50 protein-coding genes and 3 pseudogenes (2 of these 53 running past the window's edge) are annotated in these 56745 nt (G+C 68.6%); 20 read left to right on the top strand and 33 right to left on the bottom strand.

The features are described 5' to 3' along the window. Positions 1 to 295: the start of an SGNH/GDSL hydrolase family protein gene (locus ACH4EW_RS09260; RefSeq protein WP_398253673.1), read on the bottom strand. The gene continues 965 nt to the left of window position 1, outside the view; the window shows 295 of its 1260 coding nt (coding positions 1–295); the start codon lies at positions 293 to 295; its stop codon lies off the left edge, out of view. Between the two features lie 177 nt (positions 296 to 472). Between ACH4EW_RS09260 and ACH4EW_RS09265 the strand changes: the two genes are divergently transcribed. After that, on the top strand, positions 473 to 1855 hold the full coding sequence (locus tag ACH4EW_RS09265) for a DUF445 domain-containing protein (protein WP_398253675.1): 1383 nt from the start codon (positions 473 to 475) through the stop codon (positions 1853 to 1855). 81 nt (positions 1856 to 1936) lie between these two features. On the opposite strand, the gene ACH4EW_RS09270 is transcribed toward ACH4EW_RS09265, so the two are convergent. From ACH4EW_RS09270 to ACH4EW_RS09280, 3 genes are all read right to left on the bottom strand, one after another. After that, positions 1937 to 3238 (bottom strand): extracellular solute-binding protein, encoded by a 1302-nt coding sequence (locus tag ACH4EW_RS09270; protein WP_398253677.1) that lies wholly within the window; start codon positions 3236 to 3238, stop codon positions 1937 to 1939. Positions 3239 to 3303: 65 nt separating this feature from the next. After that, entirely contained in the window at positions 3304 to 4224 is a 921-nt protein-coding gene (locus ACH4EW_RS09275) for a carbohydrate ABC transporter permease (protein WP_398253680.1), read from the bottom strand. Then, on the bottom strand, positions 4221 to 5150 hold the full coding sequence (locus tag ACH4EW_RS09280) for a carbohydrate ABC transporter permease (RefSeq protein ID WP_398253681.1): 930 nt from the start codon (positions 5148 to 5150) through the stop codon (positions 4221 to 4223). The genes ACH4EW_RS09275 and ACH4EW_RS09280 overlap by 4 nt, the downstream gene beginning before the upstream one ends. Positions 5151 to 5584: 434 nt before the next feature. Here ACH4EW_RS09280 and ACH4EW_RS09285 point away from each other — a divergent pair, with 434 nt between their 5' ends. Continuing rightward, a complete protein-coding gene (locus tag ACH4EW_RS09285; protein ID WP_398253684.1) occupies positions 5585 to 7885 on the top strand; it encodes an FAD-dependent oxidoreductase in 2301 nt (766 codons plus the stop codon). Between the two features lie 79 nt (positions 7886 to 7964). Here ACH4EW_RS09285 and ACH4EW_RS09290 read toward each other — a convergent pair whose 3' ends face one another. Further along, on the bottom strand, positions 7965 to 8753 hold the full coding sequence (locus tag ACH4EW_RS09290; protein ID WP_398253687.1) for an IclR family transcriptional regulator: 789 nt from the start codon (positions 8751 to 8753) through the stop codon (positions 7965 to 7967). A gap of 227 nt (positions 8754 to 8980) precedes the next feature. Between ACH4EW_RS09290 and ACH4EW_RS09295 the strand changes: the two genes are divergently transcribed. Continuing rightward, positions 8981 to 9400, top strand: a complete 420-nt coding sequence (locus ACH4EW_RS09295) for a hypothetical protein (protein ID WP_398254762.1) — start codon at positions 8981 to 8983, stop codon at positions 9398 to 9400. A gap of 181 nt (positions 9401 to 9581) precedes the next feature. Here the strand turns inward: ACH4EW_RS09295 and ACH4EW_RS09300 are convergent, their stop codons facing one another. Both ACH4EW_RS09300 and ACH4EW_RS09305 read right to left on the bottom strand, forming a co-directional pair. Next, complete coding sequence (locus ACH4EW_RS09300; protein ID WP_398253689.1) at positions 9582 to 9884, bottom strand: hypothetical protein; 303 nt, start codon at positions 9882 to 9884, stop codon at positions 9582 to 9584. Between the two features lie 312 nt (positions 9885 to 10196). After that, a pseudogene (locus ACH4EW_RS09305) lies at positions 10197 to 10848 on the bottom strand (RNA-guided endonuclease InsQ/TnpB family protein); the annotation flags it as partial. A gap of 790 nt (positions 10849 to 11638) precedes the next feature. On the opposite strand from ACH4EW_RS09305, the gene ACH4EW_RS09310 reads away from it, so the two are divergent. From ACH4EW_RS09310 to ACH4EW_RS09320, 3 genes are all read left to right on the top strand, one after another. Continuing rightward, the gene (locus ACH4EW_RS09310) at positions 11639 to 12397 is read left to right on the top strand and encodes a hypothetical protein (RefSeq protein WP_398253692.1); all 759 of its coding nucleotides are present in this window, start codon (positions 11639 to 11641) and stop codon (positions 12395 to 12397) included. Between the two features lie 341 nt (positions 12398 to 12738). Beyond that, entirely contained in the window at positions 12739 to 14694 is a 1956-nt protein-coding gene (locus ACH4EW_RS09315; protein WP_398253695.1) for a YncE family protein, read from the top strand. A 300-nt stretch (positions 14695 to 14994) separates the two neighbouring features. Continuing rightward, a complete protein-coding gene (locus ACH4EW_RS09320; protein WP_398253697.1) occupies positions 14995 to 15342 on the top strand; it encodes a hypothetical protein in 348 nt (115 codons plus the stop codon). A gap of 573 nt (positions 15343 to 15915) precedes the next feature. Here ACH4EW_RS09320 and ACH4EW_RS09325 read toward each other — a convergent pair. The 4 genes from ACH4EW_RS09325 to ACH4EW_RS09340 form a co-directional block, all read right to left on the bottom strand. Next, positions 15916 to 17139, bottom strand: coding sequence for an MFS transporter (locus ACH4EW_RS09325; RefSeq protein WP_398253700.1), 1224 nt, complete (start codon positions 17137 to 17139; stop codon positions 15916 to 15918). A gap of 106 nt (positions 17140 to 17245) precedes the next feature. Next, entirely contained in the window at positions 17246 to 17557 is a 312-nt protein-coding gene (locus ACH4EW_RS09330) for an ArsR/SmtB family transcription factor (RefSeq protein WP_398253702.1), read from the bottom strand. A gap of 197 nt (positions 17558 to 17754) precedes the next feature. After that, positions 17755 to 18060 (bottom strand): hypothetical protein, encoded by a 306-nt coding sequence (locus ACH4EW_RS09335; RefSeq protein WP_398253705.1) that lies wholly within the window; start codon positions 18058 to 18060, stop codon positions 17755 to 17757. A 77-nt stretch (positions 18061 to 18137) separates the two neighbouring features. After that, complete coding sequence (locus ACH4EW_RS09340; protein ID WP_398253708.1) at positions 18138 to 18911, bottom strand: RNA ligase family protein; 774 nt, start codon at positions 18909 to 18911, stop codon at positions 18138 to 18140. A gap of 555 nt (positions 18912 to 19466) precedes the next feature. Between ACH4EW_RS09340 and ACH4EW_RS09345 the strand changes: the two genes are divergently transcribed. The 3 genes from ACH4EW_RS09345 to ACH4EW_RS09355 all read left to right on the top strand — a co-directional run bounded on the left by ACH4EW_RS09345 (position 19467) and on the right by ACH4EW_RS09355 (position 21330). Next, positions 19467 to 20498 (top strand): hypothetical protein, encoded by a 1032-nt coding sequence (locus ACH4EW_RS09345; RefSeq protein ID WP_398253710.1) that lies wholly within the window; start codon positions 19467 to 19469, stop codon positions 20496 to 20498. Positions 20499 to 20605: 107 nt separating this feature from the next. Further along, a complete protein-coding gene (locus ACH4EW_RS09350) occupies positions 20606 to 20920 on the top strand; it encodes an ArsR/SmtB family transcription factor (protein WP_398253712.1) in 315 nt (104 codons plus the stop codon). After that, the gene (locus tag ACH4EW_RS09355) at positions 20917 to 21330 is read left to right on the top strand and encodes an SRPBCC domain-containing protein (RefSeq protein ID WP_398253714.1); all 414 of its coding nucleotides are present in this window, start codon (positions 20917 to 20919) and stop codon (positions 21328 to 21330) included. Before ACH4EW_RS09350 ends, ACH4EW_RS09355 begins: the two co-directional genes overlap by 4 nt. Positions 21331 to 21527: 197 nt before the next feature. On the opposite strand, the gene ACH4EW_RS09360 is transcribed toward ACH4EW_RS09355, so the two are convergent. The 6 genes and pseudogenes from ACH4EW_RS09360 to ACH4EW_RS09385 all read right to left on the bottom strand — a co-directional run bounded on the left by ACH4EW_RS09360 (position 21528) and on the right by ACH4EW_RS09385 (position 26199). Next, the gene (locus ACH4EW_RS09360; RefSeq protein ID WP_398254764.1) at positions 21528 to 22763 is read right to left on the bottom strand and encodes a hypothetical protein; all 1236 of its coding nucleotides are present in this window, start codon (positions 22761 to 22763) and stop codon (positions 21528 to 21530) included. 138 nt (positions 22764 to 22901) lie between these two features. Continuing rightward, positions 22902 to 23033, bottom strand: a pseudogene (locus ACH4EW_RS09365) (VOC family protein); the annotation flags it as partial. Between the two features lie 101 nt (positions 23034 to 23134). Continuing rightward, positions 23135 to 23389, bottom strand: a pseudogene (locus ACH4EW_RS09370) (transposase); the annotation flags it as partial. A 91-nt stretch (positions 23390 to 23480) separates the two neighbouring features. After that, positions 23481 to 24170 (bottom strand): SDR family NAD(P)-dependent oxidoreductase, encoded by a 690-nt coding sequence (locus tag ACH4EW_RS09375; RefSeq protein ID WP_398253717.1) that lies wholly within the window; start codon positions 24168 to 24170, stop codon positions 23481 to 23483. A 14-nt stretch (positions 24171 to 24184) separates the two neighbouring features. Then, the gene (locus ACH4EW_RS09380; RefSeq protein ID WP_398253719.1) at positions 24185 to 25396 is read right to left on the bottom strand and encodes a wax ester/triacylglycerol synthase domain-containing protein; all 1212 of its coding nucleotides are present in this window, start codon (positions 25394 to 25396) and stop codon (positions 24185 to 24187) included. 128 nt (positions 25397 to 25524) lie between these two features. Beyond that, positions 25525 to 26199 carry a hypothetical protein gene (locus ACH4EW_RS09385; RefSeq protein WP_398253721.1) on the bottom strand — a complete coding sequence of 225 codons (675 nt, stop codon included), beginning with the start codon at positions 26197 to 26199 and terminating at the stop codon, positions 25525 to 25527. A gap of 39 nt (positions 26200 to 26238) precedes the next feature. On the opposite strand from ACH4EW_RS09385, the gene ACH4EW_RS09390 reads away from it, so the two are divergent. Next, a complete protein-coding gene (locus ACH4EW_RS09390; protein WP_398253724.1) occupies positions 26239 to 27297 on the top strand; it encodes an MMPL family transporter in 1059 nt (352 codons plus the stop codon). Between the two features lie 71 nt (positions 27298 to 27368). Further along, the gene (locus tag ACH4EW_RS09395) at positions 27369 to 27806 is read left to right on the top strand and encodes a nuclear transport factor 2 family protein (protein ID WP_398253726.1); all 438 of its coding nucleotides are present in this window, start codon (positions 27369 to 27371) and stop codon (positions 27804 to 27806) included. A 31-nt stretch (positions 27807 to 27837) separates the two neighbouring features. Here the strand turns inward: ACH4EW_RS09395 and ACH4EW_RS09400 are convergent, their stop codons facing one another. Next, positions 27838 to 29265, bottom strand: a complete 1428-nt coding sequence (locus ACH4EW_RS09400; protein ID WP_398253729.1) for a hypothetical protein — start codon at positions 29263 to 29265, stop codon at positions 27838 to 27840. A gap of 304 nt (positions 29266 to 29569) precedes the next feature. Between ACH4EW_RS09400 and ACH4EW_RS09405 the strand changes: the two genes are divergently transcribed. Then, positions 29570 to 29983 (top strand): hypothetical protein, encoded by a 414-nt coding sequence (locus tag ACH4EW_RS09405; RefSeq protein ID WP_398253731.1) that lies wholly within the window; start codon positions 29570 to 29572, stop codon positions 29981 to 29983. 223 nt (positions 29984 to 30206) lie between these two features. Here the strand turns inward: ACH4EW_RS09405 and ACH4EW_RS09410 are convergent, their stop codons facing one another. Together ACH4EW_RS09410 and ACH4EW_RS09415 are read right to left on the bottom strand one after the other, a co-directional pair. Next, positions 30207 to 30398 carry a DUF397 domain-containing protein gene (locus tag ACH4EW_RS09410; protein ID WP_398253733.1) on the bottom strand — a complete coding sequence of 64 codons (192 nt, stop codon included), beginning with the start codon at positions 30396 to 30398 and terminating at the stop codon, positions 30207 to 30209. Continuing rightward, the gene (locus tag ACH4EW_RS09415; protein ID WP_398253736.1) at positions 30398 to 31243 is read right to left on the bottom strand and encodes a helix-turn-helix domain-containing protein; all 846 of its coding nucleotides are present in this window, start codon (positions 31241 to 31243) and stop codon (positions 30398 to 30400) included. The genes ACH4EW_RS09410 and ACH4EW_RS09415 overlap by 1 nt, the downstream gene beginning before the upstream one ends. Before the next feature lie 192 nt (positions 31244 to 31435). Between ACH4EW_RS09415 and ACH4EW_RS09420 the strand changes: the two genes are divergently transcribed. After that, complete coding sequence (locus ACH4EW_RS09420; RefSeq protein WP_398253738.1) at positions 31436 to 32086, top strand: ATP-binding protein; 651 nt, start codon at positions 31436 to 31438, stop codon at positions 32084 to 32086. 147 nt (positions 32087 to 32233) lie between these two features. Here ACH4EW_RS09420 and ACH4EW_RS09425 read toward each other — a convergent pair whose 3' ends face one another. From ACH4EW_RS09425 to ACH4EW_RS09470, 10 genes are all read right to left on the bottom strand, one after another. Continuing rightward, complete coding sequence (locus ACH4EW_RS09425; RefSeq protein ID WP_398253740.1) at positions 32234 to 33586, bottom strand: DNA cytosine methyltransferase; 1353 nt, start codon at positions 33584 to 33586, stop codon at positions 32234 to 32236. Between the two features lie 9 nt (positions 33587 to 33595). Further along, positions 33596 to 35440, bottom strand: a complete 1845-nt coding sequence (locus tag ACH4EW_RS09430; RefSeq protein WP_398253743.1) for a DUF6339 family protein — start codon at positions 35438 to 35440, stop codon at positions 33596 to 33598. Beyond that, on the bottom strand, positions 35437 to 36333 hold the full coding sequence (locus tag ACH4EW_RS09435) for a hypothetical protein (protein WP_398253745.1): 897 nt from the start codon (positions 36331 to 36333) through the stop codon (positions 35437 to 35439). Before ACH4EW_RS09435 ends, ACH4EW_RS09430 begins: the two co-directional genes overlap by 4 nt. Beyond that, positions 36330 to 38279, bottom strand: coding sequence for a hypothetical protein (locus ACH4EW_RS09440; RefSeq protein ID WP_398253748.1), 1950 nt, complete (start codon positions 38277 to 38279; stop codon positions 36330 to 36332). The genes ACH4EW_RS09435 and ACH4EW_RS09440 overlap by 4 nt, the downstream gene beginning before the upstream one ends. Beyond that, positions 38276 to 39301 carry a PD-(D/E)XK motif protein gene (locus tag ACH4EW_RS09445; RefSeq protein ID WP_398253750.1) on the bottom strand — a complete coding sequence of 342 codons (1026 nt, stop codon included), beginning with the start codon at positions 39299 to 39301 and terminating at the stop codon, positions 38276 to 38278. Before ACH4EW_RS09445 ends, ACH4EW_RS09440 begins: the two co-directional genes overlap by 4 nt. Then, a complete protein-coding gene (locus ACH4EW_RS09450; protein WP_398253753.1) occupies positions 39298 to 41853 on the bottom strand; it encodes a Z1 domain-containing protein in 2556 nt (851 codons plus the stop codon). The genes ACH4EW_RS09445 and ACH4EW_RS09450 overlap by 4 nt, the downstream gene beginning before the upstream one ends. A 257-nt stretch (positions 41854 to 42110) precedes the next feature. Next, positions 42111 to 42560 carry a very short patch repair endonuclease gene (locus ACH4EW_RS09455; RefSeq protein WP_398253755.1) on the bottom strand — a complete coding sequence of 150 codons (450 nt, stop codon included), beginning with the start codon at positions 42558 to 42560 and terminating at the stop codon, positions 42111 to 42113. A 244-nt stretch (positions 42561 to 42804) separates the two neighbouring features. Beyond that, positions 42805 to 43299, bottom strand: coding sequence for a GNAT family N-acetyltransferase (locus tag ACH4EW_RS09460; RefSeq protein ID WP_398253758.1), 495 nt, complete (start codon positions 43297 to 43299; stop codon positions 42805 to 42807). A 195-nt stretch (positions 43300 to 43494) separates the two neighbouring features. Beyond that, entirely contained in the window at positions 43495 to 45168 is a 1674-nt protein-coding gene (locus tag ACH4EW_RS09465; RefSeq protein ID WP_398253760.1) for a serine/threonine-protein kinase, read from the bottom strand. Between the two features lie 253 nt (positions 45169 to 45421). Next, positions 45422 to 46432, bottom strand: a complete 1011-nt coding sequence (locus ACH4EW_RS09470; protein WP_398253762.1) for an SEC-C metal-binding domain-containing protein — start codon at positions 46430 to 46432, stop codon at positions 45422 to 45424. An 86-nt stretch (positions 46433 to 46518) separates the two neighbouring features. On the opposite strand from ACH4EW_RS09470, the gene ACH4EW_RS09475 reads away from it, so the two are divergent. Then, positions 46519 to 47340 (top strand): class E sortase, encoded by an 822-nt coding sequence (locus ACH4EW_RS09475; RefSeq protein WP_398253764.1) that lies wholly within the window; start codon positions 46519 to 46521, stop codon positions 47338 to 47340. Between the two features lie 79 nt (positions 47341 to 47419). Here the strand turns inward: ACH4EW_RS09475 and ACH4EW_RS09480 are convergent, their stop codons facing one another. Beyond that, positions 47420 to 50020, bottom strand: coding sequence for a hypothetical protein (locus ACH4EW_RS09480; protein WP_398253767.1), 2601 nt, complete (start codon positions 50018 to 50020; stop codon positions 47420 to 47422). Between the two features lie 533 nt (positions 50021 to 50553). Here ACH4EW_RS09480 and ACH4EW_RS09485 point away from each other — a divergent pair. Together ACH4EW_RS09485 and ACH4EW_RS09490 are read left to right on the top strand one after the other, a co-directional pair. Continuing rightward, complete coding sequence (locus tag ACH4EW_RS09485) at positions 50554 to 50886, top strand: DUF6412 domain-containing protein (RefSeq protein WP_398253769.1); 333 nt, start codon at positions 50554 to 50556, stop codon at positions 50884 to 50886. Positions 50887 to 50989: 103 nt separating this feature from the next. Beyond that, the gene (locus ACH4EW_RS09490) at positions 50990 to 51763 is read left to right on the top strand and encodes a YidC/Oxa1 family membrane protein insertase (RefSeq protein ID WP_398253771.1); all 774 of its coding nucleotides are present in this window, start codon (positions 50990 to 50992) and stop codon (positions 51761 to 51763) included. A 79-nt stretch (positions 51764 to 51842) separates the two neighbouring features. On the opposite strand, the gene ACH4EW_RS09495 is transcribed toward ACH4EW_RS09490, so the two are convergent. Both ACH4EW_RS09495 and ACH4EW_RS09500 read right to left on the bottom strand, forming a co-directional pair. Then, positions 51843 to 52322, bottom strand: a complete 480-nt coding sequence (locus tag ACH4EW_RS09495; RefSeq protein ID WP_398253773.1) for a heme-degrading domain-containing protein — start codon at positions 52320 to 52322, stop codon at positions 51843 to 51845. Continuing rightward, positions 52319 to 53515, bottom strand: coding sequence for a Gfo/Idh/MocA family oxidoreductase (locus ACH4EW_RS09500; RefSeq protein ID WP_398253776.1), 1197 nt, complete (start codon positions 53513 to 53515; stop codon positions 52319 to 52321). The genes ACH4EW_RS09495 and ACH4EW_RS09500 overlap by 4 nt, the downstream gene beginning before the upstream one ends. A 220-nt stretch (positions 53516 to 53735) precedes the next feature. On the opposite strand from ACH4EW_RS09500, the gene ACH4EW_RS09505 reads away from it, so the two are divergent. The 4 genes from ACH4EW_RS09505 to ACH4EW_RS09520 all read left to right on the top strand — a co-directional run. Further along, the gene (locus tag ACH4EW_RS09505) at positions 53736 to 54614 is read left to right on the top strand and encodes a hypothetical protein (protein WP_398253778.1); all 879 of its coding nucleotides are present in this window, start codon (positions 53736 to 53738) and stop codon (positions 54612 to 54614) included. A 198-nt stretch (positions 54615 to 54812) separates the two neighbouring features. Then, entirely contained in the window at positions 54813 to 55601 is a 789-nt protein-coding gene (locus ACH4EW_RS09510; RefSeq protein WP_398253781.1) for an HAD-IIA family hydrolase, read from the top strand. Between the two features lie 128 nt (positions 55602 to 55729). Beyond that, the gene (locus tag ACH4EW_RS09515) at positions 55730 to 56296 is read left to right on the top strand and encodes a hypothetical protein (RefSeq protein WP_398253783.1); all 567 of its coding nucleotides are present in this window, start codon (positions 55730 to 55732) and stop codon (positions 56294 to 56296) included. A gap of 1 nt (position 56297) precedes the next feature. After that, on the top strand, positions 56298 to 56745 hold the 5' portion of the coding sequence (locus ACH4EW_RS09520) for a class F sortase (protein WP_398253785.1). 239 nt of this gene lie beyond the right edge of the window; 448 of the gene's 687 nt are visible here — the first part of the coding sequence; it begins with the start codon at positions 56298 to 56300; its stop codon lies off the right edge, out of view.

The raw sequence follows: 56745 nt of genomic DNA on the forward strand, positions 1-56745 counted from the left end.
CGATGCTGGTGTGCACGACGTTACGGATGGTGCGCCGGGTCGGGCCGCTGCCGTGGTGCTTGTCGATCACTCCGGTGGCGGGGGCCGCCGCCCAGGTGCCGAGCCAGAGGCCGGTGGAGTGGGCCGGGGCGGCGGGGGCACGGGCCACGGACCGCTGGTCGGGTGCGGCGATCTGGTTCGACCGGGTGCCGGAGCCGGAGAAGAGCAGGGTGCCGACGAACACCACGCCGGTGGCGAGTGCGGCGGTGCCCGCCACGAGGGCGATGAGCGGGGCATACCCCTGGCGCCTGGGCATGGACGGTGTGTCTCCTCGTGGTCAGGCCTGCCGATCTTGAACCGGCCAGCCTTAAATCGGACTGGTCCCATGATGGGGCAGGGCCTCGGGAACTCGACGCGCGGCCCGGGAGTAGGTCAAGTAGGGACAATGCGTACGGGGCGCCGGGGGCGATGCGTATGCGGACGGGTGGAGCGGATGGAACGGAACGATGGGACCGGACCCGGGAAACAGGGTGCGGGGCAGCCGAAGCGTGCCCGGGAGCAGGTGGCGGGCGCGGCCCGTCCCGCGCCCGGCGGGCGCCCGGCCCCCCTCGCCTCGTTCGCGTACACCGCGGCCGACGAGGAGAAGCGGCGCGGCGTACGCCGGATGAAGACCACGGCCACGGGCCTCCTTCTGCTGGTCGCGCTCGTGTACGTCCTCGCCACCTGGGCGAAGAACGCGGGTGTCAGCGGCTGGCCGGGCTTCGTCGCCGCGGCCGCCGAGGCGGGGATGGTGGGTGCGCTGGCCGACTGGTTCGCCGTCACGGCGCTGTTCAAGCGTCCGCTCGGCCTGCCGATCCCGCACACCGCCATCATCCCCACCAAGAAGGACCAGCTCGGAGCCTCCCTGGGCTCCTTCGTCGGCGAGAATTTCCTCTCCGGCGATGTCGTACGGAGCCGTATCCATGCCCTGGGCATCGGTCGCCGGCTCGGTGCCTGGCTGGCCGAGCCGGATCACGCCGACCGGGTGACGGCCGAGCTGTCGACCGCGCTGCGCGGTGCGCTGACGGTGCTGCGGGACTCCGATGTGCAGGCCGTGGTGGGTGAGGCGATCACCCGGCGGGCCGACGCGGCGGAGATCGCTCCCGGGCTCGGCAAGATGCTGGAGAAGATCGTCGCGGACGGCGGCCACCGCAGGATGGTGGACCTGATCTGTGTGCGGGCACACGACTGGCTGGTGCTGCACGGCGACTCGGTGATGGACGCGGTGCAGGGCGGGGCGCCGGGCTGGACGCCGCGGTTCGTCGACAAGCGGGTGGGGGAGCGGGTCTACAAGGAGCTGCTGCGCTTCATCACGGAGATGCGGGACATGCCGGGGCACCCGGCGCGCGGTTCGATCGACACGTTCCTGACGGACTTCGCGGCCGACCTCCAGACGGACTCGGACACCCGGGCACGGATGGAGCGGCTGAAGTCGGAGATCCTGGGGCGCGGCGAGGTCCAGGAGGTCATCGCATCGGCCTGGTCGTCCGTGCGCACGATGATGATCACGGCCGCGGACGACGAGCAGAGCGAGCTGCGGCTGCGCGCGCGGGCCTCACTGCTGAGTTTCGGCGCGCGGCTGGCGAAGGACGAGCGGATGCAGGCCAAGCTGGAGGGCTGGCTGGAGGACGCGGCGGTCTATGTCGTCACGACCTACCGTGCGGAGATCACGTCGCTGATCAGTGACACGGTCGCGAGCTGGGACGCGGACCAGACGTCGAAGAAGATCGAGGCACACATCGGCCGTGACCTGCAGTTCATCCGGATCAACGGCACGGTGGTGGGTGCACTGGCGGGGCTGCTGATCTATACGGTGTCGTGGGCGCTGGGGGCGTAGCCGGTCACCGCGGGGCAACGAGAGGGGGTCCGGTGAAGGCCGTTCGGCCTTCACCGGACCCGGGACCCGCCGCGTGCCGGCTCAGCGCTTGATGAGGGCGGTGATCTCCTCGCCGGCCTTCTTCATCGCGTCCTTCGGCTTCGACGTGCCGACCAGGACGGCCTGGACCTGCTTGGCCACGGCCTCCTCGATCTGGGCGTTCTGTGCGAACTGCCAGAACGGGCTGCCGGTCGCCGTCTTGGTGATCTTGTCGGTCCACTCGGTGGTGAAGGTGTCCTTCGCGACCTTCGGGTCGGACAGGCCCGCGGTGGTGGACGGTGGCAGGGCGCGGGAGGCGAAGTACTCGGTGACCGTGGCGCGGTCGGAGGTGGTGTGCAGTGCGAACTGTGTCGCGGCGTCCTGTCCCGTGCCCTTGACGACCGCGATCACGCCGCCCCACAGCAGCGCCTGCGGCGTGTCGCCGGAGCGCAGCACCGGGCGCTGCATCGGCTGCATCGCGTCGGCCAGTGTCTTGTCCTTGGACTGGGCCGCGGTCACGCCCTTGCCGATGATGGCGTCGTCGTAGAAGGCGGCCTTGCCCTGCCCGAACAGGGCGCGTGCGTCGAAGCGGTCCACGTCCGCGGCGATCAGTTTCGCGTCGTGCAGCTTCTTGTACCAGGTGACCGCGTCGACGGAGGCGTCGTCGCCGATGGTCACCTTGTCGCCCTCCATGAGCGTGCAGCCGAAGGTCTGCATCCACGGGAAGATGTCCTTGAGCTGCGCGACCTTGGTGGCCGCGGCGTAGGGCACGATGCCGCCGCCCAGCCCCTTCAGCTCCCGCAGAGCGTCCTCGAACTCCTCGACGGTGGTGGGGTGCTTCTTGATGCCGGCCTTCTCCAGGAGCTTGGAGTTGGCGATCACGCCGATCGAGCCGGTGTTCCACGGCAGGCCGTACTGCTTGCCGTCGTACATGCCGCTGTCCAGCGCCACGTCCGTGTAGCCGCCCTTCGGGGCCACGGAACCGAGGTCGGCGAGCTTGCCCATCTGCGCGACCGCGGCGAGCCAGGCGATGTCGAGGTGCACCGCGCCGGTCGTCTCCCCGCCGCCGAGCTTGAGGGTGAGCTGGCTCAGGTACTCGTTGTACGGGTACGAGACCGCGCGGATCCTGGAGTTCTCGGCCTTCTCCCACGCCGTGATGATCTTCTCGATCGCGGGCTTGGCGGCCTCCTCGTTGAGCGACCAGGAGGTGAAGTCGAAGTTCTTGGACTTCGTGTCGCCTCCGTTGGAGGAGGTGCCGGCGCCGGACGGTGCGCAGGCGCCCAGCACGCCGACGCCGGCCGCGCCGAGCGCGCCGATGCCGAACACGCGCAGCGCGCCGCGCCGGCTGATGCCAGAGGTGGTCATGGTGTCTCCAGGGGGTGGGCGGAAGGGGAAGTACGTGGGGGAGGGTGCGGACGGAGCCCGCGGGCTCAGCTCTTGACCGAGCCGGCGGTCATGCCGCCGACGAGATAGCGCTGCAGGAACATGAAGGCGACGACCACCGGGACGGACACGACGAGCGAGGCGGCCATCAACTCGGGCCAGGCGGTCTGGAACTCGCCGATGTAGGTGGAGACGAGGCCGGGCGGCAGGGTCTGCTTCTCCTTGTCGGCCAGAGTCACCGCGAAGATGAAGTCGTTCCAGCCGCGGACGAAGGAGAACAGGCCGGCGGCGATCATTCCGGGCGCGGCCAGCGGCGCCACGATGGAGTGCAGCGTCCGCCATCGGGACGCGCCGTCGATGGACGCCGCCTCCAGCAGGGCGTCCGGGATGGTGTCGAAGATGCCCTTCAGCATCCAGACGCACAGCGGCATCGTGAACGTGGTGAAGGACAGCACCAGGGCGGTGTACGTGTTGAGCAGGCCGAAGCTGGAGAACACGGCGTACAGCGTCACCAGCAGGAGCGCCTGCGGGAACATCTGGGAGGCCAGTACCAGGTGCATCAGCGAGCGCCGCCCGCGGTAGCGGAACTTGGAGAACGAGTAGCCCATGTACGTGGCGACGACCACGCTCAGTACGGCGGTGATCGAGGCGACGACGAGGGAGTTGACCAGGTACGTGATCAGCTGGTCGTTCTCGGCCAGGGCCGTGAAGTTGCCGAAGGTGATGTCGGTGGGTACGAGCCTCGGCGGGAACTGGAAGGTCTGCTCGGGGCTGCTCAGGGCGGTGGCCAGCAGCCAGTAGACCGGCAGCATGCCGAAGGCGCCGATCACCAGGACCGCGGTCCAGGCGGCGATCCGTGAGCGCAGCAGGTCCTTGCGCATCCGGCGCCGCGAGGTGCGTCCGGCGGATGTGGCGGTCGGTGCCGGCCGTTCGGTGCCGGTCAGCGGGGTGGAGGTCGTGGAGGTCATCGGGCGTCGCCCTTCCGCTCGGTGATCCTGAGGTGGACGGCGACCAGGATGAGCAGGAGCAGCATCCACAGACCGCCCAGCGCGGTCGCCCGGCCGATGTCGAAGCCCTTGAAGGCGGTCTGGTACACGGCGGTCGCGAAGGTCTCGGTGGTGCCGGCCGGGCCGCCGCCCGTGAGCACGTAGATGGTGTCGAAGTGCTGGAAGTTCCAGATGAACTCCAGGAGCAGCACGATCGAGGCGACACCGCGGACCTGCGGCCAGGTGACGGCGAAGAAACGCCGGATCGAGCCCGCCCCGTCCATCGAGGCCGCCTCGTGCAGTTCCTTGGGCACGGTCTGCAGGCCGGCCAGGAGCATCACCATCATCCAGGGGAAGCTCGCCCAGGTCTTGGTGATGATGACGGCGAGCATGGCGGTGCCGGGCCGGCCGAGCCAGGAGACGGACTCCTCGATGATTCCGGCGTTCATGAGGATGCCGTTCAGCACGCCGTAGTTCGCGTTGAAGATCCACATCCACAGGAAGGAGACCACCACGCCCGGGATCACCCACGGGAAAAGGAACAGGCCACGCAGGAAGCCGCTGCCCTTCAGGCCCGAGTTCAGCGCGAGCGCGAGCGCGAAGCCGATCACGAAGGGGATGAGTGTCGCGCCGACGGTGAAGACGACCGTCTGCTTGAGGATCGTGAGGAACTCGCCGTCCAGCCAGTAGGCGAAGTTGTCCAGGCCGACGAACTCCCGCCCCGGAAGCCGCAGGTCCTGCTTGAAGAAGCCGGTGAACAGCGCCGACAGCAGCGGGTAGATGATGATCGTCGCGAACAGGGCGAGCCCCGGTGCGGTCAGCAGCAGTGCGAACGCGCCGTTGGAGAGCCGTCCGCCGGACCGCTCACGGCGTGGAGCGGCCTTCTGCGGAGGTGCGGCCGTACTCATGGGTGTGTCCTCTCGAACGGGGCGGGAGCGTTGGTGCGGGGCGTGGCACGCGGCGCCGTGCGCCGGCGGGCGGATGCGACGCGGCCGGGCGTGAGCGGTGAGCCGCCCCGTCCCCTGCTTCGACCGAGGCCCTGTGTGAATGCCATGCATGCTCCAGTGAACGCAAGTTGCAGCATGCGGGATCGTTCTCCATATCGTGCGACGGCGTCAACCCTATTGGTTGGTGAATCGCCGGTTCTGTGCGGGACCGGCGACATCGCCGAACAGGCCGGACTCGGCCGCCGGCCCGCGGCGGCGGTGTCGTCGGCTGCGCCGGAAATTTACAACACATCCCACTGGATGAACAGTGGTTGCACAATATGCATGTGATGTACGTTCAGGGCGGCTCCGCTGCGGCGGAGAGTATCCGAGCTTCACACCAAGGAGGCCGCACCGTGCGGGAAGAAGAGGTCCATTACGACATCGCCGTCATCGGCGGTGGCCTGGCGGGGACCTGCGCGGCCATTGCCGCGGCCCGGCTCGGCCGACGCGTCGCCCTGGTCAACAACCGGCCCGTCCTGGGCGGCAACGCCAGCAGCGAGATCCGCGTCTGGGTCTGCGGCGCCACCGCCCACGGCGTGCACCGCTGGGCCCGCGAGACCGGCATCATGGGCGAGCTGTACACCGAGAACCAGTACCGCAACCCCGAGGGCAACCCGTACTACTGGGACCAGGTGGTCCTCGACGCCGTCCGTGCCGAGCCGGGCATCGACCTGTACCTCAACACCGACGTACGGGAGGCCGACGCGAGCGGCCCGGACGACGCACGCGAAATGCACTCCTGCACCGGCTGGATGATGGGCTCCGAGCGGCGCATCACCTTCCACGCGAAGCAGTTCCTCGACTGCACCGGCGACGGCCTGCTCGGCCACCTCGCCGGCGCCCGCCACCGCATCGGCCGCGAGTCCCGCTCGGAGTTCGGCGAACCCTGGGCGCCCGAGGAGCAGGACGAGGCGCTGCTCGGATCGACGATCCTGTTCCACACCAAGGACACCGGCCGGCCGGTGAAGTTCGTACCGCCCGCCTCCGCCCGAGACCTCACCACCACGCCCATCCTGCGCAACCGCGTGCTGCGCACCGGCGACAACGGCTGCGACTACTGGTGGATCGAGTGGGGCGGCGAACTCGACACCGTCCACGACAACGAGCGCATCCGCGACGAACTCCAGTCCGTGATCATGGGCATCTGGGACCACATCAAGAACTCCGGCGAGTTCCCGGACGCCGAGAACCTGACGCTGGAGTGGGTCGGCAGCCTCCCCGGCAAGCGGGAGTACCGCCGCTTCCTCGGCGACCACATGCTGACCCAGCAGGACATCCTGGAGCAGCGGCAGTTCGACGACCGCGTCGCATTCGGCGGCTGGTCCGTCGACCTCCACCCGGTGCAGGGCATGTACGCCGACGAGCCCGGCGCCCGCCAGCGCTACGCGGACGGCATCTTCCACATTCCGCTGCGCTCCCTGTACTCGGCGAACGTCACCAACCTCCTGTTCGCCGGGCGCAACATCTCCGCCACCCACGTCGCCTTCGGTGCCACCCGTGTCATGGCCACCTGCGCCACGCTCGGCGAGGCCGCGGGCACGGCCGCCGCACTGTGCGTCGCCGAGGGCATCGGCCCGCGCGAACTCGCCGCCAAACACCCCGAACTGGTGCGCCGCGCCCTGCTGCGGCAGGACGCCTCGGTCATCGGCCTCGCCGACGACGACCCCGACAACCTGGCACGCACGGCCCGCGTCAGCGCCTCCTCGCACCTGAGCCGCCTGGCCGCCGAGCCCACACCGGCCGCGCCCGGCGAGCCGTACCCGCTCACCCGCGACCTCGCGCTGCTGCTGCCGGTGGACCCCGCACTCGACATGGTCGACCTGCTCGTCCACGGCGCCCCGGGCGAGCGGAGAAGCGAACTCACCGTGGAACTGTGGAGCACCGGCCGCCCCGAGAACGCAGTCCCCGTCGATCACCTGCTCACCACCACGGTGACCGTTCCCGCCGCCGGCCCCCACTGGGTCACGGCCCGCCTCGATCACCGCCCGGACACCCCTGAGAACGTCGTCCTGATCGTGCGCGCCTGCCCGGGTGCTGCGCTGGTCCTCGTCCCCGAGCGCACCGACGGCGTCCTCGCCCTGCGCAGCAGGGCCGAGGGGGACGCGGCCGTCGACCACGACATCCCGGAGGAGGACGGCCAGTTGGTCCTGGAATGGCAGGCCCGCGGCCTGCGCCGCCGGACCTTCGGCTTCCGCGCGACCCCGGACACCGCCGCGTTCCTGCCCGAACGGGCCGTCGGAGGATTCCAACGCCCCTACGGGGGCCCGCAGATGTGGTCGTCCGAGCTGCTGCCCGACCCGGACCGGGCCACGCAGTGGCTGCGCCTCGACTGGGACGAGGAGCAGCAGCTCACCGAAACGCGCGTGGTGTTCGACGACGACGTCGACGAGTACCTCAACAACCTGCACCGCCACCGCACCCCGTTCGAGGTCATGCCGGAACTGGTCCGCGACTACCGCATCCAGAGCCGCGAGCCCGACGGCACCTGGCGCACGCTGCTGACGGTGACGGGCAACCGCCGCCGCCACCGCGTGCACGAACTGAACGGTGTGCACGGCGGGCCCGTGCGCACCGATGCGCTGCGGCTCGTGGTGGACGCGACGCACGGGGCGCGGCACGCGCACGTGATCGCGTTCAAGGCGTACGGCGCATAGCCACGCGGCGAAGGGGCCGGGGGAGGACCGAACGGTCTTCCCCCGGCCCCTTCGCCACGTGATTCGTTCGCCGCGTGATTCAGAGGGCGCCGAGTGCTTGGCTGATGACGTCGGCGGCTTCGATGACCTCGCGGATGAGGGTGGGGCGCTGCCCTTCGGCTTCGGTGCGGTTGTCGAGGAGGGAGGCGGGGCCCCACAGGGAGATGGCGGCGACGACATCGCCCGAGGCGTCGCGGACGGGCGCGGCGAGGGAGGCGCGGCCCAGGGCGCGTTCTTCCGCTTCGATGGCGTAGCCGGTGCGGCGGACGGTGTCGATCTCGGTGTCGAGCAGGTCGTGACTGGTGGTCGTGTAGTCGGTGTGTGCCGCGAGCGGTTCGGGAAGCAGCTTGCGGCGCTCTTTGGGCGCGAGGCCGGTCAGGAGGCACTTGCCGATGCTCGTGGCGTGCAGTGGGGCGGTGTGTCCGGCCTGCGTGTAGGACTTCGGGGCGCGGGCTCCCTCGAAATTGCACAGGAACATCAGCTCGGTGCCGCGGCGGATGGCGACGTTGGCTCCCAGCCCGGTGCGGGTGGCGAGGTCCTGGAGGACCATGCGGGCGGCGCGGTGGACGGGGTGGCGATTGGTGGCGGTGGCGGCGAGCGGGAGGATGCCGAGGCTGAGCCGGTAGAGGTTGCTGACGGGGTCGCGTTCGACCATGTCGAGGCGCTCAAGGGTGGACAGCAGGCGGGAGGTGGTGGAGGAGCCCAGCCCGGTGAGTTCGGCGACGTCGGAGACGCGCAGTTCGGCGCGGGCGGAGTCGAGTGCGCGCAGCACCGAGACCGCTCGTTCCACGCTCTGGTTCGTCCCGGCGTCGCTCGCCCGAGTAGCCATGACCCTCCTCATTCTGCAAACCGCTTGCACAATCTGCATCAGCATATCGCGTCGGCTTGAGGCCTGTTCCTGAAATCCAACGGCTCGCGGCCGGAACGGAACGGATGCGGGTCACCCACCGCATCCGCACCTGCCGCTAGAGTGCGATGCCTGTTCGATTCGCCGCGAGGCGGAGGGGAGGGGCTGTGAGTGCACAACTGAGAGACACTGCCGGGGAGTTGGCGGATATCTTATGGCGGGAACACACCGTGTACCGGGAGCGGTCCGGCAGTGTGGTCATCAGAGGTGAGCATGTACGGCGGTGGATCAGCCTTGCTCCGGCGGGCGGCCGGGACGAGGTCCTCGTACGCGCGGGGCGCATCCTGGACGGCGGCACCACCGCTCCGGCGCGTTCGGAGGCCGTGGTGCCCCTCTCCGCCGGTACAGGCGTGCTGGCCGCGACCTGCCGTCGCCTGCTCGCCGAGGCGGCGGCCGATCCGGCGCCGGTCGCACCGGGACGGGCAGCGCCCGAGCGGTCCAAGCGCTCCGGGAAGGCCGCGCGGCCCAAAGGCGGTGGGAAACACACCGGTCTCGGTTCATGGGTGATCCTCGCCTGCGTCGTCGGTGTGATCGCCCTGTACGTCTACAGCACCGCGACCACGAACTAGGCCCTGAGGTTCCCGGTTTCCAAGCCCCGCAGAGGGCTCCGGGTGCGTACCCGTCCTGTCGTACGGATACGCACCCGGCTCGGATCGATCGGTCTTGCGCGGGGGAGTGCCCTTCGGTACGTACAGGGTCCCGCCCGCGTTCAACGCGGCCGGCAGATGATCACCGGCGATCCGTACGGATTCAGGCTGCCCGGCGGGTGACTGCCCACGATGCCGCGGCCACGCTGCCCGCCACGGCGAAAACGGCGGGCCAGGCGCCGATCTTCTTGGCCAGCGGGTGCGAACCGGCGAACGCGGCGACATATGCGGTGGTCAGCCCGACGGCCGCACGCGGTCCGGCCTGCTGGTTCCACTCGTACGCGGCGACGGTGCCCGCGGCGGCGAGGGCGACCCCGCCCAGTGGCCGCTTCTTGGTCCATCGTGCGACGGCGTACCCGCCGACCAGCCCGCTTGCCGCCACTGCCGCTGCCGGAACCTTCGCCATCGCAGCCACCTTCACTTTCTGTCCGTGTTGTCCGGAATCGACTCGGAGTCCGGTTCTTCGAGGCTAACGCGATGCGCGGACTTTCGGTCGTCGAGGGGTGTACAGGTGTTCGCCCTGGGTGACTCGGGCGCCTCGCCGGACGTCGCATGGCTCCCTGTGTCCGCCTGCCTCGAGATCCGCACCGTCACAGAGACGGACGCGCGGGACTGCGTCAAAAAACTGCGGGAGGGAACAGTCGACGCCGTCTCCACCGACCAGTTGATTCTCTACGGATTCGTGACTCCTCCCCCTCATGGATGAGGGGGCTTCTCGCTATACCGGTGCGGCTTCGCGACGGACCAGCCCGGCCCGTAGAACGTTCAGGGCGCCCACTGTGTCCGCGTGCACCTGGTGGCCGCACGAGACGCAGTGGAACTTCTCCTGGGTGGGCCGGTTCTCCTTGGCGGTGTACCCACATTTGGGGCACCGCCGAGAGGTGTTGCGGGGGTCCACGGCGATCACTTCCCGTCCGGCGCTTTCAGCCTTGGCGGTGAGGATCGTCAGGAACACCCCCCATCCGGCATCTGAGATCGAACGGTTCAGCCCGGCCTTCGCGGCGGCCCCGTTGGGCAGGAAGCTGCCTGGCTGCTCGGGGTCCGGCTTGGGGGCGGGAGCGTTGCTCATGTTGCGGATCTTGAGGTCCTCATGCGCGATGAAGTCGTGTTCGCGTACGAGGTCAAGCGCTGTCTTGTGTGCGTGGTCGAGCCGCTGGCGTCGGACCTTGCGATGCAGCGCGGCGACCCTCTCGACCGCCCGGCGGTGATTCTTTGTGCGCTTGTCCCGGCGGACGCGGGGGAACCGGGCAAGTGCCTGTTGCGCAGCCTTCAGCTTCGCGGGCGGCCTTCCGGCTGTGGCGCGGGCTGGGGACGTGCTCGCCGTTGGACGTGGTGAGGAATGACGCGATGCCCATGTCGATGCCGGTCACGGGGCTGTCGCCGTACCGCGCCCTCGCTGGTCTCGACCTGCCGCGCCAACGTCCGCGCCCAACCACGCGCCTGCTCCGCGTCGTTCCCCGCGACCGGCTTCCGCAGCGCGAAGACAGCGACCGCCAAGCCGATGATGCTGATGGGAAGCGCAAGGAGCGTGGCAGTGTCGGGCCCACTGGAATCCTTTTCGGAAAGCTGCTGCACGGCGTAGACCGCGCCTGCCATGAACCCGATGCCGCATAAGACGCCGATGAGCTGCCACACGCGCCGGTGCCGACGCCCCCTCAGATCAATCACCCCCAATCCTTCCGCACAGCACAACCCCGCGAGGCCCGTTCCCCACAATTTGGGAACCATCCCGCCCACGCCCTGCCCCGGGTACGCCGCTCAGGCGCGCAGACGCGAGAGCCAGCCGCTGGCCTTCTGCTCGGGCAGGGCCTGGTCCTGCTCCCGGCGGGCCTGAACCCTTCTGCTGCAATGCGCAGGTCATGCAAGCACAACAGATCAACCGGCGGGGCCACCGAAGACCAGGCCGTGGCGATTCCCGTACCCGGCGGCCTGGCGGGGACAGTGCGCGCCCTGCCCGGCCAACGAGGCGTGTGCGGCCAAAAGAGTGTTGTCCCGTCAGTCTACGAGGCACGAAATACGGAGTTTCGGGAGACTGGCGGCCAGTACTGAGGGTGCCTCCTGGCAGCCGTCCCTGAGGGGCGATTTCCGGCCACAACACAACGCACCGTACGCTTCAACACATCGGTCACCAACGGTCGGCCGGGAGAGAAGGGCGACAACATGACCTCCGAGACCAACGCGCTCGGCACCATCGATGCAACAACTGCCTTGCTGCAGGCGGAACTTCCGCGCCTGGAAGGGCACCAGCAGGCTCTGGAAAAGGAACTCGCGGCTGTCACCGAGCGTCTGGAGTCGGTACGGACCGCTCTGACGGCCCTGCGTGTGCTGTCCACCGCTCCTGTTCCCTCCGCGAACACGGAGGCGAAGGCGGACGACGTCAAGGCGGAGAACGTCAAGGCGGAGAGCGTTGCCGCTCCCAAGATTCCGCAACAGGCTCAGCACTCCATCGACTCCGCCGTCCAGGCAGAGGCCCCGCAGGAGCCGGCAGAGGCCGCCCCCGTGCGCCGTACCGCCCGGAAGGCGTCTGCGCCCAAGAGCCGCAAGCAGGCTCCCGCCAAGCCGAAGAGCGAGCGCGGACAGGTCAAGAAGGCCGCCGCCGCCAAGTCCACCAAGCCCGCGAAGGCCGCCACGCCCGCCAAGGAAGCCAAGCCCGCCAAGGCCGCGAAGGCCAGGGCGCCGAAGAAGGCAGCGCCTGCCGCTCCGGCCGTCGACGACAGCGGCAGCCTCACCGAGATGGCCATGAAGGTGCTGTCCACGTTCGGCGACACCCCTGTCCGTGCCCGTGAGGTCACGAAGGCTCTGGGGCGTGAGCTCACCCCCAACAGCATCAACACCGTACGCAGCACGCTCGACCGGCTCGTCGCCACCTCCCGGGCCCACCGCGCCGGCCGGGGCCTCTACCAGGCGCCCGCCAACTGACGCCTCCCGCGAAGGATCCTGTTCAGACCGCCCCCGTCACGGCTCGAAGGCCGTAACGGGGGCGGTCTGCTGAAAGCGCGACGCGCGGCTGCGCGCGTGTGCTGCGGGTGCGCTACGGGTGTTGTGGCCGGAAACGAGCACCGGGCGCTCTGCTCCTGCGGGGTGTGACCCAGCGGATCAGGGACGCTTTGGACGGGGGGCGCCGGCGAGGTTGTCGGTGGCATGACCTATTCTTCGCTCACTCGTCACACGTGCAGCACAGGTCGCACACAGCAACTGCCGCCCGACAACTGCATGTAGTGGCCCCACACTCATTCCGGGGGGTTCGAACCCACGTGCGTATGCGCACTCTCCCGGCCGCCACAGCACTGGCGGTCCTCTTCAGCTCGGCGGTACTCACCGCCGCACCGGCGTCCGCCGACACCACCAGGCCCCTCGCGGTCTCGGACGCTTACGACACGGTCGCCGACGGCGTCCACCAGCGGCTGTACTTCAGCGACCAGTACCAGGGCAAGATCGTCGTCACCGACTACACCGGCAAGGTCGTCACCACGCTCACCGGCCTGTCCCAGGTCCGTGACCTCGAACTGAGCCCGGACTCGGGCACGTTGTACGCCGCGCTCTACGGCGCCGACAAGATCGTCGCCATCGACACCGCGACGCTCACGCAGACCGCCGAGTACCCGACCGGCGACAAGACCACCCCCTCGCGGCTCGCCTACGCAGACGGCAAGCTGTGGTTCGGATACGGCGACCAGTGGAGCTCCGGGCTCGGCTCCGTCGACCTGACCGCCGAGACGCCCACGGTGGCGCTGGACCTGGCGGCCGGACACGACTTCGCGAGCCCGCCCGAGCTCTACGCGGACCCCGACAACCCGGGCACGCTGCTTGCCCTCGACGCGCACATCAGCTCCGCCCCGATCATCGTCTACGACATCTCCACCGGTACCCCGGCCATCCGCGTGTCCGCCAAGAAGGGCGGCTTCTACAAGGACGCGGCACTCACCCCGGACGGCCAGAACGTCGTCGTGGCCGGGCCCGGGAACCGGGCACTCACCGAGTACCGGCTCTCGGACCTGGAACAGGTGCGCACCTACCCCGTCCCCGACGATCCGGAGACGGTCAGTGTCGCTCCGGACGGCACGGTCGCGGCGACCGTCCTCGACACCGACGACCTCGGCGACGCGTACGTCTTCTCCGGCGGCAGCGACAAGCCCGCCAGCGTCCGCAACCTGTCGTACAACTGGATGCCCTGGGGCGGGCACTCGATGAACTGGTCGGCCGACGGCGGGAAGCTGTTCGTGCTGACCGGGTCCAACGACGCCACCCAGTTCCACGCCATCGACGAGCCCCGCAAGTACGTCGGCACGCTCAAGGTCGATGCCCCCACCACCGCCACCCGAGCGAAGTTGCTCACCGTCAAGGGCTCGCTCACCACCGGCCTCGCGCTGCCCGCCGGGACCCCGCTGACCGTCACCCGCACCGACATGGAGTCGCCGAAGGGGAAGTCGCTCGGCACCAAGTTGCTCGGCACGGGCGGCAAGTTCTCCTTCACGGACACCCCGCCGGCCGGCGGCAAGGTCACGTACACGGTGACGTATGCCGGTGACGCCACGCACTCCTCGGCGACCGCCTCGGACACCGTCGACGTCTCCCGCGCCACGCCCACGCTGACACTGAACAACAACGGCAAGGTGTACGCCTACGGCAAGGACGTCGCGTTCACGGCGCACCTCGGCACGACGTACACGAACCGCACGGTCGAGATCTGGGCCGACCCCTTCGGGGCGGACAAGCCGAAGAAGCTGGTGAAGACCGGCAAGGTCAACTCCAGCGGCAACCTGTCGGTCACCCTGGACATGACCCGGGACACCACGGTCACCGCCGTGTTCAAGGGTGACGCCCGCTACGCCCCGAAGTCGGTCAAGTCCACCGCGTACGCCGGGGTGAAGGTCTCGACGGCGCTGTCCAAGCACTACAAGACCGGCAGAATCGGCTCCACGACGTACTACTACTTCCGCAAGAACACCGACGTCATATCCACGACGACGATGAGCTACTACAAGGGCCGCAAGCATCGGCTCGATCTCCAGGTGTACCACCAGGGCAAGTGGTACGACGGGGCCACCGAGTACTTCAAGCTCGGCACCAACGGAAAGTCGGTCGTCAACCTGGGCCACTCCGGCAAGTCCGGCATCCGCGCCCGCGTGCGCTCCTCGTACATCAACTCCGGTTCCGGGGACACCGTGAACTCGACGACGTACGGAAGCTGGAAGTACTTCATCTTCACCAGCTGATGCATGGCCGAGGTCTCATGAGGCTGTGACGTCAGGGGCGCGTTCCCCACGCGGGGACGCGCCCCTGTGCTGTCTCCATCGCGTTCTCCGCCCGAGGTGCAGCGGGCGACCGGGCCCCGTGAGGCCCCGCGTGCGGCGGTCAACTCGGCGAGCGGGACACATGCCCCCAGATGGCCGTCGGCAGAACCGATTCAGCGGTTCCCGTCCGGGTGAAGAAACTCGACATCCGGCAGTAATCGCAGGGCAGCGACACAGACTTGGGCCGGTTCTGACTGCTTTCCCGCACAAGGAGTGCCCTTCATGCGTCTTCGTTCCACCGTCGCTGCCGCCTTCGGCGCGCTCGCGCTCATCGTGGCCGTGCCGACCTCGGCCGGTGCGGCCACCGGCTACTTCGGCTACACGTACAGCGGTCTCGACGGCTCCCCGCAGGTCGCCTACCTGGTCGACCCGCCGAGCCGGGAATGCATCACCCTGCCGGAGGTCGGCGACCCCAACTCGTCGAGCCCCGCACGCGCTCCGCGGAACTACACCGACGCGACCGCCACCGTCTTCACCGGCCCCGACTGCGACGGCGACTACTTCACTCTCCGGCCGCGCGGTGGCCACGCCTCCAGCCGGCTGATGCTCCGCTCCGTCGTGTTCAGCTGATCCCGCCCCCACCGCGCAGACCGAGAGAGGGGCCGTCTTGGGGGCGGCCCCTCTCTCATGCGCGGGTTGAGACCCGGCCGTCGCTGGTTGACCGCTGTCAGTCGTCCACCTTCGCGTTGCCTGGCTTGTCGCGGCAGGAGTAGGTGTCGATAGCGACGTCGTTGGGCCTGGCCTTGTCGCGGATGGTCCTTGGGGACGCGGGGCAGATTGTTCCGGAAGTCCTGGTCCCAGTCGTTGCTGCGCGCGTAGTCCATGAGGGCCTGCTGGAGCTTCTCGCAGTCGTCGCGGTGGCCCTTGACCATGGCGATGCCGTAGTCGTTGAACGGGCCGAACGGCAGGGCTTGTTCGAAGGTGAGACCGTCGGGGTCGTCTTCCACGCTGGTGGCCCCCTTTCCTCGGAGGGCAGGTGCCCTCCACAGATCCCCGGGGATGCCGCAAGGGCGGGTGTTCCCTCAGCCGCCGGACGTCCACCGGGACTTCCAAGACCGTTGAGACCGTCGAGAAGTTGTACGACGCGGGTTCCTGCGTAGGCAAAGGTCGTGGCGGCGGCCGGAGGGGGAGGGGGGTGGAGGGTCAGGTCCCGGCCCTGGTCCGCGCCTCTCCGAGTGTCCGCGCCTCCGGGGCGGGCAGGGGCGTCTTTCGCTCGCCGCCGGTGCGTTCCAGGCCCAGTCGCAGAAGGATGGTGATGAGGGCGGCGACCGCGAATCCCACGCCGGCCCAGGCGAGTTGGCGGGCTCCGTATTCAGCCAAGACCCAGCCCCCGACCGCGGTTCCGACGGTGATGCCGAGGTTCGAGAACGAGATGAAGAGGCTGTTGCCGAACTCGGGCGCGTCGACGGCGTCCCTTCCCAGCCAGCTCTGGCTCACGATGAGCCCGCCGGAGTGCACGGCCCCCCAGACCGGTACGGCCAGGACCATCGGCGCGAACAGCGGGCCGACGGCGTACAGGAGCACGTAGACGAGCAGACACAGGACCGGGTAGGCGACCACCGTACGAATCAGGTTGCGCCGCAACAGTCCACCGAAGACGAAGTTCCCGAGGATCATGATGACGCCGAACGTCATCAGCATGGCGCTGACCCAGGTGCCGTCCATGTGCGTGACCTGGCCGAGGAACTCGGCGAAGTAGCCGTAGACCGAGAACATCGCCGCGAAGACGAGGACGACCGACGTGATGGTCAGCCACATCCGGAACCGCTTGAGAACGCTCAACTGGGCGCCGTAGGACACCCGTTGCCCGACAGGCATCGGCGGTACGAAGCGCAGGATGCCGAGGAAGGCGATCAGATTGACGAGCGCACCGAACCAGAAAGCCGACGCCAGGGACACATGCTCGGCGAGGTACGAGGTCAGCGGCACACCGAAGGCGAAGCCGACGGTGACACCGCCGAACACGGTCGTCGTGGCCCGGGTCGCGTCCTCGGCGGGCACCAGCCGTGCGGCGGTCGCGAGCGCGACCGCGAAGAACACCGGGTGGAAGAGGGCGGGAACGACGCGGAAGGCCAGCATCACCTCGTACTGCGTGGTGAGCGCGTAGACGGCGTTGGAAACGGCGAACACCGCGACTGCGGCGGCGAGCACCTTCTTACGGTCGATGCCGGAGGCGAGCAATGTTGTGAACGGCCCGGACACGGCGATGACCAGGGCAAAGGCCCCCACGAGCCACCCCGCGGCGGACGGTGTGACACCGAGCTCGGCCGAGACCTGGGGGAGCACGCCGACCATGCCCATCTCGGTGGTGATGATCCCGAACACGCCCAGGGCGAGCACCAGGACGGTGAGGGAGGTCTTTCTCATCGCGACCTTTCATCAAATCTAGAAAAGTAGATGCATCGAGCTGCGGGAGAGGGCAGGCGTGGGAATCGGGCCGACTGCGGGCGGGCTGTGTGCGGCTGTGCGCGGGCTACAGCTCGTCGCGGACGTGCGCGGCGAACTCGGCGATCACTGTTTCGTTGCGTCGGTAGTAGGTCCACTTGCCGATGCGTTCCGAGGTGAGCAGCCCCGCGTCCCTCAGGGTCTGCAAATAGCCGGACACCACCGACTGTGCCAGCCCGGCACGCTTCTGGATGTCGCCGACGCACACGCCGATGTGGAAGCCGAGCCCCTGCTGGCGGTAGGAGTTCTCGTCGAAGTACTTCTCCGGTTCCCTCAGCCACTGCATGAACTGCAGGCGTGCGGGGTTGGCGAGCGCCTTGTGTATGGCCAGGGGGTCCACTGCTGCTCCTCGCCTCTCCGTGCGGCTCATGGGATACATCTAGCTTTCTCGATATGTAGGGGCAAGTCAAATCGCTGAATCCGGCCAGGTTGCCGTTATGGAGGGGGAGGTTGTGCAGGCCCGTGTCACGGGCGGCCCGGATACGGTCCTCGGCCCTGGCGCGGCGGCGATGCCGCAGCTCGAGTGTGACGTGGTGCCTACCAGTAGGTGCGCGTGATCTTGTCAGGTAGTCGCCCCTGCCGCTTCCCCTCCTGGAAGATCACCGATGCCGCGATCAGGAAAGCGCGACGGAGTTTCGAGTCCGGGTCGGGGTTTTCCGTATTCCCGACGTTTTTGTCGAGAAGCATGTCGCCGAGGGTTGTTCCCTCCGGTGTGCAGGGGCGGGCGACTGATTCCTCCAGGTCGATCAGGATGTTTCCGGTGGTTCCTTCCGTGGTTTCCCAGGCGTAGACGGATCCCGTTTCGAGGGAAAGGGTCTTCCTGCACGTCAGTGATGCTGTCACGGGGTTTTCCACCAGTTCGCTCGTGGCCGCCCTCTCAGGGCGCCCGGCCGCTCTCACTGCGGCCGGGCGTGAAAGGGTCAGCGTCCGCCTGCGGGCTGGGTGCGCCGTTTGAGCGTGCGTCGGTAGTCCTGGAACCGGGCCTTGGCAATCACCGAGCGGTCGCCGTTGCGGAGCACGATGCCCTCGGGGTGGCCGCCCGCGCTCTCGTCCAGGGCCACGCGGGTCACCGGCAGATGTTCGGTGAGAAACGTCTGCATCTCGGCAATGCCGGTCGGCAGGCCACCCGCGTCCACGGTGGCCAGCCGCGGGACCAGCTCGATGTCCTGGGCCTTGGCGGACTGGGCCAGTTCGTATTCGGACAGGAACCGCTGCCCGCCGTCCTCACGCCAGTTGGAGATCCGGGCCCGTGGCCACTCCAGGACTTCGAGCGGGACGTCGGCCGAGTCGAACAGCCGGTAGCCGACGGTGCGGTTACCGGTGTATTCGCGGCTGGCCGCAGTGACCTTGCCGCCGTACACCTCCAGGTACAGGATCCGGATGCCCTCGGCGGGCGGGGTGACGCGGTCGGCGAGGGGGCGTAGTGCGTCGGCGATACCGAGGGCGGGGTTCCCGATCAGGTCGCCGCGGGCGTAAAGGAGTTCCTCGCGGCTGCCGAGGACGTAGTCACCGTTGGGGAAGCTGATGATCCGGCCGTTGGTGCCGTCGACCTTCTCGGTGAGGTACACGTCGCCGTTGAAGTCGACGGTCTCCTCGATGAGGCCGCCGTTCTTCGGGTCGAGCGCGTGGTAGGTGGGGATTGACGGGTACTTGGTCGCCGTGTTGAGGGCGGCGAGGTCGATGGCGCGGATCACGGTGTGCTGTCCTTCTCGATTCGGCTGGGTGCTGCGGCAGGGGCGGGGCGGTGGTCGGAGGACGCTGTACGTCGGCGGGGGCCGGTGCGGGGCGTCCTGCCGCGGGCTCGGGCCGAGGCGAGTGAGGGCAGCAGTGAGCTTGGCGTCCCGTCCTTCGACCACGGCCATTCGGAGAGCTCGGGCACGTCAAGGCAACTGACGTGGCTTCGGGTTGTGGTGAAGGCGTGCGCAGCGAGCATGTATTGCGGCGCGGTGTTCGAGCAATGGGTTTTGTTCTCGACGCCTACGCGGGCCTGGGCTGCCCCGCGACGCTTTGCGGCCCCGGTTCGGCCCCGGTTCGGCCCCGGTTCGGGGCGAGCGCGGCGGCAGACTGCTGCGCGGCCCGAGCCGGTTGCGAGGCGAAGTCCCGTTCGCATGGCGAGAGATGGAATCAGTGCGGTACCGTGACGAAGTCATCACGCTCTGTGTGTTCACACGCGCATAGAGCGGCCCCCGGCGGTGCTCTAACACCAGCCGAGGGCCTTCATCGCCAGTGGAGCTGAGAGGCCACCGGAAATGCTGCGTCATGCTATCGCGCCGACCGCGCGCTATACGAAGGCATCGCACGATGTCGTCCGCCAACCGCGTCTGAACAGCGATGCGAAGATCCTGATCCTGTACGTCCAGGGCCTCCCCGAGGGCTCCACGTCGAAGCCCTTGAGTGAACTCGCCCAGAAGCTGGGCATCAAGGGCCGCGCGTACCAGAAGGCGAAGGTGCAGCTGGTCGAGCACGGCTACGTACACGAGTGGCGAAGCCAGGGTGACGGGGGCCGCTGGATCACCGAGCAACTGGTCGCGAACACGCCCCTGACGACTGAGCAGGCGGGACACCTGCGAGGGGCTCCGCCCGCGTCCCCGCTCATGTCCCCGCCTGCGCCCCCGTCGCCGAGTACGCAGTTACCGACGGTCGGCGAACCGACTGCCCGGACGGCCGGTGGCTATAAACCGGTAGAAGACCACAGTGACAAGACCACTCCCCACCCACCCTCCGAAGCCGAGCCAACGGCGGACCCGGACCCCGAGCCGACGGCGGACCCGGACGGCCCCGAGCCAACGGCGGGTTCGGCCGATTCCCTCCAACTGGCCCGGGCGGAACGGATCCTGCTCTCCCTGCGCCACTCCCGCCGCGAACTGCACCTGGGTGTACGCGAGGCCCGCGCGCTGGCCGTGGAGGCGGTCAAGTGGCTGGAGCGCGGCCTGAGCGAATCCGATCTGCGCCAGGCCCTACTCGCCGAACGCCCGCAAGACGGCGTGCGCTCAGCGGTCGGCTTCCTCCGCTACCGCCTGATCCAGAAACTGCCCGAGCCACGAATCCCACTCCGGCCGTACGAACCCCCGCCCGTTCGCGAGCTGTTGGAGTGTCAGGGACCGGGTGAGAAGCATGTCTTCCGCCCACTGGCCGACGAGACGGAATGCGCCCCGTGCCGCCGTTCCGCAGCACACGCGACCTTCTACGGCGAACCCGAGCCGGAGCCCGACCGCATCCCGTGGCGGGAACGGATCGCGAGGATCAACGGGACATCGGCGGCCCTGCCGGGTGAGGGCTGACTTCGTACGCGCCCCCGGCATCGACGGCGTGGCTGCGGCCTGAGCGCGCAACCCGGACCCGTCGGGAAAAGTTGACGCGTCGGAATTTTCCGACCTATCGTTGTGGCATGCCAACCGATGTGTTCGGCGTGCTGGCCAATCCAGTGCGCCGCAAGTTGCTTGAATCCCTGCGAGCGGGTCCGCGGTCCACGGGTGATCTGGCCGGCCTGTTCGAGCTGGGGCGCCCAGCGGTCTCCGAACATCTGGCGGTGCTGCGGTCCGCCGGTCTGGTGCGCGAGGAGCCCCGCGGCAGGCAGCGGTTCTATCACCTCCAACCGGCCGGGCTCGCCGAGGTCGGGGAGTGGCTACATCTGTTTGAGCACTACTGGAAGCAGCGGCTGCAAAAGCTGGCTGACGTACTGGACGAGGAGAACACTCCATGACTGAGCATGCTGTGATTCGTTGCGAGCAGTCTCTGGCTCACCCGCCTGCCGCGGTCTGGACCGCGCTGACCGACCCCGGACTCCAGGCCCGCTGGTGGGTCCCCGGTGACATCAGGCCGATCGTCGGCCACCGCTTCACCCTGGACATGGGCAACTTTGGCACCCAGCCGTGCGAGGTGACCGCGGTCGAGCCCGAGCGGCTGCTGAGCTACCGGTTCGCCGAGGGCTCGCTGGACACGGTCATCACCTGGCGGCTCGAAGCGGACGGCGAAGGCACCCGCCTGCTGCTCGAACACGCCGGCTTCGACATCGACTCTCCGATGGGAAAGCACGCCTACCAAGGCATGAGCGAGGGCTGGCCGCACGTCCTCGGCCGCATCGACGCCGCTCTGGCCACACCCGCCGCCTAGGAAGTGTCGTCGGGATGGGCGCTTGGTACTGGTGGGGGTATTCAACTGTCGCCAGTTCTCGGCCCGGGCTGGGGATGGGTGACGTTCCGTGGCCGAAAAGGTCTACTTCCTCGGAAGACGCCTCAACGGCGGAGGGCCCCGCACGAAACCGGGAGGTCGGGGGTTCACGTGCGGAGCCGCTCACGGGGTGTGGGCCGTCAGACTCCGATCAGGGAGTACGTACCCGTACCGTCCTGCCTGCCGCTGGAGTACTGGCGTATGAACTCCCCGTCCGCGTACCGGTCGTGGCCCATCATGGAGCCCGTGTACTTGTTCTGCACACCGATCTTCGAGCTGCCGGGTACGTCGCGATAGATGTAGAACCGCTGGAGGTCGTCCTCCGCGCAGGGGACCGTCATCAGGACCGCCCGTTCGGTGGCCGCGTTCTGCTCAGCGATGGTCGCGCACCCGCCGTTGCCCCAGTTCCACAGGGACGCCTCGAGGACCCCGTTGCGCTCCGTCACGTTGCACAGGCGCCAGTTGTCCAGGTGGGCGCTGAAGATCGTCGAGGGCCGCAGGCGGACACCGTCGTCCGCCAAGACCGGCGCGCCCCAGGACAGGGGCTTGCCGGGTACGGCGATCTTGTAGGCGCCGGCCTGGCAGTCGAGAGCGGCCCGCGCGCTACGCCCGGTGGCCTTGGGCTGTTCGGCGGACGTGCCGCTGGTGAGAGCCGGGCGCTGCACGAGGCGGTCCCGCTCCTGCTTCGCCGTCGGCGCCACCGCACCCGCCGGGTGCTCGGCCTTCACGGCGGCCGAGCCGCAGTCGAGGAGGCCTTGTGCCTTGGCCATGATGCTGCCTGCGGGCACCTTGTCCTCGCAGCGCACCGCGCCTTCCTCGAGGGTGGTGTAGGTGGTGAAGCTGCCGCTGCCGGGCCCCTCGATCCACTTCAACGCCCAACTGCCGTCACCCTGCTGGACGCGGTTGCAGTTGAGGCTTCCGTACGTACCGGTGACCTTCTTGGTGCCCTTGTAGACGCCGTAGTAGCCGGGCTGGTTGAAGTTCCACGTGACGGAATTCGACTCGCTGCTGGTGGAGGAGTAGTCGACCTTTACGTTCAGGCCCAGGCTCGCGCCGACCTTGCCGAGGGTCTCGACGGCGAAACTGCCCTCGACATTGCCGTTGAGGCCGACAGAGACCGAGATGGTCGTCTGGGTGCTGGTGCTGATGGTCTGGTTGCCGGTTGTGCCCTCGGTGACGTACCAGCCCTTGAAGTGGGTGATCGTCGGGGACACTTCGGTGGTCTTGATGTACGGGTGGCGTGTGCCGAGGTCGGCCGCCGTACAGGTGTCGCCGGGCTGGGATGCCGTTGTGTTGGTGGGTGCCGCAGCAGCCGGTGAGGCGGCAAGGCTCATGGCGGTGACCGCGCAGGCGGCCGCCGTAGCGGTCACCGCCATGAATGATCTGCCGATGTGGCTGACGGGTCCTATGAGGCGCATCATTGTCTGTTGCCCCCTGGTCGTGTGTCCGGTCGGGGGTGAATGTAGCGGCCACGGGGGTGGTGGCGTGAGGCCGGAACTGGCCACAAATGACCACGGAAGAGCATATTCCGCCCCTGGCGCAGACCGTTGCCGGGCCGGTTCGAAGGCCGCGTCGAATTCCTCGTCGGAGACGAGGAACGCGTAGTGCTGCATGACGATCGACTCCGCCGGGATGGCGGCGAAGTGGCCGAGAACTGGCCACAGTTGAATACCCCCACCAGTACCGAGGGCCGGATGGTGTGGGCGATGTCGTGCTGCCGAAGCCAGGCGCGGATCGCCTTCGAGCTGTAGCCCTTGTCGCCGATGACAGGGGCGGGTCGGGTCCGGGGCCGTCCCGGACCCGACCGGGGCACCCGGATGGCGTCCATCACAGCGGTGAACTGCGTGCAGTCGTTGATGTTGCCGCCGGTCAGGATCAGGCCGGGCGGGCGGCCGAGTTCGTCGACCGCCAGGTGGAGCTCGCAGCCGTGGGCAGCAAAGGCCGCAGCAGGTCCCACTCGGCATCGGACAACTCCTGGCGACGTATCCCAACCGTGATCCACTGCCTGAGATCACGGGTCGATGCCGTGACGGACCGAGCGCCAAGGCCTACCTGGCCTGCGTCATACCTGGCCTGCGTCGGACCGTGCCGGCTCAGACTGCGAAGCCACCGTCCACCGCCAGTTCCGCGCCTGTGACGTATCGGGCGCTGTCGCCGACCAGGTATGAGACGGCGTCCGCGACCTCCGCCGCCGTGCCGTAACGGCCGAGCGCGGTGAAGCCGCGCTGGAAGTCGGCGGAATCGCCGTCGCCCGGGTTCATGTCGGTGTCGATCGGGCCCGGGTGGACCAGGTTGACGGTGACCCCATGCGGGCCGAGCTCCCGGGCCATGCCCTTGGTGAAGCCGATCAGCGCGGCCTTGCTGGTCGCGTAGAGCACGCCTCCGGGGAAGGCCACACGCTGGGCGATGCAGCTGCCGATGCTCACGATCCGTCCACCCTCGACCAGGTACTGCAGCGCCGCCTGGGCGTAGAGGTAGGGCGCGCGAACGTTCACCGCCAGCACCCGGTCGATCTGGTCGAGTGCCACCGCCTCGATCGGCCCGACGGCGCCGACACCCGCGTTGTTCACCAGGATGTCCAGCCGCCCGAACCGCTCGGCGACCGCCGCCACCGCGCCGCGCACCGCCTCCGGGTCTGCGCTGTCCGCGCGGACGGCCCAGCCGGTCCGCCCCATCGCGGTGATCTTGGCGGCCACCTCTTCGGCCAACTCGGCCGAGCCCTGGTAGGTCAGCGCCACGTCTGCGCCGTCCCCGGACGACGGTCCGGACAGCTCTTTCGGCACATCGTTCCTCGATATCAACAGGGATGGTTGGCCAGTGCGTGCTTCCAGTGCTGGGGCAGTGCCATGGCGTTGCGTCGGGGCGCATCGGCGATGGCGGTGCAGCGGACGGTGTCGAGGGTGCGGGTGATGGAGAGGTAGACGGGGCTGTAGGGGCCGACGGTCAGGAACATAGAGGCGGCTTCAAGGCGAGCGTCGAAGCAGGTGAGGGCGTTGGGGAAGGTGATGCTGCTGGTCGCCAGGGGATACAGGTGTGGTCCGAGGAGGGTGCGCAGGAGGCGGGGGCTAGGGCTTAGGGGGCGGCGGAGGGTGAGCAGGCGCCGCTGGGCGTCGCGTACGTGGTCGCGGCGCAGGGCGGCGGTCTGCTGGCGGATGGCGGTCAGGGCGGCGGGGAGCGTGGTGGCGGTGGTGGGCAGGAGGAGACGGTGGGCTCCCACGTGGTTGCCGGGCGCGTGGCTTTGGTCGGGCCGGCGTGTGGAGAGGGCCATCAGGAGGTGTGGAGGCCGGGACGTCGTCTGAGGCAGGAGGGCGCGCAGTGCGAGGGCGAGGGCGGCGAGGCAGACGTCGTTGACGGTGCAGTGGTGGGCGTCGGCGAGGGCGCGCAGGCGTGTGAGGGGGATGTCCTTGTAGTCCCATTGGGGGCCGTTGGTGCCGCCGAGTGCGGCGCGCAGCACCGGTCGGGCCGGGTCTGGGCGCAAGAGAGGGGCGGCCAGGCGCAGCCCGGCGGCGAGTGTGGTGGTGGATCGCGGGCGTTGAGCGGGGTGCGCGTGGGGCCCGGCGGTGGGGGTGTCGCAGAGCAGGGCGATGGCGGTGTGGGCGGCACCGACACCGTCTTGGTGTCCGTGGTGGATCCGCAGGGCGACGCGAAACCGCTCGGGGGTGCTTGGCTGGGTGAGCAGATGGATGTCCCAGGGAGGATGAGGAGCAGGAGGCAGTGGCCGGGCCAGGAGGGTCTCGCAGGCGTCCGACAGGGCGTGCGGGCGGGTCGGCAGGGGGTGGTGGTGGAGGTGGGTGTCGGGGCAAAGAGGTTCGGCGCGGGAGGTCCAGGTACGGTCGCGGGGGGCGGGTGGTGTGTGGAGGAGGGTCGGGATAGTGCCGGCCCGATCGAGGATGCGCCGGGCCCAGGTCTCCTGAGCGGGAGGGGAACCGATGAAGTCGAGGAAGAAGCCGGTGACCGGCGGGGTAGGCATCTGCAGGAAGGCCCGGTCGGCGGGGGTGATGGCGTCCACGCGTGGCGCAACGACGCGGAGCGGTCCAGGTCACCGGGCCGGGCCTGGATGAGCATGTGGTTACGCTCAAAAGATCACCGTGAACGCCGCGGGGGCGCGGAGCAGGGTGTTGGTGTCGATCACCGTGGTCAGTGCAGGAAGGCGAAGACGGATCCACCTGCGGTGGCTCCCAGGACGGCTCCGGCGATGGTCTGGGCAGTGGTGTGGGCGTTCAGCCGGATGCGTGACCAGGCGATGAGGGCGATGAGCGGGGTGAACGCGAGGACGGGGGTCCCGTAGGCGATGGTGAGGGTGGCCACGGTGCCGGAGCTGACAGCGGTGTGGAGCGACACCTTCCATCTGGTGGTGATGATCAGTACCAGCGTCAGTGAAACGAACATGGCGGCGACAAGGGCGGTGGTCTCGCGCGGAGCGCCGAGCAGGCCCGCGATGAGCAGGCCGGTGAGGACTGAGGCCAGGATGGCCGGCAGGATGCGCAGACGGTCTTGGCGGCGGGGGAGGTGCCGGTCGCCCCAGCGGCCTCGGCGTTGGCCGTGGATGACGAGCCCGGCGGGGCCGGCCACGGTGAACAGGGCGGTCAGGATGCTCCAGCCGATTCCGATGAGGCGCTCTGCATGCCAGCCGATCAGCAGGGTGGTGAGGAGAACGCAGTATTTCGGGTCGAAGACGTCGCTGACGGTTTGCGCCAGGCGGTGCGACAAGAGTGACCGGTCGGAGGACACCGCCGTCGTCCGAGCGGTCAGCGGCTGCTGGGGCGGGAGCACGGTGCCGAAGCGACGTGTGCGCCGGGTGTAGTCGCGCACTGCCTGCTGCTGCTCTGCCTCGCGCTGCCCTTCGGGCAGGTGCGGCTGGGCCTCTTCGACGACCGCGCCCTGCCACCCGACGCATCCTCCGCTCGCGCAGGTGCCCTCCTGCGCACGCAGTACCCGGACGACCCCTTCAGCGGCACAGCCATCGTCCTTCCCGCCTTCGACGCAGCTCGCCACCGGCACGACCTCGACGACTACGCCCGCCGGGTCAGCGCTCTTCCCCGAGTGACCCAGGTGGCCACCGCAACCGGCACCTACCGCCATGGCCGGCTCGCCGAACCGGCCGGCGACGCCTCCCACCGCTTCACCACTCGCCACAGCGCTTACCTTTCGGTCAGCAGCGACAGCGACACCGCTGCCCGCATCCGCGCGGTGCCCGCCCCCGCCACGGCCTGGCTGACCGGTCCAGACGCCCGCGCCCTCGACGTCACCACCCTGCTGTCACAACGGCTGCCGATCGCACTCACCCTGGTCGGCACCACCATGCTCGTGCTCACTCTGGGACTGACCCGCCGCCCCGTACTCGCCCTCAAGGCCCTCGTCCTGAACACCCTGAGCCTCTCGGCGACCTTCGGCGCCCTCGTATGGATCTTCCAGCAGGGGCATCTGCGCGGCATCGTCGGCGACTTCACCCCGACCGGGACCACCGACGCCTTCACCCTTGTGATCCTTTTCTGCCTCGCCTTCGGCCTGTCCATGGACTACGAGTGTCTGCTCCTGGCCCGGGCCGTCGAAGAACACGACACCGGCGCGGACACCCGCACCGCCATCGTCCGGAGCATCGCCAGCACCGGGCACCTGTTCACCTGGTCCGCCGTCATGCTCGCCGTCGTCATGACCGCCTTGGCCACCTCCGACGTGGCCATCGTCAAAGCCACCGGTATCGGCCTGGGCCTGGCCGCAGTCATGGACGCCACTCTCGTGCGCGGCCTGCTCGCACCCGCCGCCATGCGCCTTGCCGGCGAGGCCAACTGGTGGGCCCCCAAACCCCTGCACGCCACCACGGCGCCGCAGCCGCAACGCCCTGCCCCGCTCCGTGCCGATACCCGGGAGGTAATGGCGCCGACCTGTCGGCGTCGGTCAGAATGCTGATCTCGCCGCGTCAGCCGGACGTGGATTTCGGATTCGGATCGGAGTGATGAGTCGTGTCCATAGCCGTACCCATGACCACTCGTGCTGTCGTGGAGGAACTGTTGCGGCGGATCGGCGAGGGCGATCCCGAGCGCATCGCTGAGATGTACGCCGAGCGGGGCGACTGGAAGCTGGCCTGGCCGGAGGCCGAGCACGGTCGGGCTGCCACCCCATGGATCCGTCACCGTTCCACCCGCGCCGATGCCGCCGCCCACTACCGCGAGCTCGCCGAGCACCACGTGCCCGGGCAGGCAGCGACCGAGATCGAGCGCATCCTCGTCGACGGCCGGGACGCGGTCGTGCTCGGCGAGATCCGTCAGACCGCCCGCTCCACCGGGCGCGCCTATCGCGCCCGGTTCGCTCTGCACCTCACCGTCGAGGACGGCCTTGTCACCCGGCACCATGTCTACGAAGACAGCCTTGCGGTCGCCCAGGCGTTTGACACGAAGGGACCGAGTACGGCCCGCTGAGGCGGCTTGTGACCGCAAGCCGAGGAGCTGCTCAGCGGCGCGGGTGGAAGACGAACTGCCGCGCGGCGCCGTCCTTCCGCAGCGTGAACCCTCCTGCCTCCGGCAGCGACAGGAACGGGACTTCGGTGCCCTCCGGCAGCGCCTTGGCCTTCCCGGTGTCGAGCGGGACGGCGACGGGCCGGTTCCCGTCCTCCTGATAGCCGTAAGCGATGCCGTCGTCGCCGACGGAGAACAACTGGATGCCCTGGCCGTCCTTGTACGTCCCGGTCGCCTGCTCGTCGAGGCAGTGCGCCTTGCGCTGCTCGAAGTCCAGGGCGAGTGCGCCCGCGACGGCGTAGCGGCCGTTCGCCGAAAGGACGGGCCGGAAGGGGATGCCCTCCGGCCCGGCGCCCGCGTCGCACACCACGGACATCTTCAGCTTCCCGGATTTCAGATCGTGCGCGGCATAGAGAGGCCTGGCTCCCCAGCCCGCGGCGCCCGCGTCAGTGCTCCAGGTGGAGATGACGTGGTCACCGATGATCAACCAAACGTCGCCGTCATCGTCAGCCTTGTGCTGTCGGACGCCCGGCGGAATGGCGTCACGCGACGCCCAGGCCCCGCCGACGCCGAAGCCGCCTATCTGGAGTGACACCACGGGGCCGTCGGGGGAGAGCCCGGCCACCTTGCCGCCGATGCAGTTTTCCCACCCCTCGTCCACGCAGAAGGGGGGCAGTTCCACCTTGCCGTGCTCATACGACTGGACGCGATTCTTTGAGATCTCGACCGTCGCGGAGTTCTGGCTGACCGATGCGTGGGGGACCCACTGCACCACGGCACCGTTTCCGCCGTCGGTGACCTCCAGGTTGTCGTCGTCCGCCGGTACGGCGACGGTACGGGCGGGGGCGACATCCTTCCCGGACGAATCGGCCCGGTAGAAGACGAGGGAGACCGCCCCCGGCTCCTCGCGGGAAATACCCGTACTGGAGGCGCCCTTGCCGGAGGCGCCGTCACCGGGGGCGGCCTCGTTCTCGCTGTACGCCCAGACGGCCACGTACTCGTGGCCGTCCTCGTGCACGACGAGGAGCCGAGGGATCTGTTCCGAGTCCCCGTTGTCCCCCGCGACCGGCGGCTGCCACTTCTGGCTGTTCCAGCGGAGCTTTCCGGTGGCCGCATCGCGCGCCTCGACGACGTAGCCCTCGCCCTTGCGCTGGAGGAAGGCGACGATGCCGGCCTTGGGCGCGGCCTCCACCGGCGGGAGGGAGGGCACCTCCGAGTCGTCCTCCGGAAGCCAGTCGACGGAGGCGTGCCAGCTCTTGGAGGGATCGAAGCCCTCCGGCGCCTTCACCGACGGCTTCGGGGAAGCCTCGGCGGACGGCGAGGAGCCGCCCAGGCCCCCATTCCCCGCACTGCCGTTGCTCCCACAGGCCACCAGCAGCCCAGCGGCCACCGCGGCGGCAATCGCTCTTGTCGTGGTCTTCATTGTGCCCCTCCTCAGGCCGCGGGGACACGAACACAATCACCCCCCGCTCAAGATCAAAATCTAGCGGCGACGTGCCGAAGTGGTCGTACCGGCCCTGGCTTCAACCGAGTTGGCGGATGTGACATGCCGGTCAGAACCGCCGGAACGGGCTGTTCGCGATGTCGAGCAGCGCCTCTGCGTCAAGCGGCAGCTGCTTCGCCGGCCGGTTCGTCCACTGCTGCAGGGTCATGGTCCGGCCGTCCTTTCGCAGCACCCTGTACGTACTGGTTCGTCCGGATGGATCCGGCGTGAGAGCCTCACGCCTGTGGCTACTGAAACCGAGGTGGGAGAGCTGTTGCACCAGCGCGGCTGGCGGACGGCATTCACAGTCGCTGAAAGGGTGAACGCGTGGGCCGCCCTGGTGAGCTTCATCGAGCGCGGCTACGGCGACGACATCTACGAGTACACCAACGACCTGTACTGCCGAAACTGGCTGCACGAGGCGTGGCTCCTGCTGGATGAACACATCGTCCAGCTCTGGACCCCGCAGATCAAAGCCCTGGACGACCGGTACAAGGCCGCGACCATCGACGACGACGGCCAAGCACTCGACCAGTTCCACAGGCTGCCCGGCCCCGACCTGTGGTGGTGGCGGCGACACCCCCGCATCCTCACCGGAGACCTCGGGCGTTCGCTTTGCTCGGCCGGAGCCATCGGCACCGACCCGGACGCGACGTGACCCTCAGCCTTCTGGGATTACGGGACAGCCCTCAGTGATCACGTAATCCGCCGGACAGGCCCTGAACGTCGTCCCCGCACACGACCGGCCATGACTCTGGCCGACAATGCGTACTCGTTCCGAACGATCCGCACCCACCTGCGCAGGCATTGCCGCCGAGCAGTCATCCCGCAACCCGCCGACGCGAAGGCCGCCCGAAGTGGCCCTCGCTTCGCCGAACCGCTCAGAACTCCCGCAGACGAATCGAAGCGATGAACCCGGCCCATGCGGGACGTTGTACGGCGATGCGGGGGCCGGTTGGCTGCTTCGAGTCGCGTACACCGATCATCGGGCGCAGGTCAGCGACCTCTACGCACTCGGTGCCGCTTCCGCCGCTGTGCGACGACTTGAACCAGTGCGCGTGCTCGTCATCCATCAAAGCTCCCCACAGACCCGATTCAGGAGCGCGGCAGACAGTTCGATGTCCAACGCCTGCGCGCGCAGATACTCGAACGCCAATTTATAGCGTGCGAGTTCCTGTGGCTTCTCCATGAAGAGCCCGCCGCCGATGATGTCCACGTACACGACGTCGAGTTCAGGCACGAGGCCGCCGAGGACAACGAAACTGCCCACCGCTGCGGCGTGGGCGCCCGCCTCGAACGGCAGTATCTGAATGGTGACGTGAGGCTGCTTGGCCTGCGTGCAGAGGTGTTTCAACTGCTCGCGCATGACGGCGCGACCACCCACGATGCGTCGGATGACCGCCTCGTCAATCACCGCCCAGATGTGTGGAGGCTCGGCCCGAGCAAGGAGCTCTTGCCGTTTCATTCGGATGTCCACCATGTGGTGGATCTCCTGGTCCGTGCACCGCATCTCCGAGGCGCGGTGGACCGCCTCTGCGTACGCGCGTGTCTGGAGCAGGCCAGGCACGTACATGCAGGCGTAATGGTCCTCGCTGACCACTTCGTCTTCGAGGGTCAGCATGAGGTTCATCGACTCGGGAATCGGGTCCGCGAGGGAGCGCCACCACCCCTGGATGCGGGCCCCTTTGGCCAGCTCGACCAGCGAGGCGCGTTCCTGGTCGCTGGCACCGTACTCGCGGCAGAGCGCATCGACCGCCGGCCACTTGACCGTGCCTTCCTTCGTCTCGTACCGACTCAATGTTGCCTTGGAGAGGCCGACTCGCGACCCGGCCTCTTCCAGCGTGAGGCCTTTGCGCTCTCGGAGGCGGCGCAGATCCGCACCGAGTTGGCGTCTACGGGTGGTTGGTCCGACTGGCATGGCTTTGATCCTTCACGTCGATCCTCAAGAGCGTGCATGGCGCGGAGTGCATCGAGCAAGACAGCGCACTCCGGGGGCGCGCGCCAGTTCATGTGCTCCCACGGCCTGGATGTGAGAGTTCCATTTTGAGAGTTCCACTGTCACCCTATGAGAGATGTTGGGCACACGTGGTGACCGTCCGGTGTTGGAGGAGTGATCGACTTGGGCGAGTGTCGTTTCGGCGTAGACAGAAAGGCGTGGGATCTGGAGTTCCTGGCGGAAGCAGAGGAACTCGCCGGTTTGCGACGTGTGATGCGGCTGCACTTGGAGCTCTGGGGGCTGCCGGAAGTCGTCTACGCAGCACAGATCTGCGTCACGGAACTGGTTGCAAACGTGGTCAGGCACGTGGGTCCCGGGACTCCGACATGCCTCGCCGTATCCATGAATGGCGGCCGTCTCCGCATTGAGGTGAGCGATCCCGATCTGCGAGCACTCCCTACGCTCGTCAAAGCGGCGGGGGAGAGTGAGGCGGGGCGAGGTATGGCGCTTGTGGACGGTGTAGCGGATTGCTGGGGCGTTGTCCTCCGCGGCGACTCCAAGGTCACCTGGTGCGAGCTGGCCACTGGCCTTCGATCACCGAGCGATCACGTCGATGGGCCTCAAGTTGCCAAGGCAGAAGCGCTGTTGGGGCTTTGTGGGTTGGCATCCATTCCTGCGAACTCAGGTCAGGGGCGACTGAGTCCGGCCGTGGGCAAGGGTATGGCGATCGGCCTCATCGCAGACCTCCTCCACTGGCTCCGTGCACATGGATACGACCCGGACGATGCTTTGGAGCACGCCCAGGCGCATTTCGATGCGAGCTGACGGAGGTCCTGCGGCACGTTCCGGTCCCGATTGATCGACGGCCAGAACGCGATTGCCCGGCTGCTGCGAACTCGGCAGAGCTTGTACTCGGTTTGCGGGATGCCGGGTGACCCCGCGCTGTGGCGAGATTCGGAGGCGTGGTTCCGGTCAACCGCGCAGGAAGGCGTGGATTGAGGACGCTATGGCTGTGCCGAGAGGGATGGGCACAGCGTTGCCGATCTGGCGGGCGATGTCGGTCTTCGAGCCGCACCAACGGAAGTCGTGGGGGAAGCCCTGAATGCGGGCGGCCTCGTAGTGCGTGATGGGTCGGGAGGCCGTTGGGTGGAGATAGCGGCCCTTCTCCGGCTTGAAGAATTCGGTCCGGATGGTGACCGAGGGCTCACCGAGGCGAAGCCGACCCATTACGTCACCAGTGCCGGAGTTGTGGTTGTCCCAGCTCTCGGTCGAAAGGTAGGTCACTGCGGTTTTCACGCCACGAGGGCTCGACTCGCCAAAGATCCTGATGCGGCCGTCCTCGTCCACGGTGAACCACTTTCCGCGCAGATCTTTACGGTTCCCACCCGGAGGGATGGCTTTGTAGCGGGCGATCGAGAGTGGCTCCGGGTTGCGCCCGAAGTGCAGGTCGCGAGTGGTGAAGACGCCGAGGACGCGAGCGTTCACGTCAGCGACGTCTTCCTTGGAGTCCGGAAGCTCGGTGCCTCGGAGCCTCAATTCGGAGGACTCCTCGAACACGCTGTCCACGGCGCGCCAGTGCGGCAGGCCCACGTTGATGCCGTCGAGTGCCTGCGTCGAGCCGCTGCCTCCACCTCGCGGGCGTCGGATGTGAGTTGCCGTTGGGTACGCCATTGTCCGGCCGCTGTCGATGTCTTTACGAACGCCGATGACGATGGCGCGGCGACGGGCCTGGACCGCGCCGTAGTCGGCAGCGTTGAGGAGGTACCGCTTGATCCTGCGTTCCTCCGTGTCCGTCGGCTCGTGGCCCGGCGGGTCGACGAGTCGGTATTCGGCCAGCCGTCCGCCCTCGCCAACCTCTTTGAGAAGATTAAGAAATTCGTCCGACTTCAGGAATCGATCGACGTTCTCGATGACAAAGACCTTGGGCCTGATTTCCTCGACGACTCGGACGTATTCCTCCCACAGGCGATTGCGCTCGGTGCCCTTCTTGATCCGGTTGAGTGCAGAGAAACCCTGGCAGGGAGGGCCCCCGACAATGACGTCTGCACTCAGCTCGTCCGACGTCGGCTTCCAGTCCTCGATGTTCTCGAGATGGATGCGTGCCGGTGGAACGTTCTCGTCCCGCCGGCCACTGCCGAAGTTCGCGGCGTACGTGGCAGCAGCAGCCGTGTCGTGTTCGACGGCCGCGATGCTGTGGAAGACCGGACCTCCGTCCGGCGCAGTAGCCGGACGGAACTCGTGAAAGCCCTGAGTGAAGCCCCCGCAGCCGGAAAAAAGATCAAGGACGGTGACGGGCTCGGGGTCGCGGGGGCGGGACGTGCGCATGCGGCGATCTTAGCTTCGCAGAGCGGCTGCTATAGCCCGGCCTACGGCACTCGCCAGCGGGGGCGGCATGGCGTGCCCGATCTGCCGGTACCTGGACGTTTTGCCGCCGATGAAGCGCCAGTCCTCGGGAATCGACTGGATCAGGGCAGCCTGTTCGACGGTCAGCTTGGGCAGGCCGTCCGCGGGGAAGTCCGGGCCGGGTGGCTCGTTGCCGAGGCTGCTGCCGTTCACGCCGAGTGCCTCCCACGCCTTCTTGCTGCCGGTCGGCCCGAGGTCGGCTCCACCACGCCGGTCGGAGCCTCCGACGAGTGCGGGCGCAATGCGGTCGGCTCCCTTCGCCCAGCGTTCTGCTCCTGGCCAGTCATTTGCAGACATGGTGGGGCCGAGCACCTGGCCAACGGTCGGCGGTGTCCTGCCTGCAGGCTGGGGCCAGGAGAATCGGGAGTGGTACGGATCCTGCAGAGCGACCAGGAAGCCGCTGCGACGGTTCTGCGGCACTCCGAAGTCGGCTGCGTTCAGGACTGCCCAATGGCACTCGTACCCCGCTTGCACGAGGGCCTCTGCCATCCATGAACGGTCCGCCTCGAAGTCCGGGCTCCCGACGAGGTCGGGGACGTTCTCCAACAGCACGGCCTTGGGTCTGATGATGCGGGCCAGGTCAATCGTCGCGCGGAGCACCCTGCGCTCGTCGGTGTCCTCGTCCCGTCCGACGGTAGCCATCGACTTGACACGGGGGAGGCCACCGCTCAGGAGGTCGACCCCGATGACGTCCTGGCGCTCGTATACGCGGAAGTGGGCGAGGTCCATGCAGATGACGTCCCACTTGGGACGGTTTGCCTCGATGGTGAGGCAGGCGTCGGCCTTGCTGTCGATAAGGAGTACGGGCTCGAAACCGGCACGCTCGAGTCCGAGCGCCTGTGCACCGCACCCGGCACAGATCTCGACGGAGCGGAGCCGACGGTCGGGCACCGGTACTGCCCGGGCCGAGGTCGGCCGAGGCACCGGTGCCGTTCCCCCCGGTGCCGCCTGGCTCCCCCTTCCTTCGAAGGCCGATCCCCGTGCGGTGTCTTTCGTCCTGTTGTTGTCGATATGAGAGGCGCCGAGTCGCTGCGCGTTGATGGACTCCTGGGCGACAACGCGCAGCTCATCGTCCAGAGCGGCTCCGGCGACGCCGTCGAAGAGAACGAACGGGGCGAGCCTGAGCAGTCGCTTGAGGAAGTCGCGGAGAGTTTCGCGTTCGTTCAGGCCCCTCAGATCGAGGTCCGCCCAGACTCGCAGAATGGCTCCCACCATGTGCGGACTGCCACCCAGCGCGGCTCGGCGTGCGTAGATCTGGTCGAAGGCGGCCTCGCCGAGAATCTTCAGAGCGCCGTACGGTTCTGGGGCCTCGGAGGAGCGTACGAGTTGGGCGCGCCACCAGAGCCGGCCGAAGACGTGTCGGGTGAGGTCCGTACCGAGAACGCGGTCTCTCGGCGGCCGGGGGTAGCGCCAGAAGGCGACGTCGGGAAGGACGATCAGGGCAAGGAAGGCCCAGACATCGCGGGCGGCGGCCTCGGCGGGCACCATACCCATCTCGGCGTGCAGGAGCGCGGCGAGAGCGAGGTCGAATTCGGCCTTCCGCGTGCGGTCGGAATCGTCAGGGAAGCCCGCACGCTTGGCGAGGTCGACAACACCCTCGCGCAGTTCCCACAGCCGGTCTGCGGAGACACGGTCGCCGCCGGTGGCCACATACACCGCTGACTCGTGAGCGAAGGCCACGCGTCCGGTCAACTCGGAGATCGGCAGCTGTAGGTACTCGGCGAAGAGAGGTGCGCCCTGGTCGGCGAGCAATCGAGGGTAGAGGAAGCTGATCACGGCACCTCGAAGATCTTGACTGCCGCCTGCAGATCGGAGGCGAACAAGGACGGCGACTGGCGTTGGCGCAGGCGAATGTCTGTGATCGACTGATCGGGGAAGAGCCGGTCGAACAGACTCAGTAGCGTCGCACCCAATGAGTCTTCGGGGTAGTCGGAGTCCTCGGTGAATTCCTCGTGGCCGAGCGCATGCTCGACCAGGATCCGGGCGGCGTCCGCGTACACAGCAGAGAGCACCACCTGGTCGATCGGTCGGGGCTTTCCCGCGTTCTCGAAGGCGGTGGCAGTGACAGTGTTTCGCTCGTTGACGAGCAGGAGGAGGGCACCCATGGTGGCACTCTCCAGGCCACCGCTGATCTGCAGGTGCCAGGCCGCGTCATCGGGGAAGGACGTGCGGGCGAAGTCGATCACGGCCATGGGGAACTGCGGAGCATCACCCTGGAGGCGCAGCGTCGCTCGCTCACTCCACAGGATGGAGCCGGCTCTGCGGGGGGAGGAAGGGCGGGCGTCGGTGCGCCGCTCGGCCAGGACAAGGGCGGTGTCAAGGAGCAGCAGACCGCCCAAATCGGCGCCGCGAAGCTCGATATCGATCTCCGCCGGGACAATGCCTGCCTGGGGCAGGCGTAGATGTTGGGCCGGGCCGCTGAGGCTGGATCCGGTGGCGGTCCACACGGCTGAGAGCATCAGCGCCGCGTCGGCCGGGAGGCCCGACTCCGCTCGTGCCCGGTCCAGGTCGATTCGGACGGTCCTGCGCAGGCGCAGGTCCATCCGGTAGTCCCAGTCCGGCAGCGCCTCCGGCATGGCGATCTCGCCGTCCTCGGTCACCAGGAGCCAGCTCTCGGCGGCGACAACATCGTCTGACGGAGTGCGATACGGAAGAACTCGGCGGGTCACGACGCCTTCACCGCCTCCACCTTGATGCCGATCTCCGTCATCGTGTCCGGAGCCGGGAGCACGAGCACACGCCAGAGGGACTCGCCGCCCTCGATCTCGAACGCGTCGGAGCTGTGCACCTGCCCGTCGCTGTCCTCCCAGCCGACCAGCTCAGGCATGCTGGCCCCGATGGGCGGGTCCGTCTCACGCCCCCCGGTGCCGGGCAGAGTAACTGCCAGATCCACCTTGACTCGTTGTGGCCCTGGCGCAGGGAGGCGAAACTCTTGGACGAGGAGAGACGCGTTCTCGCGATCTTCGTAGTACGGGTCACCGACGTACTGGACCCGCGGGCGCCTTCGCGGCGCAGCGGCCCGCCCGCTTCCGCCGGGCTCGCGCACCGTTGCGCCCTCCGTGCCGAGTGATGCCGTTCTCGGGGAGGGCCGGCCCGTACCCGAGGGGGCAGCGCTCTCTTCCTCGTCGTCCACCTTCGACTTGCGCCGTGTGACGGTGCTGCCCGGCTTGGAGTACTCCGTGGCCCCACCGGTGCCCCAGGCTCCGCCAACCAACCCGGAGAAGAACGAACTAGCCGCACCCAGCGCGACGCTGCTTGCTCCAGGGCGTGCGACACCGCCGAGCGAGAGCAAATTCTCCAGCGCCTCGCCGATGCGTCGGAAGGTCGTTTGCACGTAGGTGCTCTCGGGCTTTTCGAGGGACTGCGGGTTCCAGGCATCGTGTGTGGGTGGCTCGGCCCTGGCGTAGATCTCGTCCATGCACTCGTCGGCCCGGAAGACTCCGGCGTACCCCTGGTTCACACTGGGCGGCTTCGGTCCGGGCCGGTAGGTGACGACGAGCTCGGCAGGGCGCATCAGGCAGACGTGATGAACAATGTCCTCGATGTCGACCATGCGGGAGGCCCGGCTCGGCTCCAACGGAGGCATGATCCGCTTCTCCAGCCCGAGGCGCCCGAGATATCGCTTGGGACGGTTGCAATGCAGCTCGCCGCCGTCCGGGCCGGTCATCTTCTCGTAGGCGGCGACGAACATGTTGAGCGGACGGGTTTCGCGGGGATCCGGAACCGGGAAATCGACGCCGTCGCACGTGACGGAGAAGCGCATATCGGCGGGCCGGTCGCCGGTATCCATCATCTTGGGCCAGAGGTGCCAGGCGATGGACTCGGCCAGGTAGCCGGCTGCCTCGACCGGCGTCAGCTCATCGAGAATCGGATCAATGACGACGACCATCGTCCCGGTCTCCTCGGGTCCGAAGGGGCGGAGCCCGAGACGTCGAGCAATGACTTCCGCATCGTGGCCCGTCAGCGGCTCGACCACGGCATCCGACGTGTCACCCCACCAATGCCGGCCGGTGTGTCTGCGATTCCCGCCGGACTCATTCGCGACATAGCTCTTCCAGAGCGTGCAGCCGATGAGTCTGGTTTCGTAGCCACCGTGTGCGGTGCGGCAACGTGAGTGCACAAGGATCGTTCCGGCGTTGGACAGCAGGTAGAAGATGCCTTTACCGAAGCCGTACGTTCCGCCGCCCAGGGCCTTGTCTCGAGGTTCGCCAATGTTGCGGATGAAGGACACGAAGTCGCGCTCGGGCTCGAAAGCATCGGCACGGGTGGGGCCTCCGAGCCCGCGCGTGCCACGGTCGGACACGGCCATGACCCGGATCGAACTGCGTCTGAGGACTTCGTGCAGTGGGAAGCTGTCCCGTTCGGCGGGCGCACCGTTGAGCAGCAGTTCACGCCACGCACCGGCGTGGGCCGGGCCGACCGTCCACATGTCGATGCGGTAGTCGACGGGAGCGGCTGACTCCGGAATGCGAGCATCCCAACTGTTCTGTGCAGACTCGCGCACCAGGATGGTGAGCAGGTCGAGCTCCGGGCGCCCGAGCTGGTTGCGAATCCCCTCGGCGGCACTCGCACCTTCCGGGGGGTAGGGCTGGGAGACCCACTCGGGCGTCGTCACACGGACTCCTGGATCAAACGGTTGAGCAACTCGGGCACTTGGTCGGGCTCCAGCGGGGCAGGGGATTCACCGGACAGGTCGATTGTGTACTCGACGTCCAGTACCGAAACCGGGACGCCGGCCGAGGCAAGGCCTTCCCCTGTGAGACCTGGGAAGTCGGGCCCGACTCGGTACCAACGCTCCTCGGTGACGGAGAAGCGGATATCCCCGTAGCGGTCGGCGTCGGCCGGGCGATATCCGGCCTCGGCGAGGAGGCCGACAAGCGCGCTCTCGTCGTCACACAAGGCGAACACCTGCTCGATCAACTCCGTGAAGCCGGTGCTCACATCGGTTGCGGTGGTCCTTCGGAGTCGGAACCAGGTGAGCCAGAGCGCTCCCCCCTCAGGGGCTTCCAGTTGGTCCAGCCCGTGGATCCGCGGTCTCCGCCCTTCCGCCGAGGTACTTGTCTTCACTTCGAGAGCAGTCGTTCCGGCCCAGAAATCGTGGCGGTACCTGCCCGGACCGCACCACAGGCGATGCGCGCTCGGGTCCTTCTCAAGAAGCCGTTTCAGGACCACCAGCTCGCCGAAGAGGCCCGCAACCTGCTCGGGACCGAGCAGCACTCCTTGCGCGCGGAAAAGCGCCTTCCATCGATCGAGGACGGTGTAGAGCGCCTTGACCGGGTTCTCGGGCATCTCCCTCGTTGCACTCAGCACGTCCACGCAGAGTTCCGCGAAAAGGTCTCTGAAGTCGTGGCGCAGACATCCGAGGTCGGCGTAGTTCTGGTAGTTCTCCTCATCTTCCAGTGCACGCTTGCGCAGCTGCAGCACAGGGCCGTCGAGGCCGAGGCGAATCTTCCGGTGGGTGTGTATCGGCACCAGAAGATGACGATGTCCATGGTGATCTACTGCCGCCGCCAATGGACCCTGATCGGTGTCGACCGGCAACGCAGTGACTCGCAGTCGGCGCTCCCCGCTGGTCTGCTCGGCCTCCAGCGACGTCCAGCTGTCCCCGACGATCCTGCGAAGCGTCTCGTCGTTCATGCGTCCTCGTCGTCGAGGAGGCTGAAGTCCTCCTCCTCGATTCGGACGTTGGCCAGGTTGGCAGAGATGTAGCCCTCCACCTCGCTGTCACGATCCCTCGGTGAGGGGAAGACCAGACCGACGCCTATTACATGCTCCTCAGCGTTCAAGGGCGCACGCAGCTTCTTCGAAGGGTTCGGCTCGGAAAACTTGTCGATCGGGTAAAGGACCAGCAAACCGGTGTCGGGCAACTGTTTCTGACGCTCGACCATTATCTCCTTCTCTGTCAGCTTCGCGGTGTCCCCTGCCAGGTCAACCGCGGCATCGCGGCGGCTCATCAGTGTCTTGATGTCAGCGAAGTCCGGGCCAGGGTTGGACAGATCCAGGCGGGCACGGTTGACCCGTCCGACGGTCACAATGGGCGTGAAGCTGAAGTCGTCTCCTCTTCCCCTGGGAGTGCCGACGATCGCGACGTTCCATCGTCGCAGCGAGCCTGCTGCGACTCGCTTCCGGATGTAGCCGGTGATCAGCTCCGCATTGTTCTCCTGGGACTTCTCGTGGAACCGGTAGGTCGACAGGAAATCGGTCACGATGTCGTGCGGCACATCGCGGAACACGTACCGGCCCGCTGCTGCTCCGTCATCCACCTGATTCGCGTTCGTGACGGAGGCGGCAATCAGCGCATTCGCGGCATCGATGTTCCTGCGCAGCCAATCGGCGTTGGTGTGGAAGAAGTGGGTCTGGACACGCTTGCCGCCGTAGGAGGAGGCCGCCGTGACGGCGTCGCGCATCTTGGCGGCTGCGGTCACACGCAGAGCGGGGTGCGTACGCAGGCGCACCGCGAATGTGAGCGGGCTCTCGGCCTCGGTCAGGTAGACGTCGATGTCACGGCGCATCTCGGTTTCGACGGTGGCCAGGTGCCGGAACCACTCGGCCAGCTCGTCAGTCATCCAGATGCGCGGCAGGTCGGCGTAGCCGTTGCGGAATCCGAACCAACGCCCCATCTGCAGCAAGGTGTCGTACGCCGAGACTGCTCGGACGAAGTAGCTCACGGACAGGCCCTCCAGCGTCAGACCTCGCGAGAGTGTGTTGCCGCCCACGGCGATCGCCACGACCGGACCGTTCTCGTAATCGAGGCGATCCTCGCTGCTGGAGTTGTCCATGATGATTCGGCAACTGTTGAGCACTCCGTCGAGCTCGGCAAGGAGCTTGTCGAACGGCACCTTGTCCTCGCCGAAATCCTCAGCCAGGACACGGGCAGCCTCCTCATCCCAGAGGTCTCGCAGACGGGACAGGAACCTCGCGTCCGTCAGGGACCGTGCGGCACGGTCACGCAGATACTCCAACGGCCTTCTGAAGCTGTTGTGCACTGTCGTGTTGACGCTCGTGTGAATCAGCATCGTGTTGTGCGGATTGCCGACACCGCGTACTCGTCGGGCGGCGGTCGCCATCCAGAAGTACTCGACAGACCGACGCAGGGTGTCGGTGATGACCGGCTCGAAACCGTCGACATCGGCACGCGTCCCCGGGCGCACCGCCGACACGTCCTCGTCGGGAACGGACCTGATCATGTCGTACCCGTCGTCGACGCCCTCCGGGTCGTCTCCGTCGAGAGCGTAGCGTCCGAACAGGACCTCCGTGCCGAAGTGACCCTCTGGCTTCGGCAGGTTGACGACGAAGTCCTTGGGATACAGATTCTCGGCGCTCGGGTCGATTAGCAGGTTCGCGAACGGTGAGGCGGTGTAGCCGACGTATGCGGATCGCGGCAGGCTGCTCATGATGTTGAGGATCAGCGGGTTGATCGACTTGGTGGCCACTGTCGCTTGGTCGGCCTCGTCGTCAATGATCAGTGCCGGGCAGTCGGCCAGGTAGTCCGACGCTTGGTCGAGCCACTTGGCCAATTTACGGAGGACTGCTGCGTTCTTCTTCACTACGCACAGCACATGAGTCTTGTTGTTCTTGCCGAAGTACGAGGCCGGGTTCTCGTGCGGGGTGAAATCGCGGTCGAATCCGGTCAGTTGGGACCACAGGGAAGGGTTCGGCTCCACGAGCTGCTGGACGAGGCGGGCCTGCGTCTGACGCCGGAGGCCGTTGTGGACGCCGGCCAGAACGATGAACAACTTGTAGCCTCGGTCGGCAGCCTTGGCCATGACCGACGTGAAGTTGGTCGTTTTGCCCGACTGCACGTAGCCGACGACGAGCCCCCGCGTGGCGAACGACTTTTCCTTCGGGTGGTTCAGCAGCGACACGACGCGACTGGAGGAGTCGTCGAGACTCTTGATCGCAGGTTCCTCGGACCAGCCGTCCTTGCGGAGCAGCTCGACGATCGCCGGCCAGCACTTGTCCTTCGACTGGGGGCCTGTGTACCAGGTGATGCGATTGTCTCGGACAACCGCACGCGGCTCCTCGAGCTCCTTGATGTGCAGAGCCTGCTGCTCGTGCCGTTCTCGAATCCGGTCGATGATGTCGCGGCTGATGCCGAACTGCTCGAGTCGCTTTACCGCCTCCACGGGGGGGAACGACTCCGACAGAGCCTTGAACGTGTCGTACATTGCGTCGAATTCGTTGGTCATGAGAGTCGACCGTTCCCCGTTCTCGTCCACTGAGGTCAACCACCCGAACCCTCCGCATTCACGGATCGCGGGCACGCCGGGAGACGCCGATCGAGCGGCCCCGTACGGTCTCTACACCCTATTGGGTGACATGAGCACAGATGCGCGAAACCGGAACCCTGATTGAGTCGCCCCTCCTGGCAGACACGAATGGTTACCAGTGGCCGGTGAAGCGCTGAAACCCGTGCATCGCGTACTTGCGGCTGCCACGCTCACAGTCACGACTTCGGCGCAACGCATCCCGCCTTGCTTGCGGACGGTGGTCCCACCGTCGCGACGATCCTCCCGGCGACGTCCTCGGCTGACTCGTGCTCCCAGAATCGTAGGACCGTCCACCCACCGGACTCGAGGTGAGCGGTCGTCTCCCTGTCCCGCGCCATGTTGCGATCGAGCTTCTGTCGCCACCACTCGGCGTTCGACTTCGGTTGCGTGGCGTGAACAGGGCACCCATGCCAGAAGCAGCCGTCCAGGAACACCGCCACCTTGCACCTGGTGAAGGCGATGTCGATTGTTCGCCGGGACATGTTCGGCACCCGCTCATTGACCCGGTAGCGGTAGCCGGAAGCGTGCAGCAGCTTCCGCACCGCCACCTCGGGTGCGGTGTCGCGGCTCGCCTGCTGGCTCATACGGGCGGAGACGCCGGGGGAGGAAGGCTTCGCTGTGTTCATCACTGCCAAGTCTCCTACGGCCTGCCGGTCTCTCGATGGATGATTACGACATCGCTCCTCCCGGAATCGTTGGTTCGGAGATGCACCAGGGGTCGGCCTGGGGCGACATCGGCTGTCTGACGTCCCAGACGTTGTTTACGGCCCGGCGTACGGTCCGCTCCTGGACGTTCGGCTACCGCGCGGACGGGCTGCTCACTTCGGCGGCCCGAGGTCCGGCCCGCGGACCTCGGCGCCCGACAGGCTCTCAGGCCTCGCCCGCCGTGCTCCGTACGTAAGCGATCCCCGGCCGCCCGTCCAGCAGGAGTTCTTCTCCGGTGGGGACGAAGCCCGCGCGGGTCAGGACCGCCTGTGAGGCCGGGTTGTCGAGTGTGGTTTCGGCCCGCAGTGTGGTCAGGCCGTACTCCTCGGCAGCCAGGGCACACAAGCGGCGGACGGTGGCCGTGGCCAGGCCCCGGCCGGTGGCCTTCTCGGCGACGCGGTAGCCCAGCTCGGCGGAGCCGTCCGCCGCATCGACGAGGTTGAACCGGCCCAGCACCTCGCCGTCGGTGTCCACCAGGACGTGGAAGTGGCAGATTCCCGCGGCCTGTTCGGCGAGCAGGGCGGCGAGGCGGGCGTCGAAGTGGGCGAAGTAGTCGTCGCCGCGGTCCGGCACCGACGCGGCGAAGAAGGCGCGGTTCTCCTGCTCGAAGGCGAGCAGGGCCGGGACGTGGTCGGCGCGGAGGCGCTGTAGTTCGGGCATGGCAGAACCTTACGGATTCCGGTTGGCTGGAGGGAGCCGGCAGGGTGCACCCGCTCCAGGTTCACCCCCACCGGCCTTCGGGACCGCTGAGGCCCTGGGCGCAAGTGAGGACCCGGAAGGCCGTCTCGTCGGCCGGCCGCGTGGCAGCCGGCGGCCTTGGGACTGCTCCGGCTTCCCGTCAGGTGACCTGGCACGTCAGCGCTGGGACTCCTGGATGTCCGGCATCCGCAGTCCGGCGACGACCTTGTTGTAGAAGGCGGTGGGCGCGTCCCCCGAGACGTCCTTCTCGGGGCCTCGCGCCCAGATGTAGAGGGAGTACTCGACCTTGGCGTCCTTGGTGATGACCTTGAGCTGGAGACCGCGGCTGCGGATTCCCGCGGCCTTGTCGCCCCGCTCGTAGTACTGGGCGTCGAGCGTGGAGGCCGGCCGGCCGCCGAAGGTCGCGTGGTAGTCGAGCGCGAAGCGGCGGAGTTCACGGCCATCGGCACGGTAGAAGCCGGCGAGGTCGTTGTCCGAGCCTTCGCCGGGCGTCGCGTCGGCGGTGTCCGGATTCCGGTAGACCTGGATCCGGAACTGGAGCCCCTGCGATGGCTGCTCTTCTCCGACAACGCTGTCGAAGTGCGAAGACTGGTACTGGACCGCGGGGTTGACGGCGTCACTTGGCGTACCGCGCAGGTACCCGGTCGGCACGGGCAAGCTGATCTGTACCGCGTTCTCGTGGACCGTCTGCCACTGTGAGGGGACTTTGGCCGGGCCGCGGGCAGAGGCGTCGGACGAGGCGTCGGAAGGGGCGCCGGATGGGGTGTCGGACGGAATGGTGGTTGCCAGGACCAGTCCTGCGAGCACTGCCGCCGTTGTCGCGATGGTGATCACCCGCCCTCGCGCAGTGCGGAACCACGGGCGCGGACCGGCCACGTCCTGGGGGATTTCCGTGGCCGGGTCGGCAGCGCTCCGCCCTGGCGGCCGGCCGATTCTCTGCGTCGGGACCGACGTCTGCGGATGCGTCGCCCGGCGCAGCGCCTCCCGGACATGCACGGTGTCCGGGCGCGCCGTCGGGTCCTTGTGCAGCAGCGCGGTGATCAGGGGTGACAGGGCCCCGGCTCGCGCTGGGGGCGGCGGACTCTCGTCCCGCACGGCAAGCATCGTCGTGATCGAGTTCGCACGCCGGAACGGCGACCAGCCCTCCACCGTCACATAGAGCAGCACCCCCAGGGACCACATGTCCGAGGCGGCGTCCGGGCGCAGGCCGACCACCCGCTCCGGCGCGATGTACTCGGAGGACCCGATGATCGCGCCGGTCTCCGTCAGCGGCGTCTCGCCCTCGATCTGGGCGATGCCGAAATCGGTGAGCACCACCCGGCCGTCCTCGGCAAGCAGCACATTGGCGGGCTTGACATCCCGGTGCAGCACTCCCGCCGCGTGTACCGCGGTCAGTGCGTCGACCACAGCCAGGCCGATCCTTGCCGCCTCCGACGGGGTGAGCGCGCCCTCCTCCAGGAGGTCGGCCAGGGAACGGCCGCGCACCAACTCCATGACGAGCCAGGGCCGTTCCCCGTCCATGACGACGTCGTGCAGTGTCACGACGTTGGGGTGGGTGACGCTGGCGACGGACCGCGCCTCCCTGAGCATCCGCCCGAAGAACCGTTGCCGCTGGGCCTCGGAGAGTTCGTCGGGATTCCGCGGCTCCTTGATCGCGACATCCCGGCGTACCGTCTCGTCGCAGGCGCGCCAGACAGTGCCCATCCCACCGTGGCCCAGCCGCTCGACCAGCCGGTAACGGCCGCCGATCGTCCGGCCCACGTCGACCCGGCCGGCGCCCACGACACCTGGGCCGGCATCTTCGTATCCGTTGCCTGCGTCCACCGCCATCGCCCCCTTGGTCACCTGCCCGAGTAACCGAGCAATGTAGTGGCTGCTGCCAAGGCACAGACGCGGTCACCGTGCCTGCCGTATCAGGGCGAGCCGACCGGTGCCACTGCTTGCCGACACCCAAGTGCTCAACGTCTACGGGGGAGTTGGGCACGATGTCAGGCCTGCGGCTTCCTCGCTTCGGTCGCTGCCCGAACCCTCCCGACAGGTCGCGTCCGGTGGCGTGGTGTATTGACGGCCGTTCGTCGATCCTTCACTCCGCCCCGTGGCACTCCCGGTACGTCCGCCCCGAGCCGCACCAGCAGGCCGCGCTCCGGGCCGGGGGCCAAGGAACCGCTCGGCCGCGGGCGGCGAGGGTGGTGGCGTACTGGGGGAGGAGGTCCGGGTCGGCCGGCGACGCGGCTTCGGAAGCGGCGAAGGCCTCGTACGACGGGACCGTGCCCGTCACGATGCCGAGGTTCGGGGTGCCGGCCTGGTGGAGGTCCCGGAGTGCGGCCTCCAGGCGGGCCAGGTGCTCGGCGTGGGAGGGGTACTCGCTGTTCAGGGTCGGGTACGCGGCGAGGAGTTCGTCGAGTTCGGCGGCCGGCCAGTGCAGCACCGCCACCGGGAACGGGCGGGACAGCGCGGTGCGGTACGTGCCCAGTTCGGCGCGGAGGCGGGTGATCTCGGCCCGGAGCTCGCCCGGGTCCGAGGAGCCCAGCGCCCACAGGCGCTTCGGGTCGTGCAGCTCGTCGAGAGGAACTGCGGCCGTGTGGACGGTGTCGGCCAGCTCGTCCCAGGCATCGTGCTCGGCGCCCATCAGCCGTCGTACACGGTGGCGGCCGATCAGCAGCGAGTGCGTGGCGTACGGGACCTCCTCGCCCGGCGTCAGCAGGAGCGTCAGCGCGGTCGTGAAGCAGTCGTGGGCCGCTTCCAGCTCGTCGTGCGATTCGAGGGTCTCGGCCGCGATCTCCCAGGGCGCCGGGTCGAGCGGGCCGGCCGCGCGGATGCCGTCGATGATCACGCGGGCCTCGGCCTCGTGGCCGTACTCCCACAGATTGGCCGCTTTCAGGGCCTTCACCAGCTGCGGGTGGTCGAGGCCGGGGGAGCCGAGCAGTTCGTCGTAGAGGGTGGTGGCACGGGCGCGGTCGCCGGCGAGCTCCAGATGGGCCGCGGCCTGGAGGAGCAGCGGCTCGCGGTCCGCGGGGTACTGCGCCGCGGTGCGCAGCAGGCGCTCGGCTTCGGTTGTGTGGTCGGCAGGCGTGTCGGGGCTGTCGGGGCGCATGAATCACACCGTACTGCTGTGCGGTACTTGAACGGAGGGTTGTCCGGCCCTGGTGAGTTACGGTGCTTGGCCCTATCGTGCGGGCCGTGCGGGAGCGGATACCGGTTGTGGTGCAGCACAACCCGCGAGGGCGGCGGGCCGTCGCGCGCGGGTTGTGGACGGGCGCCGAGGTGGTGGTGACTCTCGGCGTCGTCCTGTTGTTGTTCGTTGTTCATCAGCTGTGGTGGACCAATCGGCAGGCCCGCGCGGACGCCGAACACAAGGTGCGGGCCCTGCAGAGGGAGTGGGGGGAGCCACCGGGGCAGGAGCCACCGGGGCAGTCACAGGGACAGCCGCGAGGGGCGGCGGACGGGGGAAGGGGCGGTGGTACGGGGAGCGGTGGCGGGGCCGACGGCGGTGGGGCCGCCGGTGGCGGTGCGTCCGGGGGGCGCACCGCACCCGCCGCGCCCCGCTGGGATCAGGCGTACGCCATCATCCGTATCCCTCGGCTCGGGCTCGCCGCCCCCGTCGCCCAGGGCATCAGCAAGCGCGGCGTTCTCGACAAGGGGTACGTCGGGCACTACCCGCGCACCGCGCAGCCCGGCCAGGTGGGGAACTTCGCGCTCGCCGGGCACCGCAACACACATGGCGAGCCCTTCCGGTACATCAACCGGCTGCGGCGCGGGGACCGGATCAGTGTCGAGACCCGGGACGCCGTCTACACGTACACCGTCGACCGGACGCTCGGGCAGACCAGCCCCGGCGACAGCGGTGTCATCGCGGCCGTCCCGCGCAGCAATATGAAGCCGTATACGGGGTATGGCGCGGCCGGTTCCTATGTGACGCTCACTACGTGCACGCCGGAATTCACCTCCCGTTACCGGCTTGTCGTATGGGGGAAGCTCACGGACGTCCGGGCGCGGCAGTAGCGCGGCCGATGGCCCGGGAACGGGCGTTCCCGGGCCATCGGCGGTCTTGTTTCAGGAATGGTTCGGTCGGTGTGCGGTCTCAGCCTGTGCTGCGGCTACGGCGGGCAGCGGTACGGGCGAGCAGACCGCCTCCCAGGAGAGCGGCGGCGACGAGGAGGCAGAGGCCGATCGTCGTGCCGGTGCGGGCCAGGGAGCCGTTGTTCCCGGGCGGGTCGCTGTCGGGCTGGTGGTTCCCTCCGCCGCCGGTGCTGCCGGCGTCGCCGGTCGGGCCGGGGCGGGGCGAGGACTTGGCCGTGGCCGAGGAGGGTGCGGTCGTGATCGGTTTCGTTCCGGGAGGTGAGTCGGCCGGTACGAACGACGCGGTCACGGTGTTGGTGGTGTCCTTGGTGATGTTGCTGGTCGAGCAGAAGAAGTGCGTGCTCTTGCCGACCGCGAGGTCGAAGGTGCCGGCGGCTTTCACACAGGAGGCTTCCCGCTGGTCATCGAGGGTGGCGCCGGTGATGGCGACCGGTCCGGTGTTGGTGACGGTGATCCGCCAGTACGCGGTGCCGCCCCAGGGGACGGTGGTACTCGATGTCCAGGGGCCGGCTCCGTCCTTGCCGCAGGCGGCCTTGTCGGTGGAGGTGCAGATCTCCTTGACGACCTTTGCCTTCGGCAGGCACTTCTCGCCGGGTGCGACGTGGAAGCTCACCCTGTTCGAGGCCACCGGGGCGAGGCTCCCGGTGACGAGGGTGGCCTGGTTGTGCACCGAGGTGACCGCGCAGTCGCTGACCGGCTCGGTCCGGAAGCACATCTGCGGTGCGTCTCCGTCCCAGCTCACGATCACCTGCGGTTGGTTCGTCGGCGTGAACGACGACGTGCTCTCCAGCGCCACGCGGGTGGACACCGTGATCGGCCCCACCGTCGTCGGGATCGAGGAGATGTCCGCGGTCCGGGACGCCGGGTCGAAGGGGAAGGTTCCCAGCGTCTTGCCGGAGGAGTCCTTCACCACCACGGACGAGTCCGCGAACCTCACCGTCTTCGGATCGATGCCGCCCAGCGACACCGTGCTGTAGGACTTCACATGCCCGTTCTGCTCGTCGCAGTAATACTGGGACGGGTCGACCTTCGTCTTCGCCGCCACCCGCAGGCAGGGCGTGCTCCCGGTGACCGGGTCGATCGAGAACAGGTAACCCGCGTGACCGAGGGCGTAGCTGCACTGCTCGTCGTAGGCGAAGCCGTAGAGCATGGTGTTGCCGTTGCCGATGCTCGGGAAGTTGGCGGCTCCGGTGCCGATGTTGCCGAAGCCGGCACACGGCGATTGGGTGGTCCAGTCGTAGCAGTAGGCGGCGCCGCCCTTCGCCCAGGACGGGAACAGCGACCGCGTATGTCCGCCCGGAGCCTCGAAGGTCATCGGGGCCGCGTTGATTCCGCTGCTGTTCATGGTGAGAAGTGCCTGCAGTCCCGGCGGGGACGCGATCGCGTTTCCCTCGGTGTTCCAGCACGGCACGTCGGGGGATGTGGCTGTCACGCAGACACCGGTCTTCTTGCCGTCCGTGTCGTGACGGGGGTAGATACCGAGCGACGACGGGCCGCTCTTGGGTGACGTCCAGCCCGCACAGGCAGCACCGCGGGCGGGGTCAAAGCACCCCACGGCGCCGTTTGCGGTCACGAAGACGCGGTCGTCGACGACGGTCATTCCACCCCGCGTCGCGGCCGACAGACCGATGTCGAACGTCCCGCAGGCGGCGCCCGCGTCCGGATCGAAGCACAGCACCGCACCCGTGCCGGAGACGGCGTAGATCTTGCCGTTCGGGGCCTGGACGACACCGCTGACCGCGTTGGCGGTCGCCAGGGCGGTGAACCCACAGCTCTGCTGCGCCTGGAGGTCCAGACAGCCCACCCCGACCGGGGAAGGGCCCCGGCCGAGGGACGCCGGGTAGTAGAGCTTGGACCCGATCTGCACATAGGTGGGCGAGAAGTTGGTGGCGAGGTCGCCCTTGAGAGCCCCGGCGACGGAGGAGTTCATCGCCTGCGGCCAGGTCCGTGCCTCCCCGGTCGGCGAGGTGCACCCCTTGGAGGTCCGTACCTCCGTGCACACCACCGTGGCACCGTCGGCCGAGTGCGCCTCGTGGTACACGTTCCAGATCTGCGGTGTCTCGACGCCGTTGACCGTGGCGGTGTGGAGGATCGGGATCCACCCGTCACCGCCGGTCTGCTGGGTCACCGGGCTGAACGGCGGCGGCAGAACGGCGGCCTGCGCGGTGGCCGGCGAGGGCGCCTGGGGGTTCACCGCGCGTACCGCGTTGGTCGCCTTCCCGGCATCCTCGGTCCCGAAGGAGCTCCCGCCGTCGGTCGACCACTGCGCGGTGAACCCCGGCGGCACCTTCAGCGATCCCGGAACGAACGTCTGGGCCTGAGGCGTGCTGCCCGGACCGCCCTGGATCACGTCCGTGATCGAGGTGTCCGCCGGGCTCCCGCCCGGATTGGTGTACGAGACCGTCCACTGGATCGCATCGCCGCGGTTGGCGGTGGTCGTGCTCCCGGTGACCACGTCCTTGCCCGTCTTCACCAGCCGCTCGCCGGCCGGCTTCGTTCCGGCCGGCACTCCCGCGGAGTCGGCCGGGCCGGAGACGGTGGCCTTGCTCGGGACGTCGGGTGCCGGCACGGCGAACGATGTGGTGGCGCCCGTCACAGTCAAGGCCGCCAAGGCCGAACCGATGGCCAGTAACCCGTGCGTCCTGCGCGGCCGCCCGGCGGAGCCGGGTCTGAGTCCGTGACGGGATATGCGTGATCCCGGACAGCGTTTCATTGGTCGTTCCTTTCGATCTGTGGGGGCCTGCCGGCTCAGCCGCGCGCCCCCGGACTGCCAGAAGGACCGACCCGAGACACCCGGCCACCAGGAGCAGGGGGACGCCCGCCGGCGGCCACGCGCCGGGCCAAGTCGTCATGAACAGTCGGTACTTCGTGCGATGGGCACGCTACTGGAGCATCCGCCCGCAGTTGGGCCGTTCCGTCTAAAAACCGCTCCCCCTGGGGGGCGATGCAACGAAATGGTGCGTGATCGGGGCCCGCACCGATCAGGCGGCAGGCCCCCTGCCGCGCACTGAGCGCGGACGAGCATGTCGGGCCCATCGTGTATAACGGCTGAGGAGCCGAACGCACACGTGCTCGAAAGGCGCGGGCGGCGTGACACCGGCCGGCAGGCCGCGAAGGAGAGGAAGGGAGGGGCCGATGAAGAGTGACGTGAACCGCCTGCGCGGTGGCCTCGCCCGGCTGCTCCGCCCCGCAGCGCTGCTGCTCTTCTTTGTCACCGAAGTCCTCCTCGCGGAAGGCGGCAGCCTCTCCGCCACCGTCGCGCTCGCCGCCACCGCGGCCGTCGGCTCCGCGCTCGTCGCCGCCTCGGTCATCAGCGCCCGCTGCGCCGTCTCCGTGCCCCGCACCCGGGTCCGTACGGCCATACGCGACCGGGAGAAACGCACCGCGTTCCTGCCGCAGCGAGACCCGGACGCCAAGGGGCGCAGACGCCCCCGAGCGCCCGGCCGCGCCCTTCCGACGGCCGCGTAGGGCTCACAGCAGCAGGTAGCAAGGACCGCTGCGCCCCCTCGCGGTTCGTCATGCCGAGTTCGTTCTTCTTCCCGGCACGACGAGACCCCCGGAGGGCTCACCCATGTCCGTCTTCATGTCCGCATTCGCCGCTCTGGTCGGCGCGATGGCCGATGTGATGCAACCGCTTTTCCAGGGCGCGTCCGCCGCCGCCGCGATCGTGCTGTTCACGGCGCTCGTGCGGCTTGCCGTGCACCCCCTGTCGCGGGCCGCGGCGCGAGGACAGAAAGCCCGCATCAGGCTCCAGCCGCAGATCGCCGAACTGCGCAAGAAACACCGCAAGAACCCCGAGCGCATGCAGAAGGCGCTCATGGAACTGCACAAGGCGGAGAACGTCTCGCCGCTCTCCGGCTGCCTGCCCAGCCTCCTGCAGATGCCCGCCTTCTTCCTCCTCTACCACCTCTTCTCCAGCCCGACGATCGACGGCCACCCCAACGAACTGCTCGACCACCAGCTCTTCGGCGCCCCGCTCGGCGAGCACTGGCACGACGCGCTCGCGCACGGCGGACCGTTCGGGCCCCAGGGCATGGTCTACCTCGGCCTGTACGCGATCGTCACCGTCGTGGCCACCTTCAACTACCGGCGGACGAAGCAGCAGATGGCCGCCAACCCCGTTACCCCGGCCACCGGCCCCGACGGACAGCCGGTCCCGGGCATGGGCATGATGGCGAAGCTGATGCCCCTGATGTCCTACGCCACCCTCTTCACCGTGTCCGTCGTACCGCTCGCCGCCGCGCTGTACGTCGTCACGAGCACCACCTGGACCGCGATCGAGCGGGCATTCCTCTACCGCGACACGCCGGCCACGAGCACCGCCGTGGCCACCACCGCGACGTAATGACCTGGGGGGGGCAGCGAGCACACCGGCCCGGCGGGTGAACGCCGGACCAGTGTGTGAAGAGGTCTTGCCCTTCGCGTCACGCGCCGATCGCCGTCGCGAACTGTTCCAGCGCCTCGACCACCAGGGCGTGGTCCTCCGCCTGGGGCAGGCCCGAGACCGTCACCGAACCGATGACGCCCGCGCCCTCGACCGCGATCGGGAACGAGCCGCCGTGCGCGGCGTACACGTCAGGGTCCAGGCGAGACGCGTCGTCGAACGTCGTCCCCCTCGCCCGGAACCGGGACCCGACCAGGTACGAGCTCTCGCCGTAACGCTCCACGACCCTGCGCTTGCGGTCGATCCAGGCGTCGTTGTCCGCGCTGGAGCCCGGCAGCGCGGCGTGGAACAGCTGCTGTGCGCCGCGGCGGATGTCGATCGCGACCGGGGCGTGCCTTTCCCGGGCCATCGAGACGAGCAGGCCACCGAGCGCGTACGCGTCGTCGTAGCTGAAATGCGGCAGCGTCAGTCGGCGCTCCTGAGCGATGAGCTCGGAGATGGTCGGAGCGGTGGGGTTCATGCGGTCTGCTCCTCGGTGTCGGTGTCGGTGTCGGTGTCGGTGTCGGTGTCGGTACCGGAATCGGCGGGGGCGGGCGGGGGAGCGGCGGGCAGGGACACGGTGATGCCCTCGCGGGCCGAGCGGCGGGCGGCCTCCAGTACGTCCAGGGCGGCGGCGGCCTGGAGGGCGGTCACTGGATTGTCACCCTTTCCGCGCAGTGCGTCGGTGACCGCCGCGTAGTACGCGGGATAGTCGCCCGGCAGCGTGCGGACCGGGGCGCCGCCGCCCGTCAACGGGGACTCGCCCGAGCCGATCCGGCCCCACAGCGCCTCGGGCTCCTCGCCCCACGGCCGGTCCGACGTCGGACGCGCGCCCGCGCGCAGATCGGCCTCCTGCGGGTCGAGGCCGTACTTCACATAGCCGGCGGTCGAGCCGAGCACCCGGAAACGCGGGCCGAGCTGGGCCGTGGTGGCACTGACGTACAGATGCGAGCGGACCCCGTTCGCATGGGTGATCGCGAGAAACGTGTCGTCGTCGGCGGCGGCGCCGGGGCGGCGCACATCGGACTCCGCGTACACCTGTACCGCCGGTCCGAACAGCACGAGCGCCTGGTCGACGACATGGCTGCCCAGGTCGTACAGCAGCCCGCCGATCTCCTGCGGGTCACCCGACTCGCGCCAGCCGCCCTTCGGCTGCGGGCGCCACCGCTCGAAACGGGACTCGAAGCGCTGTACGTCCCCCAGCTCACCGTCCGCGATCAAGCGGGCCAGAGTGAGGAAGTCGTTGTCCCAGCGGCGGTTCTGGAAGACCGAGAGCAGCAGCCCGCGCTTGTCGGCGAGGGCCGCGAGCTCCCGTGCCTCGGCGGCCGTACCGGCGATCGGCTTGTCCACGACGACCGCCAGACCGGTCTCGAGCGCGGTGGTCGCGATCGGGACGTGGGTCCTGTTCGGCGAGGCGATCACGATCAGGTCGAGTCCGTCCGCGCGCTCCCACAGCTCCTCCGGCGAAGCGGCGAACCTTACGCCGGGGAACTCGGCGCGCGCCTGCGCCCGCCGTTCCTCGCTCGCGGTGACGACCGTGTCGAGGACGAGGCCCTCGGTCGCGGCGATCAGCGGGGCGTGGAAGACGGAACCCGCCAGGCCGTAGCCGACGAGTGCGACGCGCAGGGGGGTCTCGGACAGCCCGGGCGTCTCGTGAGTCGCGTTGCCAGTCATGGCTGCCACTTAAGCAACGCTGTTGCCAAAGTCCAAGCCGCGGCTGCATCGAGGTCGGTCTGAGCTGATCGAGCGGTTCCCGGCCGCCGGGCGGGCGGCCCTCCGGCATGCCGGTGCCGGTCGCCTCGCGTGCGAGTGGCAGCGTCGCGGCCCAGAACCGGTGAACTTCGGCGAACGGGGCGAGCCGACCGTTTCGCGAGCAGCGAAGGTGTCCTCCCACATGCTCCCCACCCCGCCCCCGTCCGGCAGGCCTTCCGCTTCCACCCCTGCGTCCATGCCCGCGGCCGGTCCGGTACCCGTCTTTCCGTCCTCCACCGCTTCCACCCCTGGATCCGACGCCCCCGCGAGTCCTCCCTCGCCGCCGCACCCGCTCCACGGCCGGACGCGGCACGGATTCGCGCTCGGGCTGGCGGCGGCGAGCGTGGTTCCCGTCGTCCTCGGTGGCGCATCCGCCGCACCCGCCTCCGCCGGGTCTTCGGCCACCCCGGTGTCGAAGTCGGACTCCGCCACCGCCGACCAGCAGCCCACCTGCGGTGACCCGGACGCGAGTGACTTCCCGATCAGCGCCCGCATCCGCGGAGGCCCGGACACCTACGCGTCCGGCGGTGGCTACGGAACCTGGTTCCTGGATCTCACCAACACCACCACCGAGTCGTGCCGGGCCATCCATCCGGTGCTGGTCCTCACCGACGAGGAACGGAAGCTGACCTCCGACCAGATCCAGCTGAAGTTCTCCGAGCAGAACCGCCCCGATGTGGAGCACCGCGTCACCTGGGAGACCACCGACCAGAACGAACACATCGGCGTCTTCGGTGGCGACGGCGCCGACTCCTTCGACGGCTTCACCGTCCCCGCGGGCCGCACCGTCACCGTCCGGATCCGGATGGCGTTCACCTCGGACACCAGCCCGGGCCGGATCACCGCCAACGCCGCGATCGTCCAGCGGCAGCACGTTGCGAGCGGCGGGGCCGGGAAGGACGACGGGGCCTGGGTCGGCGAGTCCGGCAACTACCCATTCGCCGTCGTCGAGGACAGCGGCGGGAGCGGCGAGACCGGCGAGACCGGCGAGGTCGACGGGACCGGGGAAACCGGAGCCTGATCGGCGGAGGGGCCATGGTGGTCCGGTCCCGCCACCTGCGCCGCCGCCCCCGTCCCCGCCCCTGAGCCGGATTCCGGTCGTATCGGCTGTTTGAGCCGTATCGGCTGTTTGAACGGACGGCCTAAAATCGGGGGCGTCGGCGCTGCACAACGCGGTGCCGCCGGCGTCCCCGCACACGGCGTACGGCAGGAGTCCCACATGGCAGAGCGCAAGCCGATCTCATCCTGGCTCACCGATATGGACGGAGTCCTGATCCACGAGGGGACGCCGATCCCCGGAGCGGATGTCTTCATCAAGCGGCTGCGGGACTCGGGGCTGCCGTTCCTGGTTCTCACGAACAACTCGATCTACACCGCCCGCGACCTCCACGCCCGGCTCAAGCGCATGGGGCTCGACGTGCCCGTGGAGAACATCTGGACCTCCGCCCTGGCCACCGCCCAGTTCCTGGACGACCAGCGGCCCGGTGGTACGGCGTACGTCATCGGCGAGGCCGGGCTCACCACCGCCCTGCACGACATCGGCTACGTCCTCAGCGACCACGAGCCGGACTACGTGGTCCTCGGCGAGACCCGTACGTACAGCTTCGAGGCGCTCACCAAGGCGATCCGGCTGATAAACGGCGGCGCCCGCTTCATCTGCACCAACCCGGACGAGACCGGCCCGTCCGCCGAGGGCCCGCTGCCCGCCACCGGGTCCGTCGCCGCCCTCATCACCAAGGCCACCGGCAAGGCCCCGTACTTCGCGGGCAAGCCCAACCCACTGATGATGCGCACCGGGCTCAACGCGATCGGCGCCCACTCCGAGTCCAGCGCCATGATCGGCGACCGGATGGACACCGATGTGCTGGCCGGCCTGGAGGCGGGGATGCAGACGTTCCTGGTCCTCACCGGTCTCACCACAGTGGCCGATGTCGACAAGTACCCCTTCCGGCCGTCCAGGGTCGTCGATTCCATCGCCGATCTGGTCGACCTCGTCGAGGTGGACTGAGCCCGACGGGGCACCGGCCCGAGGGGGTGGGAGGAAGGTTCCGAGCGGCCCTTGCCGGCCCGCCCCCGCGCGCTCCTGCGGATGCGAAATGCCGAAGCAGGCGTGAACCTTCCCTAAGGAGGTTCACGATGCGTTCGACACCCCTCACGTTCTGTGCCGTCGCGGTCGTCGCGGCGACCCTGGTGCCGGTTCCCGCCGCACTGGCCGACTCCGGATCCGGGTCCGATCGGACGGGCTCGGGCTCGCGCACCACACTCTCGGTGACCCCGACCTCCGCCGCCCCGGGCAGCGAGGTGGCCCTGCGACTGGACGCCTGCAAGGGCAAGGAGGCCAAGGGCACTTCCGATGTCTTCGCCTCCGAGGCGCGCTTCTCGCCCGCCGCGGACGGGGGCCTCTACGCCAAGGCCCGGATCAGCTCGGACGCCGCCGCGGGTGACCACGACATCCGGATCGTCTGCACGGACGACAAAGGCACCACGGCGTCCGGCACGGTCACCGTCACCGACCGCGACCAGTCCACGCCCGTCGCTCCGGTCCGCGCCGGAGGCGGCGGCACCGCCGTCCGCACCGCCAAGGCAGCCCGTCAGGACGGCCCCGGCGCCGTGCATGCGGTGATCGGCCTGGCCCTGGCCGCCGTCGCGGCCGTCGCCGTTGTGTTCTGCCGCGCGCGCCGTTGCCGCCCGGCCGAAGACTGACATGTCTGCCCCGGACCACCCCGAGGGTCACGGCCGACTGCTCACCGGAGTGGCCTGGGCCGCCCTGCTGATGGGCCTGTGGCTCTGGGGCCGCGACATCACCGACGGCTCCGGCGTCGGCTCCGCCCCGACCACCGGCGACATCGCCGCGGTCGGGCGCCCGCTCGGCGTCCCGCTGCCCCCGCCGCACGACCCGATCGAGGGCGCCGTGCCGGAGCGGGTCGAGATCCCGTCGATCGGCGTCAAGGCACCCGTGGTCGCCCGCGGCCTGGACAAGGACGGGGCGATCGCACCACCGCCGTTCGACACGCCCCAGACCGTCGGCTGGTACGGCAGCGGCACCGAGCCCGGCGCGAAGGGCCCCGCCCTCTTCGTCGGTCACGTCGACACCGAGACCAAACCGGCCGTCTTCTACGGGCTCAGTGCGGCCCGCCCCGGCGCCAAGGTCG

The organism is Streptomyces sp. NPDC018000 (assembly GCF_044328025.1).
Classification (GTDB): Bacteria; Actinomycetota; Actinomycetes; order Streptomycetales; family Streptomycetaceae; genus Streptomyces.

What these genes read in the sequence shown, in the direction of transcription:
- ACH4EW_RS09265 (WP_398253675.1), top strand. Translation starts at nt 473, where the DNA reads ATGGAACGGAACGATGGGACCGGACCCGGGAAACAGGGTGCGGGGCAG.
- ACH4EW_RS09270 (WP_398253677.1), bottom strand. Translation starts at nt 3,238, where the DNA reads ATGACCACCTCTGGCATCAGCCGGCGCGGCGCGCTGCGCGTGTTCGGC.
- ACH4EW_RS09275 (WP_398253680.1), bottom strand. Translation starts at nt 4,224, where the DNA reads ATGACCTCCACGACCTCCACCCCGCTGACCGGCACCGAACGGCCGGCA.
- ACH4EW_RS09280 (WP_398253681.1), bottom strand. Translation starts at nt 5,150, where the DNA reads ATGAGTACGGCCGCACCTCCGCAGAAGGCCGCTCCACGCCGTGAGCGG.
- ACH4EW_RS09290 (WP_398253687.1), bottom strand. Translation starts at nt 8,753, where the DNA reads ATGGCTACTCGGGCGAGCGACGCCGGGACGAACCAGAGCGTGGAACGA.
- ACH4EW_RS09300 (WP_398253689.1), bottom strand. Translation starts at nt 9,884, where the DNA reads ATGGCGAAGGTTCCGGCAGCGGCAGTGGCGGCAAGCGGGCTGGTCGGC.
- ACH4EW_RS09310 (WP_398253692.1), top strand. Translation starts at nt 11,639, where the DNA reads ATGACCTCCGAGACCAACGCGCTCGGCACCATCGATGCAACAACTGCC.
- ACH4EW_RS09315 (WP_398253695.1), top strand. Translation starts at nt 12,739, where the DNA reads ATGCGCACTCTCCCGGCCGCCACAGCACTGGCGGTCCTCTTCAGCTCG.
- ACH4EW_RS09320 (WP_398253697.1), top strand. Translation starts at nt 14,995, where the DNA reads ATGCGTCTTCGTTCCACCGTCGCTGCCGCCTTCGGCGCGCTCGCGCTC.
- ACH4EW_RS09325 (WP_398253700.1), bottom strand. Translation starts at nt 17,139, where the DNA reads ATGAGAAAGACCTCCCTCACCGTCCTGGTGCTCGCCCTGGGCGTGTTC.
- ACH4EW_RS09345 (WP_398253710.1), top strand. Translation starts at nt 19,467, where the DNA reads ATGCTGCGTCATGCTATCGCGCCGACCGCGCGCTATACGAAGGCATCG.
- ACH4EW_RS09350 (WP_398253712.1), top strand. Translation starts at nt 20,606, where the DNA reads ATGCCAACCGATGTGTTCGGCGTGCTGGCCAATCCAGTGCGCCGCAAG.
- ACH4EW_RS09355 (WP_398253714.1), top strand. Translation starts at nt 20,917, where the DNA reads ATGACTGAGCATGCTGTGATTCGTTGCGAGCAGTCTCTGGCTCACCCG.
- ACH4EW_RS09360 (WP_398254764.1), bottom strand. Translation starts at nt 22,763, where the DNA reads ATGGCGGTGACCGCTACGGCGGCCGCCTGCGCGGTCACCGCCATGAGC.
- ACH4EW_RS09395 (WP_398253726.1), top strand. Translation starts at nt 27,369, where the DNA reads ATGACCACTCGTGCTGTCGTGGAGGAACTGTTGCGGCGGATCGGCGAG.
- ACH4EW_RS09400 (WP_398253729.1), bottom strand. Translation starts at nt 29,265, where the DNA reads ATGAAGACCACGACAAGAGCGATTGCCGCCGCGGTGGCCGCTGGGCTG.
- ACH4EW_RS09410 (WP_398253733.1), bottom strand. Translation starts at nt 30,398, where the DNA reads ATGGATGACGAGCACGCGCACTGGTTCAAGTCGTCGCACAGCGGCGGA.
- ACH4EW_RS09415 (WP_398253736.1), bottom strand. Translation starts at nt 31,243, where the DNA reads ATGCCAGTCGGACCAACCACCCGTAGACGCCAACTCGGTGCGGATCTG.
- ACH4EW_RS09425 (WP_398253740.1), bottom strand. Translation starts at nt 33,586, where the DNA reads ATGCGCACGTCCCGCCCCCGCGACCCCGAGCCCGTCACCGTCCTTGAT.
- ACH4EW_RS09445 (WP_398253750.1), bottom strand. Translation starts at nt 39,301, where the DNA reads ATGAACGACGAGACGCTTCGCAGGATCGTCGGGGACAGCTGGACGTCG.
- ACH4EW_RS09450 (WP_398253753.1), bottom strand. Translation starts at nt 41,853, where the DNA reads ATGACCAACGAATTCGACGCAATGTACGACACGTTCAAGGCTCTGTCG.
- ACH4EW_RS09455 (WP_398253755.1), bottom strand. Translation starts at nt 42,560, where the DNA reads ATGAACACAGCGAAGCCTTCCTCCCCCGGCGTCTCCGCCCGTATGAGC.
- ACH4EW_RS09460 (WP_398253758.1), bottom strand. Translation starts at nt 43,299, where the DNA reads ATGCCCGAACTACAGCGCCTCCGCGCCGACCACGTCCCGGCCCTGCTC.
- ACH4EW_RS09465 (WP_398253760.1), bottom strand. Translation starts at nt 45,168, where the DNA reads ATGGCGGTGGACGCAGGCAACGGATACGAAGATGCCGGCCCAGGTGTC.
- ACH4EW_RS09470 (WP_398253762.1), bottom strand. Translation starts at nt 46,432, where the DNA reads ATGCGCCCCGACAGCCCCGACACGCCTGCCGACCACACAACCGAAGCC.
- ACH4EW_RS09485 (WP_398253769.1), top strand. Translation starts at nt 50,554, where the DNA reads ATGAAGAGTGACGTGAACCGCCTGCGCGGTGGCCTCGCCCGGCTGCTC.
- ACH4EW_RS09490 (WP_398253771.1), top strand. Translation starts at nt 50,990, where the DNA reads ATGTCCGTCTTCATGTCCGCATTCGCCGCTCTGGTCGGCGCGATGGCC.
- ACH4EW_RS09495 (WP_398253773.1), bottom strand. Translation starts at nt 52,322, where the DNA reads ATGAACCCCACCGCTCCGACCATCTCCGAGCTCATCGCTCAGGAGCGC.
- ACH4EW_RS09500 (WP_398253776.1), bottom strand. Translation starts at nt 53,515, where the DNA reads ATGACTGGCAACGCGACTCACGAGACGCCCGGGCTGTCCGAGACCCCC.
- ACH4EW_RS09505 (WP_398253778.1), top strand. Translation starts at nt 53,736, where the DNA reads ATGCTCCCCACCCCGCCCCCGTCCGGCAGGCCTTCCGCTTCCACCCCT.
- ACH4EW_RS09510 (WP_398253781.1), top strand. Translation starts at nt 54,813, where the DNA reads ATGGCAGAGCGCAAGCCGATCTCATCCTGGCTCACCGATATGGACGGA.
- ACH4EW_RS09515 (WP_398253783.1), top strand. Translation starts at nt 55,730, where the DNA reads ATGCGTTCGACACCCCTCACGTTCTGTGCCGTCGCGGTCGTCGCGGCG.